This is a genomic window from Pseudomonas sp. P20, assembly GCF_016463925.1.
GTDB classification, from domain to species: domain Bacteria; phylum Pseudomonadota; class Gammaproteobacteria; order Pseudomonadales; family Pseudomonadaceae; genus Pseudomonas; species Pseudomonas aeruginosa.
Genome location: NZ_JAEMVM010000014.1, coordinates 111157 through 168653 on the forward strand (window position 1 = coordinate 111157; position 57497 = coordinate 168653).

Consider the following 57497-nt stretch of genomic DNA (forward strand, 5'->3'; position numbering starts at 1 on the left):
TCCTCAAGACCGAACGCGGGCTGACCGTGCTCGGCACCAGCGGCTACCTGGCGATGGTGATCCTCGGCTCCTACGTCGGCTACGTGGTCAGTGCCTTCCTCACCGACCTGATCGGGCGCAAGAAGAACTTTGTCCTGTTCGCCGTCGGCTCCTTCACCGTGGTCCTGCTCTACACCCAGTTGCCGGTGAGCAACGGCGCCATGCTCTGGCTCGGCTTCCCGCTCGGCTTCTTCGCCTCGGGCATCTTCAGCGGCATGGGCTCGTTCCTCACCGAACTGTTCCCAACCCGCATCCGCGGCTCCGGCCAGGGCTTCTGCTACAACGCCGGGCGCGCCATCGCCGCGCTGTTCCCGATGCTGATCGGCATGCTCGGCCAGAAGCTCTCGCTGGGCCTGGGGATCGGCGCCTTCGCCGCGGTCTCCTACGGCGTGGTGATCCTCGCCGCCCTCAGCCTGCCGGAAACCCGCGGCAAGCAACTGGAACTCTGAGCCGTCGACCGAGGAAATCCCAGCATGCATCCCACTCCCCGCCTGGCTGCCGCGCTGCTCGCCGGCAGCGGGCTGGGCTGGCCGCTGCTCGCCCAGGCCGACCTGGTCGAGGACAGCCACGCCAGCCTCGAACTGCGCAACTTCTACTTCAACCGCGACTTCCGCCAGAGCGGCGCGCGCGACAACGCCGACGAATGGGCGCAGGGCTTCCTCCTGCGCCTGGAGTCCGGCTTCAGCGAAGGCACCGTCGGCTTCGGCGTCGACGCCATCGGCCTGCTCGGCTTCAAGCTCGACTCCGGCGGCGGCAGCGGAGGAACCGGGCTGCTGCCGGCCGACGGCTCCGCCGGCGGCTCCCAGGATGACTACGCCAAGCTCGGCCTGACCGCCAAGGCGCGGGTCTCCAACAGCCTGCTCAAGGTCGGCGCGCTGCACTTCAAGAGCCCGCTGGTCTCGGCCAACGACACCCGCCTGCTGCCGGAACTGTTCCGTGGCGCGCTGCTCGACGTGCAGGAGATCGACGGCCTGACCCTGCGCGGCGCGCACCTGGACCGCAACAAGCTGAACAGCTCCAGCGACTACCAGGTGTTCAGCGCCAACCGCATCGGCGGGCGCAGCGATGCCTTCGACTTCGCCGGCGGCGACTATCGCCTGACCCCGGCGCTGACCGCCAGCCTGCACCAGGGTCGGCTCAGGGACATCTACCGGCAGACCTTCGCCGGCCTGGTACACACCCTCGACCTCGGCGGACAGCGTTCGCTCAAGAGCGACCTGCGCTTCGCCCGGGCCAGCGAGGACGGCGGCTTCCGCGAACTGGACAACCGCGCCTTCGGCGCCCTCTTCAGCCTGCGCCTGGGCGCCCACGCGGTGGCCGCCGGCTACCAGCGGATCAGTGGCGACGATCCCTATCCCTACATCGCCGGCAGCGACCCGTACCTGGTCAACTTCATCCAGATCGGCGACTTCGGCAACGTCGACGAGCGTTCCTGGCAACTGCGCTACGACTACGATTTCGGCGCGCTCGGCCTGCCCGGCCTGAGCTTCATGAGCCGCTACGTCTCCGGCGACAACGTCGCCCGCGGCGCGGCCAACGACGGCAAGGAATGGGAACGCAACACCGACCTCGGCTACGTGGTGCAGAGCGGGCCGCTGAAGAACCTCGGGGTGAAATGGCGCAACGCCACGGTGCGTTCGAATTTCGCCAACGACCTCGACGAAAATCGCCTGATCCTCAGCTACAGCCTGACGCTGTGGTGAGGTCCGGCGAGCAATGACCTGAAGGAACCTGCATGAACAACCTGTTGTTGAACTGCGATATCGGCGAGAGCTTCGGTGCCTGGCGCATGGGCCTGGACGCCGAGGTGATGCCGCTGATCGATTGCGCCAACATCGCCTGCGGCTTCCACGCCGGCGATCCCGGCACCATGCGCCGCACCGTGGCCCTGGCGGTGGAGCATGGCGTGCGCATCGGCGCGCACCCCGGCTACCCCGACCTGGTCGGCTTCGGCCGGCGCTCGCTGGCCTGCTCGGCGCAGGAAGTGGAAGACCTGCTGCTCTACCAGATCGGCGCCCTCGACGGACTCTGCCGCGCCCAGGGCACGCGGGTACGCTACGTCAAGCCGCATGGCGCGCTGTACCAGGACATGATGCGCGACCCGGCGATCCTCGCCGCCGTGCTGCGCGCACTGGCGGCCTACGACCGCACCCTGCCGCTGATGCTGATGAGCACCCGCGACAACACCGCGGCGCGCGCGCTGGGCGAGGCCCACGGCATCGAGCTGTGGTTCGAGGCGTTCGCCGACCGCGCCTACGACGGCGCCGGCTACCTGGTCTCGCGCAGCCAGCCCGGCGCGGTACACCACGACGCCGAGACGGTGCTCGCCCAGGCCCTCCTGCTGGCCCGTGGCGCGGCGCTGCGAGCCAGCGACGGCAGCGCCCTGGCGCTGGAGGCGCAGACCCTCTGCGTACACGGCGACAACCCCGCCTCGCTGGCTGCGGTGCGGCGCATCCGCGACGCCCTGGAGGCGGCATGAGCCAACCGCAACCGCGCATCGAGGTGGCCGCCATCGACAGCTTCGTCCTGCGCCTGTTCGAGCGCATCGACGAAGCCAACATGCCCTGGCTGCTGGCGGCGGAGGAAAACCTGCGGGCGGCGTTCGGCGCCGCCCTGCTCGACCTGGTGCCGTCCTACACCACCCTGCTCCTGCAATACGACCTGCTCCAGCTCGACCCTGGCGAGGCCCGCGCGCGGATCGCCGCGGCGCTGTCCGACTTGCGCCCGAAACGCCAGGACGGCGGCCGTCTGCACATCCTGCCGACCTGGTACGACCCGCGGGTCGGCCCCGACCTGGAACCCCTGGCGCGGCGCAAGCAGCTCGGCGTCGCCGAGCTGATCCGCCGCCACAGCCAGCGCGAGTATCGGGTCTTCGCCCTCGGTTTCAGCCCCGGCTTCGCCTTCATGGGGCTGGTCGAGGAAGCCCTGGCGGCACCCCGTCTGGCGACTCCCCGGCAACGCATCGCCGCCGGCAGCGTCGGCATCGCCGAGCGCCAGACGGCGGTCTATCCGCAGGCCTCGCCAGGCGGCTGGAACCTGCTCGGGCGCTGCCCGGTGCGCCTGTTCGACCTCACCCTGGACGGCTACAGCCTGCTGCGCGCCGGCGACCGGGTGCGTTTCGAACCCATCGGACACGCCGAATTCGTCCGCCTCGGCGGCGACGACACGCCCCTGGAGGTCCAGGCATGAACGACTCCATCCACGGCGGCCTGCGGGTGTACCAGAGCACCCCGCTGGTCCAGTTGCAGGATCGCGGCCGCTTCGGTTGCCGCCATCTCGGCGTGACCCAGGGCGGCGCCCTCGACTGGCTGTCCATGGGCTGGGCCAACTGGCTGCTGGGCAATCCCCTGGACGCCGCGGTGATCGAGATCGCCCTCGGCGGTTTCGTCGCCGAATGCCGTGCCGACGGCTGGTTGGCCCTGGCCGGCGGCGATCTCGGCGCGACCCTCGATGGCCAGCCGCTACCGGCCTGGGGCGCGTTCGCCGTGCGCGGCGGCCAGCGCCTGGCCTTCGCCCACCCGCGCCAGGGCGCCCGCGCCTACCTGGCGGCGCCCGGCGGCTTCGCCGGCGAGCGCCAGTTGGGCAGCCTGGCCACGGTGGCCCGCGAAGGCCTGGGCGGCCCCCGCGCCGACGGCAAGGCCCTGGCCGCAGGCGACAGCCTCGGCTGGCTGGCCGATGGCGCGCGACCGCGCGCGCTGCCCCTGCCCAGCGAACGGATCATGGACTGCACCGGCGAAGCGCGCCTGGAGCTGATCCTCGGCGCGCAGATCGGCGACTTCCCGGCCATGAGCCTGTTCGATGCGTTCAACGGCGACTGGCAGGTGGATACCCGCGCCGACCGCATGGGCGTACGTCTGCTCGGCCCGCGCCTGGAATGCCGGCAGCAGTCGATGATTTCCGAAGGCATCGCCCTCGGCGCGGTGCAGGTGCCGCCGGACGGTCAGCCGATCGTCCTGCTCAACGACCGCCAGACCATCGGCGGCTACCCCCGTCTCGGCGCCCTCGCCCCGCTGGCGCTGGCGCGCCTGGCGCAATGCCTGCCAGGCCAGCGGGTGCGGCTGCTGCCGACGGTGCAGGAGGCGGCGCACCGCGAGCATCGACGCCTGCTGGCGGCCTGGGACGCATAGGCGGTTTTTTTGAACGGCGCCGTATGGCGAGCGTCCACCGCACACTCGTCCCGTCCGGAGGTTCGCCATGCCCAGTCGCCTGTCACTGATCGCCGCCCTGCTGTTGCCCCTGGCCGTCCAGGCCGAACCCGCTGATACCCGCGCCCTGCTCGCCGACAGCCTGGCCGACAGCCAGGCCCAGGTGGAGGCAGCCGAGCAAGCCATGCGCCGATCCGAAAACAAGGCGGTGCAGCTCTATGCCAAGCGCGTACTCACCGAACAGCAGGAGTTCGACCACCAGTTACGCGCCCTGGCCGGGGAAAAGGCCTTGGCGCTGCCCTCGCCGCGCCAGACCGAACGGCAGGCCGCCGCTCCCGGCGGCTTCGACGAGCGCGGTTTCCTCGACGCGCAGATTCGCCAGCAGGACCGTCTGGTTGCACGCTTCGAGGGAATCGCCCGGGACTCCGCCGATCCTGACCTGCGCCGCTTCGCCGACGAATGGCTGGCGCGCTTCTACCACCACCGCGAACTGGCCGACCAGTTGCGTAGCGGCCGCGCCGACTGAGCGCCGCGACCGCCTTGCTCAGTGCCGCGCGAGGACCTGCCGGGCGCTCTGGCGAATCACCCCCCAGCGCTTGGGATCGTCCTGCAGCATGGCGCCAAGCAGGTGCTTGGCCTGCTCGAAACTGATGTGCGGCGGCAGCGGCGGCACGTTCGGGTCGGTGACCACCTCCAGCAGCACCGGGCGGTCGGCGGCGAAGGCCTCGGCCCAGGCGGCGTCGATGTCCTCCGGGCGATCCACGCGGATGCCCTTGAAGCCGAGCATGTCCGCATAACGCGCGTAGGGGAAATCGATCACTTCCTGCGCCGGGCTGAACTCCGGGTCGCCGGCCAGGGCACGCTGCTCCCAGGTCACCTGGTTGAGATCGCCGTTGTTCAGCACCAGCACGATGAAGGTCGGCGAGTCCCAGCGCTGCCAGTACTGCTGCACGGTGACCAGTTCGGCGTTGCCGTTCATCTGCATAGCGCCGTCGCCGACCATCGCCACCACCGGCCGCTGCGGATAGGCGAGCTTGGCGGCGATGGCGTAGGGCACGCCGCTGCCCATGGTCGCCAGCTTGCCCGACAGCGAGCCGAGCATGCCCGGGCGCATGCGGATGTCGCGGGCGTACCAGTTGGTATGCGAGCCGCTGTCGCCGCAGAGAATCGCATCGTCCGGCAGTTGCTCCGACAAGGAACGGAATACCCGCTGCGGGTTGATCGGGTCGGCTGGCTCTTCGGCCTGGCGCCGGGCTTCCTCGCGACTGGCCGTCACCGCCCGCTCGACCCGGCGGCGCCAGGCACCGTGCTTTTTCTGCTCGAGCAGCGGCAGCAGGCGCTCCAGGGTTTCCCCTGCATCGCCGAGCAAGGCCTGGTCGATCGGATAGCGGATACCGATGTTGCGCGGATACAGGTCGATCTGCACCGCCCGCGCCTGGCCGGCCTTGGGTAGGAACTCGCTGTAGGGGAAAGTGCTGCCGACGATCAGCAGGGTGTCGCAATGCGACATCAGCATGCTGCTGGCGCGGGTGCCGAGCAGGCCGATGGAGCCGGTCACGTACGGCAGGTCGTCGGAAACCGCCGCCTTGCCCAGGAGCGCCTTGGCCACTCCGGCGGCCAGGCGCTCGGCGACCGCTTCCAGTTGCCGGTGCGCGCCCAGGGCCCCGGCACCGGCGAGGATCGCCACGCGCCGGCCGCGATTGAGGATCGCCGCGGCGGCCTCCAGGTCGGCGTCGCGCGCGTAGGGTCGCGGCTGGACGAAGCCCACCGCCGACATCACGTGGCCGTGCTCGTGGGGCTGGCGCTTCGGGGCCGCCATCTGTTGCACGTCGTTGGGCACGATCACCGTCGCCACCTGCCGCTCGCCGACCGCCACGCGCAGGGCTCGGTCCAGCACATGGAGCAGTTGTGCCGGGCTGACCACGGTCTCGACATAGGCGGAAACGTCCTTGAACAAGCTCTGCAGATCGACTTCCTGCTGGTAGTCGCTGCCCAACGCGGTAGCCGCCTGCTGGCCGACGATGGCCAGCACCGGCTGATGATCCATGCGCGCGTCGTAGAGCCCGTTCAGCAGGTGGATCGCGCCCGGCCCCGAGGTGGCGAGGCACACCCCGACCTCTCCGGTGAACTTGGCGTGGGCGCCGGCCATGAAGGCCGCCATCTCCTCGTGGCGCACGCGGATATAGTCGAATGCCTCGGCGCGCCGGCCCATGGCGCCCATGATCCCGTTGATGCCATCGCCGGGGTAGCCGAAGACGCGCTTCACCCCCCACTGGCTCAAGCGTTCGAGCAATTGATCGGCAACCGTGCTGGACATTCTCGCCTCCTGGTCGTGTCTGGGGTCGTACCAGTGAGGACTGGCGCCGCGGGCGAGGGTTCAAGGCAATCGAGCGGCGGTGCCGACGGCGAAATCGACTGAACTGTCGGCATCGTCGACCGGCCCAAGGAACAGGGCCCGCATGGGCGCAATCGCCAGGAGGTGCCGCCATGACCCGCGCCATCAACGATCCCGGAAACGAAGACCCCGGCTCCCTGCTGGAAACCGACGCCGACGCCCTGCTCGGCGGTGCCGCCGCCCAGGCGCCGGAAGAGCGCTGCCGGCTCGCAGCCCAGGCCTGCATCCGCGCGTGCGAGCGCTACCTGGCGCTCTGCATCGAGTCCAGCAGGGAACAACGCCAGCACGCCGGCGACTGCGCCGACCTCTGCCGCCTCGCCGCCCTGCTACTGGAGCGCCGCAGCCCATGGGCGCCGGCCGCCTGCGAGCTGGCGGCGCGCTATGCCCTGGCATGCGCGGAGCGTTGCGATGGCGACGAGCCGCTGGAGCGCGAATGTGCGGGTGCCTGCCGGCGCTTCGTCGAGGCCTGTCGGCCGTTGTTGCCGGCCTGAGGCCCTCTGGCATTGCATGGAGCTGCCGGGCGTGGCGAGGGTGACCTGTGGCGTAGAATGGGAAACCGACGGCCATGTCGACGGTAGTCGCTCAACCCAGTACCAGTACCACCCTACGGGTGCGCGCTGATTTCTTCTCCATCTTGGAAACGCGCACCACCCCAACTTCTTCGGTATTCGCCACATGGGTTCCACCGCAAGGCTGCAGGTCGGTGTCTTTAATACTCACCAACCGAACCTGCCCGGCGCCCATCGGAGGTTGGACACTCATGGTGCGCACCAGATCTGGCCTAGCCCGCAGTGCATCATCGCTCATGGTGTCGATCGAAACCGGATGTGCTGCCTCGACCATTGCCGCCAAGGCGCTATCAATGGCCTCGCGGGACAGCGGTTCACTCGTCACGAAGTCCAGGCGCGCATGCTCATCAGTGATGCTGCACCCATTGACCGGATAGGGCAGGACAGCACAGAGCATGTGCGCTGCGGTATGCAGTCGCATGTGCCGGTAACGACGCACCCAATCGATCTGCGCAAGAACCACCTCGCCAGGCTTCATTGCTCGGAGAACGGTTGCCTGGCCTTCAGCTGGGATATGCAGGATGGCATCCCTGCCAGCACCTGCTTCTGTCCCCTTGCGTGTATCGGCGATCCGGAGCCGCGTGCCATCAGCCAGCGTCAGCCAACCACTGTCTCCAGCCTGGCCACCCCCCTGGGGATAGAAAACGGTCTGGTCGAGCAGCAGGCCATCTTCAACGAGATCGGTGATTCTCGCCAAACACTCTTCCCGGTAGGAGTCCTGGAGAAAAAGGGAGGCGGTCTGCGTCATGATGCCTCCATTGGTTGAATTTGGGTCTGCGTGGCTGCCGGCTGTAGTTGCTGAACAATGTGGGGGCCTCGGATGACCTGTAGTTCAGAACGCAGGGTTACGACTGAACCGACAGGGATGTCGTCCTTGATGACACAATGCGGACCGACAAACACATCGTCGCCGATAGCGATGTCACCCAGTACACGCGTGAAGGCCCCGATTTGGACGCGGCTCCCTATGGTGGGGTGACGCTTACCGGCGGGATTAGCCGATATGCCAGTTGCCCCCAATACCACACCTCCGAGGATGTAACAGTCATCACCGATTACCGCTGTCTCGCCAATGACCGTGCCATGCCCATGGTCCAGGATGAATCGACTGCCAATCTTGCATCTTGGGTGGATTTCCGCGCCCGACAGGAGCTTTCCACGAGAGGAGACCAGGAGCGCGGTAGCCTCCAACGCTCTCTCAGGATCGCCTTCAGATGTGCTTCGCAGACACAGCATGTGGGAAAGCCGGTAGTGCAGCACTGCCTTGAACGAGCTGTAGCCAAACGCAATGTCGGATGTCCGTCCCTGTGCGGCTGGATCCTTGCTGGCGAATGCCTGCAGGTCTTCCTCGCACCAACGTCTGGCTTCTTCGAACATCGAATGAGCGACTATCCGCTCCACCAGTTGGGGTGAGCAGCACTCCATCAATGCCGCGCGCATCAGATTACCTACCAGTTTGTCCATCGCATGCGACCTCATTTCGACCATGCAAGCGTTATCGCCGTGCTCTGCTCTACAACTTCATCGAAAAGCGTCCATGTATGACTCGACGCCATCGTAGATCATCGTCAGTACACGAGCGCCTGACGGCATGGCAGATGCCATGTTCAGCACCGCGACCAGGTTGGCTGCGGAGGACAACCCCATGCTCACAGAGTCGTTTTGCAGGACTTCCCGGATCATCGACAAGCAGGCAGATTTCGACACCCCGACCATGCCAGTAACAATGCCGAGGTTGCAGACTTCCGGCACGATACCAATGGAAAGTCCCTGAATCTCATGCGGTGCGTGCCTATCGTCGAGCAAGTCGCACTGCTCTGGCTGCACGCCATAGATGGCCATATCCGGCCAGTGGTTCCTCAGCACCTCTCCAACACCCGTGATATGTCCACCAGTTCCAATGCCAGCGAAGAAGAAGTCCGGGGGTGGCTGGCCTGCAAAGTCCCTCAGGATTTCCAGGGCTGTAGCTTCGCGATGGGCTTGCGGGTTGGCTGGATTGCGCTGCTGGTTGAGCATGACGAACTCCGGATGTTCCAGCAGTATCTGGATTGCCAGCTCGCCATGCGAGTTGTTCCCTTTTCTGCTATCCGACAGCACGACGTGAGCGCCATACAGCTCGAGCAATTGTCTCTTGTCAGGGCTGTAGTTGTCGGGAACCACCAGGGTCACGCGGTACCCCAGGATGTTCCCCGCCATTGCCAGTCCAATCCCCGTATTTCCCCCGCTCGGCTCGAGAATGGTCTGCCCTTTCCCGCGCACCAGGATTCCTTTGCGTTCGGCATCCAGAATCATCCAGAGCGCGATACGCGCCTTATGACTTCCTCCTGGATTGAAGGATTCCAGCTTGGCGAATACGCTCACCCCCAGGCGAGCAGACAATTTGCTCAGCCGTATCACCGGCGTCCCGCCAATTAAATCGAGTAGCGAATCGTAGATCATGCTTTCCCTGCCTATGGTTCAGTACATCGGCATGTGCTGCTCTATCTCTTTCGCCCATCGCTTCATGCCGCCATCGAGCACTTGGACGTTGGAGAACCCTGCCCCCATGAGCTGTATGGCCGCGCGTTCGGCACGAGTGCCGGCGTAGCACACGAGGATGTAGCGCTTACTGAAGTCGAGATTGGCGAAATGGCTGGCGAGTTCGTTCAAGGGAACGTGGACGATCCCCGGCAACTGGCACACTTCGAGCTCGCCCGCGTCGCGTACATCCAGAAGGGCATAGTTTTCGCTGTTGGATTTCATCAACTGCAACAGGCAGCCGGGATCGATATAGCGATCGTCGTCGAGTCGTTGCGACGGTGCCGCGCTTGCCTGGCAGAGCAATCCCTCCCTCCAGTGGCGGGGATTCTCTGCAGCGGTTTTGCCGCAGGCCGGACAATCGTCGCGCCGATTGAACTTCACTTCATTGAAGTGCATGAGCAGCGCGTCGAATCGAAGAAGTCTGCCTGATAGGGACTTGCCCAGGCCGACGAGGGCCTTCACCGCCTCGGTTGCCTGCAGCAGGCCAATCACTCCAGGCAGCACACCAATAACTCCCCCTGCGTTACAGCTTGGAGCCATCTCAGGCGGGGGATTGTTCGGGAAGAGACATTGGTAGCAGGGGCCTCCCTCCAGATTGAAGACGCTAACCTGACCTTCGAACCGATAGATCGCGCCAAAGACGAGTGGTTTTCCGAGCTTGGCGCAAACCGCGTTGACCAAGTAACGTGTGGCGAAGTTGTCGGTGCCATCCAATACCAGGTCATAGCTCTGAATCAGTGACTGCGCATTGTCCGCGTCGATGGCGTAACGGTGGGTTACGACTTCAATGTAGGGGTTCAGGTCCTGCATCCGGCGCTGGGCGGACTCAACCTTCGGCATACCGAGCGTGCTATAGCCATGGACGACCTGGCGCTGGAGATTGCTCGACTCCACCACGTCAAAGTCAACCAGCCCGATGGTGCCCACTCCTGCTGCGGCCAGATAAAGGCAAGCGGGCGAACCCAGGCCGCCCGTTCCGATTATCAGCACCCTGGCCTGCTTCAGGCGCTGCTGGCCTTCCCTGCCAACGCCTGGCAACGTGATGTGGCGAACGTAGCGTTGAACTTCTTCGTCGCTCAACGCTTCAACGCCAGAACCGCCAGATGTCGCGAGCATGACTTCGACTTCATCTCCATCGGAAAGCTCGCCATCCAGATTGACTAGCGAACCTTTGTGGGTCAGCAGGAAGTGTTCTTTCAATTGACCGTTTTCGTAATACAGGTGCCCGAGTAATGAAGGATGCTTCCTGGCAAGGCCTGCCAGCAGCTCGCCAACCGTCAAGCCCGCTCCCTCCAGGCGCCCGCCTTCCAGTTAGGCGGCCCGTACCAGTACTTCCGGAAAAATTACCGTCTTCACTTTTCAGCTCCTTGCCAGATGTCTACTCGTCCTGGCTCGATGGCCCGAACCCTCGTGTGCATTCAAAGCGTCCGTTGCGCCAGGCAAACAGTTTTGCGCCGCGAACGTTGCCGGCGGCCACATCAACAACCAGGTAGTCGACCGGCAGCATTGGCTCCCCGGCATACAATGCCTTGTCGATATCCTCCCGGCTGAAGTAGGCACCGACGTCCGGGTGGGAGTGGTAGATGACGGATACCGGGCTGCACGTCTTGAAGCTGCTGTTGAGGAATACGGTATCCGTCACGGAAAACGTGTACCCGTTGGCGGCCGTGCGTGGGTACCTCCGGGGGTCAGCCATGTGCAGTTCATCCTGGATGTTCGTACCCTCTTTCACTTTTGCATCGGCGAGAACGAATCCGCAGCATTCCCTTGGATAGGTCCTGCAGGCGTGTCTGTAGATCACGCTCAATGCATGCTCGGTCAACACGTTCGTATTCATGTCACCTCCTGCCGAGCAGCTTCTCGATGGGAAGCTTGGTGATGGCAAATCCAGCCAATAGGAGCACGGTGAAGCCAATCAACTCGCGAGAGATGGCAACCCCTTCGTACCAGGCGCCGATGATCACGGCGAACACCGGGAAAATGATGAAGACGAACGACAGCACAACGGGACTCAAACGCTTGAGCAGGAAGAAGTACACGATGAATCCCCCGACTGATGCCACCAGACCGAGATAGATCAGGGCAGCCCAAGATCGGCTTGTGACGGCAGACAGGTTCGGGTGTTCCATCACGAGTCCGGCCATGAACAGCCCCAAGCCGGCGATGCCAATGGGCAGCGTATTGAAGGTGATCACGCCGATGTCAGCACCTTGCCTTTTGGTGATGACGTAGCTGAGTGCGTGCATGATCGCCGCGAGCAGGATGGCAAGTACGCCTAACAACTCCGTGTAGTCCAGATGCAGCCCTTGAGACCTGATGATCATGAACAGGCTGCCGAAGCCAATCGCAATACCAAGGATCTGCGACAGGTAGATGCGCTCGCGCAGGAAGATCGCGGAGAAGATCAGGATGAACACGGGCATGCTGCTGAACAGCAGCGCGGTAAGACCTGAAGCGACGTATTGCTCGCCATAGTTCAGCAGGTAGTAGGGCACGCTGAAGTAGCCGAGCGTCACGAAGACGAAGAAGGCCAGGAGTCGCCGCGGGAAAAAGATCGTCTCGTGGCGCAGCCGCGCAAAGAGCAGGAAAAGCGGAAATGCGATCAGAAAGCGCAATCCGGCGGCAGTTAGCGGCGGCACGCTCTCCACGGCGATCTTGATGCCGAGCCAGGTAGTCCCCCAGCTGATACACACCACTAGAAATAGAACAGCGGTCACCAGGCTGGCCACACGTACCTGCCGCCTGTTGATAGTCAGAGCTTGAATTGACATAAGTTGCACGTCTTTCCCCCATGTTATTCTTTGATTGACGCCCTTTATTGCTTATCAAACCTCTTTATTTGAGGTTAATTCGGAGAAAATATGCCGGTCAAAGCAAATATTGACACCGATTCAATTTTCAGATTCTTCCTACCAGAAGGGCCCGGCCTGAAGTACAAACGGCTGGCCCAGGGCATCGAAGAATCTATTCGCAATGGGGTTCTCCGGCAGGGAGTCAAGCTGCCGCCACATCGCATCCTCGCGGACAAGCTCGGTGTGACCGCGGGCACGGTGAGCCGGGCCTATGGTGAGCTGGAGCGCATGGGGCTGGTTGAGGCTCGGGTCGGCGACGGTACGTTCGTCCGCAACCGCGGTCGAGAACGTGCTCGGGAGGCGGGCTTTCGCAATTTCGTAGACAGCACCGAGATGTGCAACGACATGAGCCGGAATATGCATATTCCGGGCAATGAGACCGAACTGCTTTCCCGCAGCCTTCAGCAATTGAGTGCGGCCCCTGAGCTCCTGCAGGAGTTAATGCTCTACACACCCGACACAGGACTGCTCCGACACCGGCAAGCGGGAGCAACATGGCTGTCTCACGGTGAGTTTCAAGCGGAGCACCAGCAGATTCTGTGCGTCAATGGCAGCCAACACGGTCTGCTCGTCGTGCTTATGGCCATGCTGCGCGCCGGCGACACCCTGGTAACGGAGCAGCTCTCCTATCCTGGGCTGATCAGTGCCGCGCAACTGTTGGGCATCAAGGTGCTCGGCTTGGAAATGGATGAAGAGGGGCTACTGCCCGACGCCCTCGAAGAGGCCTGCCGCACGAACAGGATCACCGCCCTGTACTGCACACCCACCATCCAGAACCCGACCACTGCAGTGATGTCAGGCGCCAGGCGGAAGGAAATCGCGAAGATCTGCCGCGAGCACGGCTTGATCGTCATCGAGGACGAAACCCATGCTGTATTGATGGCCGAACGCCCCACCCCTCTCTGCCATCTGCTGCCTGAGCGGGGCATCCTCATCGGTGGCATGAGCAAGGCGGTCGCTGCAGGATTGCGGGTTGGATACGTTCATGCTCCTGCATCCATGGTAAGTCGCATGGCAGCAGCGCTTCGCAATTCGTGCTGGATGGCGACACCACTGGTTCTCGAGATTGCGAGCCGATGGGTCGAGGACGGTACTGCAAGCGCACTGCTCGAATACCAGAGAGGGGAAATCGCGCGTCGCCAAGCGCTGGTTGTGGACCTGCTGCAGGGCCTGACCTATCGCAGCCATCTATGCTGTCCGCATTTCTGGGTAGAAGTGCCAGCCCCCTGGCGCGCCATCGAAATAGAGCAAGGCATGCGCGGACAGCAGCATCTTGTCACCACCGCAGAGGCCTTTAGTACGGGCCGCGGTACGCTTCCCCAGGCCATTCGAATCAGCGTCAGCAATTCCCCAGGAGGGGGGAATACGTTATCTGACGGCTTCGCAGTCCTGGCAGCGCTCCTACGCGAAGGCCCCCAAGAGATGCTGACGATGCGTGCTTGATACGGGAGGCAACGGTCCCACCCGAGGAGGACTCTTGGGCTCAACGGTAGCGATAAGCACCGGCGCCTGACTAAGGCATACCTATGGTCCGAGATCTACCATGGATTTCACTCGCCTGGGACGGCGAAACAAGAAGTCGAGGCAGCCACGAAAAGCAGCTAGACCATCCAGCGTGAAACCCACCCAAGCTTTAATCCGTTCTATCCATCCTGCGCAGAGCCTAACCCCGCGACAACCACGCTATCACCGCTCGGTTCACCCACGGCGGAGACAACTGCCCAGCCCAGTACAGCGCCGTGAACAACCCGCCCACCGGCCGGTGTACCCGCCGGCTGTGCGCGTGCCGCCAGGCCGCCTCGGCGATATCCTCGGCGTCCAGTCTCAGCCCCAGGCGACGCAACACCGGCGGCTGGTAGGCCTGCCCGGCGACCATCGGCGTGCGAACGAACGGCGGCATCAGGTCGGCCACACGAATACCGTGGCGGCGCCATTCCAGCTCCAGCGCCTCGGTAAGCCCGCGCACGGCGAACTTCGAGGCCGAGTAGACGGCCATCTCCGGTACGCCATACAGCCCCGATGCCGAGCCCATGTTGAGCACCTGCGCCTGCGGCGTCGCGCGCAGGAACGGAAAGGCCGCGTGACAGCAGTTGAGGACGCCATGCAGGTTGATCGCCAGCAACCGCGCGTGGTCCTCCAGGGCGACCTCTTCGAAGCGGCCGAAACGCAGGACGCCGGCGCAGTTGAATAGCAGGCGCAGGCGGCCATCGGCACAGAACTGCGCAAGCGCCTCGCCGACCGCGTCGGGCTCGCTGACGTCCACGGCGCGGTGCCAGGCGCCCGGCAGTTGCACGGCCAAGCCGCGCAACGCCTCGGCATCGATGTCCAGCAAACCGACCCGCCAGCCCCGGCGGTGGAACAGCCGCGCGCTGGCGGCGCCGATTCCGGAAGCGGCACCACTGATCAGGATGTTCTGCACCTGTCGCCCTCCGCGCTGCATTCGACGACGAACGCGGCCGCCTCGTCCAACGCCCGGTCGGCGCTGGCCAACACGCCGGCATGGGCCTGGAACACGTGCCAGCAACCGGCGTAGCGCTGCAATCGCACCGCGACGCCCTGCTCACCGGCCCGTTGCGCCAGGCGCAGGCTGTCGTCGCGCAGCAGTTCGTCCTCGCCGACCTGTACCAGCAGCGGCGGCAGCCCCGCCAGGTCGGCATGCAGCGGCGACAGGGCGGCCGAGCCTGGCTCCGCGTCGGCCGGCAGCAGCAGGCGCACCGCGCTTTCCAGCCAGGCCCGCGACAGCAGCGGGTCGCCGGCCGCCGGCGTGTGCAGGCGCTGGCAGCCGAGGTCGGTCCAGGGCGAGAACAGCAGCAACCCGGCCGGCAACGGCAAGCCGCACGCCTTCAGCTCCAGGGCCAGGGACAGCGCCAGGTGGCCGCCCGCGGAGTCGCCGGCGAGCAGCAGCCGGCGCGGCGAATGGCCGGCCTCCAGCAATGCCAGGTAGACCGCCAGGGCGTCGTCGCGGGCGGCGGGGAACGGATGTTCCGGGGCGCGCCGGTAGTCCACCGCGCAGACCTCGGCGGCGCAACGCCGGGCCAGGTGCGTGGTGATCGCCCGGTGGGTCGCCGGCGAGCCGATCAGGTAGGCGCCGCCGTGCAGGTAGAGCACCCGGCGCCGCGCCTCCACCCCGCGCGGCCACAACCACTCGCAGGGCACGCCGGCGAGGCTGCGGCGCTCGCGGACGACGCCGCCGGCGCCCAGCGTCGCCAGGCTCAGCCCGCGCAACACGCCGCGTTGCAGCGCCACTGGCATGGGCGGACGGACCAGCCCGCGGAACAACAGGCGCAGGCAGCCGCGCAGGAGACCGGCGCGCAGGCGTTGCGGCGGCGACATCAGGGGCGCTTCAGCGGGCCAGGTCATAGTCGGCAAGCTCCGGCCGGCGCGTACGCCAGCGATAGACGAAGGTGTAGCCCGGCCAGTTGTTGGTGTTCTTGCCGGCGGCAGTCTTGTACCAGCTGTCGCAGCCACGCTCCCAGACGGTATGGCGCAACCCCTGTTGCACCTCCAGGTTGAAGCGCCGCTGGACCTCGGGCTTCACGTCGAGGTAGCGCAAGCCCTGCTCCTGGAGCTGGCGCAGGCAGCCGAGCACGTAGGGGAACTGGCTTTCCAGCATGTAGACGATGGAGTTGTGGCCGAGGTTGGTGTTCGGCCCGTAAAGGATGAACAGGTTGGGGAAGCCGCTGACGCTGATGCCCTTGTAGGCTTCCGCGCCATCCGCCCAGGCCTGCCGCAGGTCGCGTCCGTCGAGGCCGAGGATGCGCATCGGGGCGAGGAACTCGGTGGCGGCGAAGCCGGTACCGAAGATGATCGCGTCGACCTCGTGCCGGCGGCCGTCACGGCCGACCACGGCGTCTTCGGTGACTTCGCGAATGCCCGTGTCGACCAGTTCGACATTGCTCCTGGCCAGCGCCGGGTAATAGTCGTTGCTGATCAGGATGCGCTTGCAACCCAGCGGGTAGTCGGGAACCAGCCGCGCGCGCAGTTGCGGATCGGCGATCTGCCGGTGCAGGTGACGATGGAAGCTCAGCCGCATCACCTTCATCAGCGCCGGGAAGGTCGCGAAGGCGAGCATCCGCGATTCGTGGTGCAGGTACTTGAGCCCCCGATCCAGGCGTTGCAGCCACGGCCAGCGCACCTTCAGGCGGCGTTCCCAGTCGGCGTAGGTGCGGTCCGGCTTGGCGATCACGTAAGGCGCGCTGCGCTGGAACAGCGACAGGCGTTGCACCTGCGGGGCGATCCGCGGGACGAACTGGATGGCGCTGGCTCCGGTGCCGATCACCGCGACCCGCTTGCCGGCCAGCTCGACCTCGGCGTCCCAGTTCGCCGAGTGGAACGCCGGACCCTGGAAGCGCTCCAGGCCGGGCAGGCGCGGCAGCAGCGGCCGGCTCAACTGGCCGGTGGCGCAGACCAGGGCCCGTGCGCGCAGCGTCTGGCCATCGGCGCAGCGCACCTGCCATTCGCCGCTGCCGGCGTCGAAACGGGCCTCCTCCACCTCGCAGTGGAAACGGATCTTCTCGCGCAGACGGTACTTGTCCGCGCAATGCCGCAGGTAGTCGAGGATTTCCGCCTGCGGGGCGAACTTGCGCGACCAGTCGGCCTTCGGCTCGAAGGAAAACGAATAGAGATGCGAGGGGACGTCGCAGGCGGCGCCCGGGTAGCGGTTTTCCCGCCAGCAACCGCCGACATCGGCGGCCTTTTCCAGGACCAGATAATCGTCGATGCCTGCCTGTCGCAGGCGGATCGCCAGGCCGAGACCGGCGAAGCCGGCGCCGACCACCAGCACCCGCAAGGGGGCTTCAGGGCGGGACTCGTTGTGCATTGTTGTGCTCCCGTTTGTTGCTTGCCACGCCGTCCGGCGCGATTCCGCCCAGCGGCGGATGGCAGCATCCTAGTTCGCCGGGGCGACTGGCGTTATGGCCGGGCCGGACATAAAGTTGTGATTTTCGGTCAACCTCGGACGCCACCATGCCCACTCCGCCCTGGTCTCCCCGCCGCAGCGCCATCAGCGCGCACCTGCTGATCCAGTTCGGCATCGACCGCGGCCTCGGCCTGGAGCAGTGCCTGGCAGGTAGCGGCCTGGATATCCGCCTGCTCGGCGATCCCTCCGGGGAAATCGACGCGGCCCAGGAACTGAGCGTAGTGCGCAACCTGGTCCGGCACCTGGGCGACGCCTGCGCGCCGGGCCTGGCGGCAGGCCTGCGCTATCACCTCAACGCCTACGGCATCTGGGGCTTCGCCCTGCTCAGCAGCCCGACCTTCCTCAGCGCCGCGCAACTGGGCCTGCGCTACCTCGACCTGACCTTCGCCTTCCATGGCATCCGCCTGGAGGTACACGACGATGAAGCGCACCTGGTGCTCGACGACGCCGGCATTCCCGAGGACCTGCGGATTTTCCTCCTCGAACGCGACGCCGGTGGCGTGCTGCGCATCCAGCGCGACCTCACCGGGCAGCGCCTGCCGATCCTCCGCGCCGGCTTCCGCCGCCCACCGCCCGCCGATCCCGCGCCCTACGTGCGCGAGCTGGGCCTGTGCCCGGCGTTCGGCCAGGCGGACAACCGGGTGGTCTTCGAACGGCGCTTCCTCGACCTCCCGCTGCCCGGCGCCAATCCAGAGGTGGCGCGCGCCTGCGAGGAGCAGTGCCGCGCCCTGCTCGCTCGCCGCCAGGTGCGCGGCGGTCTGGCCGGACGCATCCGCGACCGCTTGCTGAGGACGCCCGGCCACTTGCCGGACATGCAGACCCTGGCCATGGAACTGCACCTCACCGTGCGTACCCTGCGTCGCCGCCTGGACGACGAGGGCAGCAGCTACCGCCTGTTGCTCGACGAGGTGCGCCAGGCCCTCGCCGAAGAGCTGCTGGCCACCGGCGCGATTCGCCTGGAGGAGATCGCCGAGCGCCTCGGCTACGGCGAGGTGTCCAACTTCATCCATGCCTTCAGGCGCTGGAAAGGCATGACGCCGCGCCAGTATCGCCAGCGGCGACGACTCGACGCGATGTCCTGAGCCGCTCCGGGCTTATTCCACGAAGGCAGGACGCCAGCGCCCGATGTTCGTTTCGCCGCCGCCTGCCAGCGGCTAGATTGGCCGTTCACGCGCGGCATCCGGCGGCGCGGCAGCGGAGGCATCTCCGCTGGCAACGGGAGAACGACACATGGGTTGCCAGCAACACGCATGGCCGGCGCACGCGCCGGAGCAGGTCGAGGCCGAGGTCAACTATATCCGCGACAACGGCCAACGGCCGGTCGCCTACACCTATCCGGCCCCCGCCGGGACGCCGCAGCGCAGCGCGCTGTTGCAGCCGACCCGGGTGGCGATCCGCAATGCGCGTCTGCTGGCGCAACCGGCCAGCCTGGAGCGCGAGGGTTTCCAACTGGTGCGCGAGGCGAGCGCGGTGGGCGATTTCGAGGATGAAGCCCAGGTTCGTGAACGCTACTACCCGGAAAGCATCGCCCTGCTCCGCCGCCTGACCGGCGCCGCCGAGGCGGTGATCTTCGACCACACGCTGCGCGTCGACCAGGCCGGGCGCGAAGAACGCGGCCTGCGCGAACCGGTGCGCTACGTGCACAACGACCAGACCCTGCGCTCGGCGCCGCGCCGGGTCCGCGACCACCTGCCGGCGGAACGCGCCGAACGGCGCCTGGCCGGACGCTTCCAGATCGTCAACCTGTGGCGTCCGTTCGGCCACCCGGCGCAGCGCGCGCCGCTGGCGTTGCTGGACGCCCGCAGCCTGGCGTTCGACGACCTGGTGGCCAGTGACCTGGTGTACCGCGACAAGGTGGGCGAAACCTACTCGGTCAAGCCCAACCCGGAGCACCGCTGGTACTACTACCCGCACCTGCTGCCGGAGGAAGCGCTGCTGCTGAAGATCTACGATTCGCGGGAGGACGCGCAGGCCCGCCTCGGCGCGCACACCGCCTTCGACGATCCCTGCACCCCGGCCGATGCGCCGCCGCGGCAGAGTATCGAACTGCGTTGCCTGCTGTTCTTCGACGAATGAGTCAGGCGGGGCGCAGGCTGATCCAGTAGTCGCTGTAGCGCAGCACGCGGATCGGCAGGCTGCGTCCGAGCATGTCCAGGGACGTGTGCATGTCGTCCAGCGGGAACAGACCGCTGACGCGGTTGCCGGCGATCTCCGCGTCGAGCTGGAGGATGCCTGGCAGATAGGGCCGGAAGGCCTCCGCGACCCAGGCCAGGGAGCGGTCGTGGACCTCCAGCCAGCCGCTGGCCCAGGCATCCTCTCCGGCCTGCATCGGGCCCTGTTCGAGCAGGCCGCCGGCATCGAACAGCAGGCTACGTCGTGCCGCCACCGCCAGCTGGCGTCCCTCACCGGTGGTCAGCCGCGCGCTGCCGCGCAGGGTCACCAGGCGGATCGCCCCGCGCTCCTCGGCCAGCAGCAGGCTGCCGCTGGCGCAGTCCACCCGTCCGGCGGCGCAGTCGAGGGCGAAGGCGCCGCGCGGGTCCTCCTTCACTTCCAGGCGCATCGCGCCGCGCCGCAGTTCCAGGCGTCGCTGGGCGCCGTCGAGCAGCGGTCGCACCTTGCTCCGCGCGTTCAGGCGCAGGCGGCTGCCGTCGGCCAGCAACCAGTCGCGGCGCTCGCCGGTGCCTGTCGCCAGTTCGCCGGGCAGACCCATGCCGGCCTGGACCCAGCGCTCCAGGCCGGCGCCGCCGGCGAGCAGGACGAACAGCCCGAGGGCGCCGCCGACGAAGCGCCGGCGGCTCGACGGCTGCTCCAGGGCGCGCAGCACGGTAGCGCTCGGCTGGCCGCGCCAGGGCGAGTCCTGTAGCGGCGCGAGGCTGCCAAGCAGTTGCCGGAACACCTCGGCATGCTCGCTCGACAGCGCCTTCCAGCGTTCCAGGGCATCGCCCTCGGCGGCGCTGAAGTCGCCGGATTGCAGGCGCACCATCCATTCGATGGCCTCCTCGACGATGCGTTGCCGTTCCGGCTTCTCGCTCATTCCTGGAATCCCCGGTAGCAGCAGTGCAAGGCATCCTTCATCAACTGGTGGATGCGCCCCAGGGACAATCCGAGGCGTTCGCCGATCTGCACGTAGGTCAGGCCTTCCAGCTGGCTCATCAGGAACACTGCCCTGGCCTGCCCGGACAGGCCGTCGAGCAGGCGGTCGATGGCTTGCAGGCTCTCGATCAGCATCCACTGCTCGTGAGGCGACGGCTGCACCGCCTCCGGCGCCTCGGCGAGGATCTGCAGGTAGGCGCGCTCCAGGTCCTTGCGCCGCCAGCTCTCGTACATCAGGCGTTGCGCGATGGTCGCGAGGAACGCCCGCGGCGAGCGGATCGACGCCGGGTCGGGGAGCATCCAGACCTGCAGGAAGGCCTCGGCGGCGAGATCTTCGGCGCTGTGGCTACAGCCGGTCTGGTAGGACAGCTTCTTGCACAGCCAGTCGTAGTTCTGCTGGAACAACTGGGCGATCAGGGTGTTCTTGATGGAGCCTTGGCTATCCATGGTAAGCGTTCGCTGCTGGCAGGCCACGCCACGGATAGCGGTAGTGAGCCTGGAGGTTGAGGAACGGCGCCCGGGGCTGTTCCCGTGGCGCGCGGTAGGGAATCAATCGAGGCGCTCCCGGCAGTCCGCCGTGCCCGCCGGCCGCTGCGCGGACAGCCAGCCGCAGGCGGCGGCGCCGAGGATCAGCGCAGCGCCCCACCAGGGGAGCGCGCGCACCGCCACCTGGTCCACCAGGATCGCGCCGATGAAGGCGCCCAGGGCCACGCCGAGCTGGATCGCGCTGGTGTTGAGGCTGATCTGGATCGCCGCGGTGTCCGGGCTGAGTTCCACCAGGTATTTCTGGATCGCCGGCCCCGGCGCCATGTTGAACACGCACCAGAACACCACCGCGCCCAGCAGCAGCGGCAGGCCGTCGGTGGCGAACGGCAGCAGGACCAGGGCCAGTGCGTGCAGGAGCAGGAAGGCGACGAAGGTGGCCGGCCCCGGCCAGCGGTCGGCGGCGCGTCCGCCGAGCAGCGCGCCGAGGATGCCGCCGCCCCCGTAGACCAGCAGGACCAGGCTGATGGTCGGTTTGTCGAGGGCCATGCTGCCGACCAGGAACGGCACGATGTAGGTGTAGACGGTGAACTGGCCGGTCATCTGCAACAGCGATGCCAGGTGGGCGAACGGCACCCGGCCCCGGGCCAGCGCCCGCAGTTGCTCCGCCGGGGCGATGCCGGGCGCGCCGGGGATGGCCGGCAGCAGGCGCAGGAGCAGCGGCAGGCCGAGCAACGCGACCCCGGCGAGCAGCAGGAACAGGCTACGCCAGCCCCAGAACTCGCCGATCAGGGTGCCCAGCGGTACGCCCAGCACCAGCGAGGCGACGATGCCGGCGAACACCAGACCGATCGCCCGGCCGCGCCGTTCCGGCGCGACAATGGCCACCGCCAGGGTGATCGCCACCACCACGATGACCGAGGCGCTGGCCGCCACCAGCAGCCGGCTCGCCAGCAACAGGGCGAAGCTCGGCGCGGCGGCGCTGGCCAGGTTGGCGCCGATGAACGCCAGCAGCGCGCCGGCCAGCAGGCGGCGGCGCTCGATACCGGCGCTGAGGTAGACCAGCAGCGGGCCGAGCAGCGCATAGACCAGCGCGTACAGGCTCATCAGCAACCCGGCCCGGCCCTGGCTGACGGCGAAACTGGCGGCCAGTTCGTCGAGCACCCCGGCCACCACCAGTTCCACCGTGCCGACCACGAAGGCCAGTCCGGCCAGCAGCCAGACGCCGACCTCCGCCCTGCTCCGTTCAGTCTCGCCCATGGCTGCGTGCCTCCCCGTCGATGGCGTAGCGATAGCGCCCGAGCATGACCAGCAGCCCTGCCGCCACGCCGAACGCGCCGAGCAGGACCAGCGTCGAGCCCGCGTAGGAGCCCGCGCGGTCGTAGAAGTAACCCAGCAGCCAGGACCCCAGGCTGATGGCGATGGCGAAGGTGAAGGGCTGGATCGAGCCATAGATCACGCTGAAATGGCGCAGGCCGAAGTAGCGGCTGACGAAGTACTGGGTGGTGCCGGTCTCGCCGCCGGCGCCCAGGCCGATCAGGAACACCGCGCCCCAGAGCAGCGCCGGCGGTCCGCCAAGGAGCAGGAGCAGCAGCCCGAGCGCCGCCAGCAGGGCGAACGGCAAGGCGATGCGCGGGGTGTCGTAGCGGTCCAGCAGGTAGCCCAGCGCTGGTTGCGAAACGATCATGCCGACCCACAGCGCCGCCAGCACGTCGGTAGCGACTTCCCGCGACAGGCCGCGCTCCTGCAACAGCGGCACGCCATGCACCATCACGCCAGTGACGGCGAACACGCCGAGGGTCAGGTTGCCGACGATCAGCCAGAAGTCCGCCGAGCGCCAGGCCTGGCCTGGCGTCGCTCCGGGCAGCGCGTCGGCTGGCGTGCGCCGCGCCTGCGGCAGGTCGCCGGGTCGCTCGCGGAACAACGCATAGAGCAGCGGCAGCGCCAGGAGGCCTTCGAGCAGGCCATAGACGAGGAAGGTGGCGCGCCAGCCGAAGGCGTCGATGCAGGCGCTGCCCAGGTACAGCGCCAGCGGCCCGCCGACGCCGAAGCCGAGTCCGAGGATGCCGTAGGCCGCGCCGCGACGACGCTCGAACCAGCCGCCGAGAATCCGCGCATAGGGAATGTTGCCCGGCGTCAGCAGGCCGAGCAGCGCGAACAGCAGGTATAGCTGCCAGCCGCTGCGCGCCAGCGCCAGGCTGGCCAGGCACAGGGCCAGCGCGGCGGTCAGCGGCAGGACCAGGGCGCGCGCGCCCCAGCGATCCACCAGCCAGCCCTTCAGCGGGCTGCTCAGGGCTACCGCCAGGCCCAGCAGGGTCACCGGCAGCGCCGACTGGCCGCGGTCCCAGTCCAGGTCGGCGGCGATCGGCTCGATGAACAGCGAGAAGCTGCTGATCACCAGCCCGGTGGGGCCGAAGATCACCCCCACTACCGAGGCCAGCAGCACCCCACAACTGGCCACGCCGAACTCGCCGACGCCAGGCGCCGGCGCGACGTCCTCCATGGCCTCGCGGGCGACGCCGCTCATGCGTCGCGCCTCAGGCGCTCGATCAGTTGGCGGCGCAAGCGGATGTCCTCGGCGTTCTCGGTGGTGGCCTCGAGCTGGACGATCTCGATGCCGGCGCGATGAAAGGCCAGGATCTGTTCCGCCACCTCGCCGACGCTGCCCACCAGCACCCCGGCGAAGCTGCGCTGCACGGTATTCGCCACCCATTCGCGCAAGGCCTCCGGCTCCAGCCGGGCGAGCCGGTCGCGCTCGCCGTCGCGGGCGACCTGCGGCGATGCCGCCAGTTCGTCGAGGGGCCGTGCCAGAAGCAGTTCGAAAGCGGCCTGGCGGTAGTGCTCGGCGATGTCCAGGGCCGCCGCCGGACTGTCGCCGAGGATCACCTGGAAGTGCTTCCAGAACTTCAGCCGCCGTCCCTGCTCCGCCGCCTCCTCGTTCAGCCTGCGCTTGAGCTCCGCGGTCTGCGTGGGGCTGGCGAAGTGGCCGGCGTAGACGTCGGCGAAGCGCACCGCCAGGCGTTGTGCCTGCGCCGAGGAGCCGCCAACGGATAGCGGCGGGCGCGGCCGCTGGATCGGCAGGAAGCCGCTGCCGGCGTCCTCCAGCCGGTAGAACTCGCCGTGGTAGTCGAAGGGTTCGCGGCTTTCCAGGGCGCGGGTGAAGACCTCCAGGTACTCCACGGCGCGCCGGTAGCGTTCGTCCTTGTCGGCGAAGTCGCCGTCGCGGCGCACGTCGGCGTCGCTGGAGCCGATCACCAGGTGTACGCCGGCGCGCCCGTTGGACAGGCCGTCGAGAGTGGCCAGGGCGCGCGCGGCAACGGTCGGCTGGGCGCTCCCCGGTCGGTGCGCGACGGTGGCGCGCAGGCGCGGCGCCGCGGCCAAAGCCCAGCCGGCGACCAGCCAGGGGTCGGGCCAGGCAGCGGAAACGGTGAACAGCGCGCCGTCGAGGCCGTCCGCCTCTTCCAGGCGGGCCTTCTGCTGGATGTCGAAGGCGCTCACCGCGCGACTGCGGGTGTCCGGCAGGAAACGCGCGGCCTGGCGGGCGAAGGCACTGTCGCCGATGACCGCGGAGGCGCGCACGCCGCCGCGCAGTTCGATGCTCATGGTTCGTCCTCCTTAGAAGGTGTAGGCCGCGCCGAGGTAGTAGAAGGCGCCGTTGAAGCTGATCTGCGAGGCATAGGTGTCGTACTGGTTGAAGCCGAGGTAGGCGCTCTCGGCCGGCAGCTTGTCGGGCTTCACGTCGAACAGATTGTTGGCCCCGGCGCTGAGGGTCAGGTTGCGGCTCGCCGCATAGCGCAGGGCAACGTCGGTGATGTACTTGGGCGAGTTCTCGAAGCGGTTGAAGACCGTGGTCGAATAGGCATGCTCGCCGGTGTAGTAGTCCAGTTCGGAAACCGTCTTGCTGTAGCGCGTTTCGCGCAGGGTCAGGCCCCAGCGCCGGTAGCTCCAGTCGGCCTGCAGGCTGACCTGGCTGCGCGGCGTGGAGCTGGTGATCCAGGCCTGCTGCTGGTCGTTGAGCAGCGGCTGGCCGTTGCGCCCGCGATGATTCCTGACCAGCTTCGTGCGATTGACGTTGGCGCCCAGGCGCCAGTCGATCCGGCCCCACTCGCCGAGCCGGGTCAGGTAGCTGGCGGTGAGGTCGAGGCCGTGGGTACGGGTGTCGGCGCCGTTGGTCATGTAGTGGGTGCTGACCTGGGTCAGTCCGGCCGGGATGCTGATCCCGCCGGCGCGCAGCGCATCGATCGCCGGCTGTCCGGAATAGGTGGCACCGTCGACGATGCGGTCGCGGATCTCGATGCGATAGGCGTCGATGGCCAGGTTCAGGTCCGGCAAGGGATCGAGCACCAGGCCGAGGTTGTAGCTGATCGATTTTTCCGGCTCCAGGTCTTCGGCGCCGAGCAGCCTGGCCGCCGGCGAGTTGACCGCCAGCAGGCCGCTGGCGATGGTCGGCGAGACGCCCAGGCTGGTGTAGTTCTCCTGGGCCAGCGACGGCGCGCGGAAGCCGCTGCTGAGACTGGCCCGCGCCGATACCTCGGGGCTGAAGCGGTAGCGGCTGGCGAGCTTGCCGTTGGTGGTGCTGCCGAAGTCGCTGTAGTGCTCGTAGCGCGCCGCCGTCTCCAGTTGCCAGCGCTCGTCGAGGGCGATGGACAGGTCGAGATAGGCGCCGAGCACGTCGCGGCTCCACTGTCCGGCGGTGGCCGGCGCCTGCCCGGGGAGTGCCTTGGAACCGCCGTTGTAGTAGGACCAGGGATCGCCGGCCTCGACCTCGTAGAGCTCGCGGCGCTGCTCCAGGCCCCAGGAGAAATTCAGCGGCGCCGGCAGCCAGGCGAGGTCGAAGTCGCGGCGCAGGTCGAGATTGTTGGTCCACTGGGTGGCCTTGTAGCGCGCCAGGTCGAAGGAGCGCGGCGAATCGCCGGTCTCGCCGTAGAGGGCGAGGTTGATCGAATGGTCCATGCCGATCTCCGGGCGGTCGGCACCGTAGGTCGAACTGAGGTCCCAGTCCCAGGCGCCGAACAGCTCGCCGCCACGGGCGCCGAGGGTCAGCGAATAGTCGTCCTCGTCGCTGGTGATGCGCGGGGTGAAGCCGTTCGGATAGAGTCGCGGCGCCAGGGACGGCAACTGGTAGATCTGCGCCGAGGACACCGAGCGATGGGTATAGGTGGCGAAGCTGTACAGCTCGACGTTGTCGTCCAGCGCCACGCCGGCGTTGTAGGCCAGCGCCTGGCGGTGCAGCGAAGGGTCGCCGATGGACGGGTTGCCGTAGTGCCCGGTACGCTGGTCGATGCCGGCGCGGATGGTCCGCGCCTGTTCGCGGAACTGCGCGCTGAGGTTGAGGAAACCGCTCTCGCCGAAACGCAGGCCGCCATTCACCCCGCCGTTCTGGGTCAGGCCGTCGCCATCGCCGTAGCGACCGTTGTCGTAGGCGAGCCGGCCGCCGTGGTCGGCCGACTTGAGGATGACGTTGATCACCCCGGCGATGGCGTCCGAGCCGTACTGCGCCGAGGCGCCGTCGCGCAGCACCTCGATGCGCTCGATGGCGGCGAGCGGGATGGTATCCAGGTCGACCCCGGTGGAGCCGCTCTGCAGCCCGCCGCTGACATTGATGTTGGCGGTCTCGTGACGGCGCTTGCCGTTCACCAGCACCAGCACGTGGTTGGGACTCAGGCCGCGCAGCGACTGCGCGTTGGTCAGCGCCGAAGCGTTGTAGGCCTGGGCCTGGCGCGACAGCGAGGGCAGCAGGCGCACCAGGGCGTCGCGCAGGTCGCCGCTGCCACTGTCGCGCAATTGCTCGGCGCTGACCACATCGATCGGTGCCAGGCTCTCGCCGGCCTTGACATCGGCCTTGCGGGTGCCGGTGACCACCACCGTGGCCAGGGTCCCGGCGGGCTTCGCCGCCGGCAGCGCGGCATCCGGCGCCGTGGCGCGTTGCAGGCTGAGCACGCCGGCGGCGCTGCGGCTGTATTCCAGGCCGCTGCCCTGCAAGGCCCGCTGCAGCGCCTGCTCGACGCTGTAGGAGCCCTGGATCGCCGGTGCCGGCAGGCCCTCCACCAGGTGCTGGTCGAAGGCGATCGGGATGCGACTCTGGCGGACTATGCTCAGCAGTACCTGGGCCAGTTCGCCGGCCGGGATGTCGAAGCGCTGGATCTCGGCGCTGCTGGTGGCGCGGACCTCCTCTGCCGCCGACTCGCCGGGCTGGCCAAGGCAGGCCAGGCCGACCGCGCAGAGCACGGGGACGAGTCGAAGACGTGGCGAACGCGGGTTGGACATGGTCGGTTCATCCTTGATCGGTTGCGGATGCCACCGAGTGCAATTGCCCGTACCGATTTTCAGCCGCGCGGCAGACCGATTGCGCATAAGGTTATGCCTCGCCCTCCCGAGCCCGGCAGCGCCAGACACTGACCGGGATTTCGCTGACCTGTCCGTCGGCCTGCATGCGCCGCTCGGCGATCCGCCCGAGGCGGACGAAGAATTCCTCCAGGCGCGTCGCCGGCACCAGCGGTGCGAAATAGGTGCCGAAGGTGGCGGCGTGGAAACGCTGGTATTCGGCGGAGTCGGCGACACGCAGGACCGCCGGGCGGGAGACGATGGAGTCGACCCGGAAGTGTCGTTCGACGCGTTCGCGCAACGCCTCCCGGCCACGGGTGCGGGTGCCCATCGGCAGCAGCCCGGCTTCCGCGTAGAGCGCCGCCACCCGTTCCGACGCAGCCAGGCCCATCTCGACCAGGGCCTGGGCGACCAGGTCGTCCTCGCCGCCGAGGCCATCCTCGGCGAACGGATGGTGCGAGGTGAACAGGAATACCCCCTGCGCCTCGAGGTGCCGCGCGACCCACCGGAACAGCCGCTCTTCGTCGGGATACAGCCAGTGCAGCACGGCGGTCATGCTGATCAGCTCGAAGCGTTCCGCCAGCGGCGGCAGGTCGAGCAGGTCGCCCTCCAGCAGACGCGCCTCGACGCCAGCCCCGCGCAACTGCGCGCGCGCCTGCTCCAGGCGCAGCGGCGAACGCTCGATGCCCCACAACCGTTGCAGGCCGGGCCAGCGCCGGGCGCCGCCGAGCAGCAGCGAGCCGATGCCGCAGCCGAGATCGAGCAGGCTGCGCGGCTCGATGCCGGCGCGGTCGAGCACCCAGTCCTGGTCGCGACGTTGCAGCAGTTCGCTGGAATCCTGGTAGCCGTCCAGGCTGCGCGCCTGTTCAATGATCGCGTTCATGTACGCCTGCTCCTTGGTTGAGGCTGTCCGCCGTGATGGTCCATACGCAGCCGTGGCCTTGCGGCTCTTCGTAGAGCCGCCAGTCGGCGCGGCAATCGCTGGCGGCGACGAACGCCGACAGCAGCTTGGTGCAATAGGTGCAGGCCGACTCCAGGGTGATCGGCACGCCTCGGGCGCGGGCGCGCTCGCGGTAGTCCCAGATCGCGCAGTGACGGTTGTGGAATACCGCGCGCCCGTCAGCCTCGGCCTGCACCTCGAAACGCGAACCGTAGAGCGCGGCCTGGCGTGCCAGGCGGTCGGCGGCGCTGGCCGGATCGCCCCGTCCCGCCGGTTCCAGCGCGCGATAGATCCGCGCGGTGGCGCGCGCCCAGTCGTCGAGCCGGTAATCCGCCGGGCGCGCGACGATGAACTGTTCGATCAGCGCCTGGGCGCGGAAGAACACCGCCTGCCAGGCTTCGGCGCGCAGGTCGTCGGTCGCCGGCAGATCGGCGAATATCCGCGCGCTGGTCGCCACCCAGTCCCCCAGGTCTTCACGCCGATGGCGCTCGGCGACGTAGGCGGACATCGCCGCGTGCACCTCGAACACCCGCTGTCGCCAGAGCGTCGCCTGCGCTGCCGGATCGCGTTCGACGGCGCTCATCGGAGCGCCTCCCGGTGGCTGGCGAGAAACCCCAGCAGGTGCTCCAGCACGGCGTCCGGCGCGTCCTCGGGAAGCATGTGGCTGGCGCCGATGGCGGCGCCCTCGACCTGCCCGGCCCAGGTCTTCCAGATTTCCAGCGGATGCTGCCCGGCGGCGTAGGGGCGCTCCTGCCAGAGCACCTGGACCGGGCATTGCAGGCGCCGGCCGGCATCGCGATCGGCCTGGTCGGCGTCGGCATCGACGCCCACCGCGGCCCGGTAGTCCTCGCACATCGCATGGCGCACGGCGGGGTCGCGGAACGCCCGGCGGTAACTTTCCAGCGCCTGCGGGTGGTAGATGTCGCGGCCCTGGGCCATGCGTCGCAGGGTGTAGTCGAGGAAGTGCTCCGGATCGGCGCCGATCAGGCGCTCCGGCAGGTCGTACGGCTGGGCGAGGAGGAACCAGTGGTAGGCGTTGAGGGCGAAGGCCTTGTTCACCGCGGCCCAGTTGTCGAGGATCGGCACCACGGTCAGCGAGACGAAGGCCGCGACCGCTTGCGGATGGTCCAGCGCCAGGCGATAGCCGACCCGCGCGCCGCGGTCGTGGCCGATCACCGCGAAGCGTTCGAAGCCTAGCTGGCCCATCGTTTCCAGTTGGTCGCGGGCCAGCGCGGCCTTGGAATAGTCGGCGCCCTCCTCGTCCAGCGCCCGCGATTCGCCATAGCCGCGCAGGTCGGCGAGGACCACGCTGTAGTCCTCGGCCAGGCGCGGAGCGATGCGATGCCAGGCCAGGTGGGTCTGCGGATAGCCATGCAACAGCAGCAGCGGCGGGCCGCTGCCCTTCACGGCGACGCGGAGGCGCGCGGCGGAGGTGTGCAGGGTCAGGTAGTCGAAGCCGGGCAGCAACGGATCGGTATTCATGGGCGGCGCCTCACAGGATGATGCTGATGCGCCGCTGGGCGCTGATGGTCTCGTGGTCCAGGCGGATCTCCCGCGAGACGATGCGCAAGCCCCCGGGGCCGTCGCGCAGGACATGACTGGCTTCGCCGACGAAGCTCCAGGCCTCGCGGTTGCGGAACTGATGGACGACGAAGTTGCTGCGGCTGCTGACCAGTTCGCCCTCGACCCGCTTCAGCCGCACGTTGCCCACCAGGCGGCGGGTGCGCGAGCGCGGCTGCTCCATCCAGGTATGCCCGCCGAGGATGCTGTCGACCCGCTCGCGCAGGCGCACGTGGTCGTCGTCGATGATGTACAGGCTGTCCTCCGGCGCCTGGCCGGCCAGTTGCTCCTGCAAGGGCAGCACCCGGTAGCGTGCGGCGCGCTCGAACAGCGCGAACCAGGTATCCAGCAGGCGGTCGTCGAGCAGCTCGGCTTCGGCGACGAGGAAATCGCTGACCCGCGCCAGCAGGTCGCTGTCGGGACGGGACAAGGCAAGGCTCATGAGTATCCTCCGGGAAGAAAGTGCCGCTCAGAGGCTGATGTCGACCCCATGGCGGGTCAGCCAGCGGTCCAGGTTCAGCAGGTAGGCCAGGCCGGCGGTCGGGCTCGCCGAGGCACGCGGGCTGGGCAGCGGCGTGCCCTGTTCGAGAGCCTGGCGGACCCGCCCGGCGTCCACCAGTTCGAACAGCGGCGAGCGGCCGTCGTCGAGCAGGCGGCCGACCCGCTCGCGCAGCAGCGCCAGGTAACGTGGGTCGGGGTTGGCCGGGAAACCGCTCTTGCGCCGCTCCAGGATCGCCTGCGGCAGGTGCCCGCGCAGGGCCCGGCGCAGCAGGCTCTTGCTTTCCCCGGCGACGCTCTTCAGCGCCCAGGGCAGGTTCCATACGTACTCCACCAGGCGGTGGTCGCAGAACGGCACGCGCACTTCCAGGCCGACCGCCATGCTCATCCGGTCCTTGCGTTCGAGCATCGCCGGCAGCCAGCGGCTCAGCGCCAGGTAGGCGACCTCGCGCTGGCGTCGCTGGGCGGCATCCTCGCCATCCAGCCGCGGCACTTCGGCGAGGGCCTCGCGGTAGCGCGCCCGGATGTATTCCGGCGCCGCCACCCGTTCGGCGACCTCCCGCCGCAGCAGTTGCCAGGGCCCGCTCTTGCCGGCCAGCCAGGGGAAGCCGTCGTGTGCGAGGGCGCTCGGGTCGTGGAAGAACGGGTAGCCGCCGAACACCTCGTCGGCCGACTCGCCCGACAGTGCCACCGTGGTGTGCTCGCGGACCTGGCGGAACAGCAGGTAGAGCGAGGCGTCCAGCTCGCCCCAGCCGGGCAGGTCGCGGGCCTGGAGCACCGCCTCGTCCTGTTCCAGCACCTCTTCCGGGGCGACCAGCACGGTACGGTGCGGCGTACCGAGGAAGTTCGCCGCCAGCTGCGCATAGGGTTCGTCCCAGCTGCTTTGCCAGGGCGTCGGGACGAAGCCGCGGCCTTCGCCGGGGAAGTCCACGGAGAAGGTCGGCAGGCGCCGCGCGTCGCCATCCAGCGCGGCCACCGCGAAGGCACTGATGGCGCTGGAGTCGAGCCCGCCGGAAAGCAGGCTGCCCAGCGGGACGTCGGCCACCAGTTGCTCGGCCACTGCCTCGCGGAGCAACTGGCCGGCGCGTTCGGCGCTGTCCTCGGCACCCTCTTCGTGACGTTCCGCGCGCAGCGCCCAGTAGACCAACTCGCGCACACCATTGCGGTCGAAGCGCAGCGCCTGGCCCGGCCGGACCTGGCGCAGGCCCTTGTACAGGCCGTGGCCGGGAGTCGGCGCGGTGGTCAGGGCGAACAGCTCGGCGATGCCGCTGGCGTCGAGCACCGGGTTGGCCTCGGGGTTGGCGAAGATCGCCTTGGGTTCCGAGGCGAACAGCACGCCTCCGGCGGTCGGGTAGTAGTACAGCGGCTTGACCCCGAAGCGATCGCGCACCAGCCACAGGCTCTGCTCGCGCTCGTCCCACAGGGCGAAGCCGTAGATGCCGCGGAGGCGGGCGAAGGAAGCCTCGCCCCATTGCAGATAGGCGCGCAGCACCACTTCGGTGTCCGAGCGGGTGCGGAAGACCTGGCCCAGCGTCTCCAGCTCGGCGCGCAGCTCGCGGAAGTTGTAGACCTCGCCGCTGTAGGTCAGCGCCACCCGCCCACCAGCCTCGGCAAGCATCGGTTGAGCGCCGTTTTCCAGGTCGATGATCGCCAGGCGCCGATGGCCGAGCAGCGCGTGCCGCGACAGCCACAGGCCTTCGGCGTCCGGCCCGCGCGGGGCCAGGGTACGGGTCATGCGTTCGAGGATGCTGCGCTGCTCGCCGAGGTCGCGGCTCCAGTCGGTCCAGCCGGTGATTCCACACATGGATGACGTTCCTTGCAGTGACCCTTTATTCCCCGCGTAGCCAGGGCGGCGCGCAGGGATCTGCAGGGAGCGATGGTTGAAGACGGCTCAGACGGCCACGGCGAGAAGCCGCAGGGCGGCGGGCTGCTGCCCGAGCCGGCGGCTCCACTCGCGCCAGAAGCCGCGGTTCTGCTCCTCGTCGACGTGGCGGCGGGTTGCCGGTCCCATGCCGCGGGAAAAATCGCTGTAGCCGAGGGCGGCGTGGGCGTAGGCGCGCTGACAGGATTCGAGGATCTCGACGTCGTCGGGGGTGCCGAAACCGCCCGGGCCGATGAACGAGATCAACCCATTGATCCGCGCCGCCCGCTCCTCGCGGGTCTCATCGGCGAAGCCGGCGCCCCATACGGTGACGCTGACCTCATCGGCGGCAGTCGGGAAGAACGAGCGGATGTTCAGGCCGAGGATGTCGTTGATCACCAGGTTGGGAAAGATGAACAGGCTTTTGTTGGTGTGGGCGATGTCCTCTGCCCGCGCCTGCCCGAAGCGTTCCACCAGGCGTTCGAACTTGGCGGCGATGGACGGCTTGAGCGCTTCCGGGAACAACGGGCTCCAGTAGGCGATCGGCCGTCCGGTGGACGGCGGGCCGCTGATGATCAGCGCGTGGCCGTTGCCCAGCGCCTCTCCGCGTCCGTGGCGCTTGTGCGACTCCGGATCGGTGCCGAGGGTATTCAGGTATTCCAGGTAGCGCTTGTGGGCGAACGGCAGGTGGTAGGCGTCCACGCCGTTTTCCGCGAGCAGCTTCCAGTTGGCCTTGATCGAATGCTCGAAGCCACCGGGGATGATCTCCAGTTCCGCCTCGGACTGGTCGCAGATCAGGTCGATATAGTCCTTCGCCTGGCCCAGGTAGGTTTCCAGGGACGGTTGCCGGGCGGCGTAGTGGATGAACAGGAAGTTGCGGTAGACCGCGTGTTTCACCCGTGTCAGGGACAGCTCCGGATGGCATTGCCCGGCATGCTGGTAGGCGGCCTTGTCCGGCAGGCCGATCAGGCTGCCGTGGCTGTCGTAGGTCCAGCCATGGTAGGGACAGGTGAAGCGCTGGCTGTTGCCCTGGCGCTCGGCGCAGACCTTGGCCCCACGGTGCGCGCAGGCGTTCAGGTAGACCGCCGGCTCGCCATCGGCGCGACGCTGGATGATCAGGTTGCGCCCGCCGACGTCGCGGGTGATGAAGTCGCCGGGCTCGCGCAGTTCGCTGAGGTGGGCGGCATACAGCCAGCTGTCGTCGAATATCTCGTGCAGTTCGCGCCGGTGCAGTTCCGCGGAAACATAGGCCTGGCGCCTGACCCGGAAGTAACTTGCGTCGTCGGTCTCGATATATTCACTCACCGCCTAACCTCCGTGTAACGTTGACAACCCGGCAACGGGGACGGAGGAAACCTAGCACGGGGAAAATCAATTCCGGCAGACTATTTATTCATTAGCTAATAACTCGTAACCCCATGAAAAAAGACAAAATAATTATTTCCCTCGACGACTGAAAATTCCTTCCTCTCATTGCACTCATGCTTTTATGAGGGGTCGCCCCGTTCAACTCTTCAGGTTCACCAGGTCGAGCAGGTCGGCACCGGCCTTGATCTCCTGCAGGACGATTTCCGAGCGGATATCGGTGACGCCGGCGGCGCGGTTCAGTTTGTTCACGATGAAGTCCGAATAGTGCTTGAGGTTGCGCGCCCGGACCCGTAGCACATAGTTGGTGGCGCCGGTCACCACATAGGCGGTGACCACCTCCGGCCAGTCCCGGACCCTGGCGATGAACGCCTCGTGCCAACCCTCGACGTCCTGGCGCAGCGACACATGGACGATGGCTTCCAGTTCCACGCCCAGTCGCTCGGCATCCAGTTCCACCGAGTAGCCGCGGATGATCCCCTCGCTTTCCAGCAGGCGCAGCCGGCGCAGGCAGGCGGATGGCGAGAGGGAGACCTTCTCCGCCAGGTCCTGGTTGCTCATCCGCCCGTCCTGCTGCAGGTGACGGAGAATGCGCAGATCGATGGCGTCCAGGGACATGTGCAGCTCCTATCAGAATGAATAGCTATCTTCGAATTTTGTGCGAACAGATTGCCATGCGACCTTGCATTTCGCACGAAAATTCTCCGAAATCTCGTTCATTATCATTCGCTGGACTTCCGGAGAAAAACAATGACTTCGCTCCGCTACTGGGACATCAGTCCCGCCCTCGACCCGAACACGCCGACCTGGCCCGGCGACACGCCGTTCCAGCAGGAATGGGCGGCGCGGCTGGACGAGCAGTGCCCGGTCAACGTCGGCCGGATCACCCTTTCGCCGCATACCGGCGCCCACGTCGACGGCCCCCTGCACTACCGCGCCGACGGCCTGCCCATCGGCCAGGTGCCGCTGGACGTCTACATGGGACCGTGCCGGGTGATCCACTGTATCGGCGCTAACCCGCTGGTGACCCCCGAACACCTCGCCGGCCAGCTCGACGACCTGCCCTCGCGGGTGCTGCTACGGACCTTCGAACGGGTCCCGGCGAACTGGCCGGAAGGCTTCTGCGCTATCGCTCCGGCCACCATCGAGTGCCTCGCCGAGCGCGGCGTCAGGCTGGTCGGCATCGACACCCCGTCGCTCGACCCCCAGCACTCCAAGACCCTCGACGCCCACCACGCTGTGGGCCGCCACGGCATGGCGATCCTCGAAGGCGTGGTCCTCGACGACGTGCCCGCCGGCGACTACGAACTGCTCGCCCTGCCGCTGAAATTCACCCACCTCGATGCCAGCCCGGTGCGTGCCGTGCTGCGCGCCCTGCCTACCGCGGAGTAACCGATGACCACTCGTGACGACTGCCTGGCGCTCGACGCCGGCGATCCCCTGGCCGACCTGCGCCAACTGTTCGCCCTGCCCGACGGCGTGATCTACCTCGACGGCAACTCCCTCGGCGCCCGCCCCCGGGCCGCCGTGGAGCGCGCCGCCGAAGTGGTCGCCGCGGAATGGGGCGAGGGGCTCATCCGCAGCTGGAACAGCGCCGACTGGCGCGGCCTGCCGGAGCGCCTCGGCGACAAGCTGGCGCCCCTGATCGGCGCGCGCGCCGGCGAAGTGGTGATCACCGACACCACATCGATCAACCTGTTCAAGGTGCTCAGCGCCGCCCTGCGGATCCAGAAGGAAGAAGCGCCAGGGCGCAAGGTGATCGTTTCCGAATCGAGCAACTTCCCCACTGATCTGTACATCGCCGAGGGCCTTACCGACATGCTCCAGCGCGGCTACCGGCTGCGCCTGGTGGATGACCCGGAGCAATTGCCGGCGGCGATCGACGCGGATACCGCGGTGGTGATGCTCAGCCATGTCAACTACAAGACCGGCTACCTGCACGACATGCGCGAGGTCACCCGCCTGGTCCACGAAAACGGCGCCCTGGCGATCTGGGACCTGGCCCACTCGGCCGGCGCGCTGCCGCTGGACCTGCACGCGGCCGACGCCGACTACGCCATCGGCTGCACCTACAAGTACCTCAACGGCGGCCCCGGCTCGCCGGCCTACGTGTGGGTCGCGCCGCGCCTGCGCGAGCGTGTCTGGCAACCGCTGTCCGGCTGGTTCGGTCATTCCCGCCAGTTCGCCATGGAGCCGCGCTACCAGCCCGGCGAAGGCATTACCCGGTTCCTCTGCGGCACCCAGCCGATCACCTCGCTGGCCCTGGTCGAATGCGGCCTGGATATCTTCGCCCGGACCGACATGCAGCGCCTGCGCGACAAGTCGCTGGCCCTCGCCGATCTGTTCATCGAATTGGTGGAAAGCCGTTGCGAACGCTTCGGCCTGACCCTGGTGACCCCGCGCGAGCATGCCCGGCGCGGCAGCCATGTCAGCTTCGAGCATGCCCAGGGCTACGCCATCGTCCAGGCCCTGATCGACCGGGGGGTAATCGGCGACTACCGCGAGCCGGGCATCCTGCGCTTCGGCTTCACCCCGCTGTACACCCGCTTCGTCGAGGTCTGGGATGCGGTGCAGGCGTTGCTGGAAATCCTCCAGAGCGAAGCCTGGAAAGAGCCGCGCTACCAGGTCCGGCACAAGGTGACCTGAGCCCCGCTCGCGCGGGCCGCGCCGGTATTCCCGGGGCGGCCCGCGAACACCCACCGCTCTCGCGCACAGGAGCCCGCGACCGGCACCCGCACATCGCCACCGACGTTCCCTCGGCAATTCATAAGAACCCCAATAAGATTCCAGAGGACATCCAGATGAACGACCCCCAGGGCTTCGAGGCCATCTCGCGCCGCGAACAGGGCCTGCAACGGCGGCTCTCGGCCGCGCAGATGAGCATGATCGCCATCGGCGGCGCCATCGGCACCGGCCTGTTCATGGGCAGCGCCTTCGCCATCGGTTTCGCCGGCCCCAGCGTCCTGCTCAGCTACGCCATCGGCGCGCTGATCACCCTGCTGCTGATGGGCTGCCTGGCGGAAATGACCGTGGCCCATGCCACCCCCGGCTCGTTCGGCGCCTTCGCCGAGCACTACGTCGGCCCGCTGGCCGGGTTCCTGGTGCGCTACGCCTACTGGGCGGCCATCGTCCTGGCGGTGGGCACCGAGGTCACGGCGGTGGCCATGTACATGAAGTACTGGTTCGCCGGTATCCCGGAATGGGTCTGGATCATCTCCTTCTCGACCCTGCTGATCGGCCTGAACGCCAGCAGCGTGAAAGCCTTCGGCAACTTCGAATACTGCTTCTCGACACTGAAGATCGCCGCCATCGTCGCCTTCATCCTGCTCGGCGCCTACCTGGTGTTCGGCTCCGCCAACCCGGCCTACGGCGTGCACAACTACAGCGCCCACGGCGGCTTCTTCCCGCACGGCCTGAAAGGCATGTGGATCGCCGTGGTGGTGTCGATCTTCAGTTATCTCAGCGTGGAGATGATCGCGGTCGCCGCCGCCGAGGCCGAGCATCCGGAACAGGCGGTGAAGTCGGCGTTCCGCTCGACCATCGTGCGCCTGGTGGTGTTCTACCTGCTGACCCTGGCGCTGATGCTCGCCATCGTCCCCTGGGACCAGGCCGGGCAGAGCCAGAGCCCGTTCGTCACGGTGATGCAGGCGATCGGCCTGCCCGGCGCCACCGGGGTGATGAACTTCGTGGTGCTGGTGGCCGCGCTGTCGGCGATGAACAGCCAGCTCTACATCACCACCCGGATGATGTTCAGCCTGTCGCGCGCGGGGCACGCGCCGAAGGGCCTCGGCGAACTGAGCCGCCAGGGCGTGCCGCTGAACGCGCTGCTGCTGTCGAGCGTCGGTATCGCCCTGGCGACCCTGCTCAACCTGGTCTACCCCGAGCAGTCCTTCACCCTGATGATGGCGGTGTCGATGTTCGGCGCCCTCTTCACCTGGCTGATGATCTTCTTCACCCACCTCTGCTTCCGCCGCCACCGCGCCCGCCACGGCGGCGCGCCGCTGGCCTTCCGCATGCGCCTGGCGCCCTGGTCGACATTGCTCGGCCTGGCGCTGATGGCGGCGATCCTGGTCACCACCTTCTTCACCGAGGCGTTCCGCATGACCCTGGTCTTCGGCGTGCCGTTCCTCGCGCTGCTCAGCGCACTCTACCTGGTCTTCGTCCGCAAGCCCGGCAGGGATTGTCCGATAGAACGGGCAACGCCCTAGGCGCTCTCCGCCCTGCGAACCTGGCGCGCAGGGCAAAGCCCGACCGGCGCGCCCTTTCCGGACCGGGCGGTTCCGTTTCCCATACCTTTTCCGTCGCACAAAAAGCATTACCCGCCGGCCGCCGCGACTCCGTAGCGTAGTGCCCAACCGGACGTTCCGGCCCGCGGCGCGCCGCGGCCGGCGCGCTCCCGTCAGGGACGAAGTGGCGGCACGCCCAGCCATCGAGCGCACTGCATCGCTCTGCCCTGTGGGGACGCAGACGTCGTCAGCCATGAGGGGAACACGATGCATCCGACCTTTTCGCGGGTCCTGCTGGCCGCCGCACTGGCCGCCGCCGGCAGCCCTGCCGTCGCCACCGAAATCCAGCTCGAGCAAGGCTGGAACGCCGAGCAACGCGCCTCCTGGTACGACGCCTCGCTCGGTTCGCGGCTGCTGCCGCTGGCCTGGGCCCAGGCGCTGGAGCGTCTGGACAGCGAGGAGCGCCTGTTCTCCGAAGACAACGCCCGGCGCCTCGGCTTTCCCCTGCGCAACTGGCAAGGCGGCGAACTGCGCCTGCCGCGCGGCTTCGCCCTCGACCAGCAGGACGACAGCCAGTTCTCCGACACCCGCCTGCGCTGGAAAGCCCGCCAGTCGTCCAGCGAACCCTGGGTCGGGCTGAATTGCGCCGGCTGCCACTCCACCGACATCAGTTACCGCGGCAGCGAACTGACCGTCGACGCCGGCGCCACCCTGGCCAACGTCCAGGCGATCTTCGACGAAGTGCTCGCCGCGCTGCGCCGCACCAGCGACGACGGCGACAAGTTCGCGCGCTTCGCCGGCAACGTCCTCGGCAGCGAGGACAGCCCGGCCAACCGCGAGCTGCTGAAGGCCGCCCTGGTCAAACGCGCGGCGCTGATCGACACCCTGCTGAGCATGTCCGCGACCGACCTGCAACCCGGCCCGGGGCGCCTCGACGCCACCGGCCAGTCACTCAACCGCGCGGCAATCAACTCCGGCGCCCGCCATCTGCAAGCGAACCCGACCGACGCGCCGACCAGCTTCCCGGCACTGTGGCACACGTTGCAGATGGACAAGCTGCAATCCAGCGGATTCGTGCCCAACGTCAAGGTCCTCGACCTCAACGGCCAGGTCTTCGACCTCGGCTACCTGGCCGGCGACATCGGCGTGGTCCAGGGCGACTACGGCGACGTGGTCAGCCATCCGCTGTCCGGCCTGGAGGGCTATATATCGAGCATCCGCGTGGACAACCTGACCCGTGTCGAGGGCCTGATCCACAAGCTCAAGGCGCCGGCCTGGCCGAGCCAGCTGTTCGGCGCCCCGGACAGCGCCAGGCTGGCCCAGGGCAAGCGCCTCTACGAGGAGAACTGCGCGGCCTGCCATGCGAGCATCGGCCGCGACGACCTGCAAACCCCGATCAAGGTCCGCCAGGTGCGCCTGAAGGCCCATGGCGACGACGCGCCGATCGGCACCGACCCGTGGATGGCCTGCAACACCTTCACCTTCAGCAGCCCCAGCGGCAACTACTTCGGCCTGTTCCGACCGTCCCTCGGCACCCCCAGCGGCGTCGGCATCGTCGGGCGGACTTCGAAGATCGCCGACATGCAGGTCCCCGAGGTGTTCCAGATCATGCTCGGCAAGAAAGGCCAGCTGGCCGACGGCATCGCCGAGATCATCCACGCCATCGTCACCGGGCAGCAGACCCTGCCCGGCTCCAACAGCCTGCAAGCGGTGCCCGCCGGACAATTGCTGCTGGCCGGCGCCGCCCCTGCCGACAGCCAGGCGCAGAGCCTCGCCGCCGGCGAAGTCCCCACCGACAAGAGTGCGCGCAAGGACTACTGCCTGAATACCGAGCATCCATTCCTCGGCTACATCGCTCGCCCGCTGAACGGCATCTGGGCCACCGCACCCTACCTGCACAACGGTTCGGTGCCGTCGCTGTACGACCTGCTGCTGCCCCAGGAGCAACGGCCGGCCACCTTCTACACCGGCAGCCACGAGTTCGATCCGAGCCGGGTCGGCTACCTCACCGCGCCCGGCCCGGACAACGCCTTCCTTTTCGACACCCACCTGGAAGGCAACTCCAACGCCGGCCACGACTTCGCCCGCGAGTACGACGAAAGCCAGCGCCTGGCGCTGCTCGAATACCTCAAGACCCTGTGAGCCGGCCTCGCCCACATGCCCAATAGAGAGAACCGCCCGATGCCCCTATCGCGACTCAGCCTTGCCATCCTTTCCGTCCTCGCCGGTGCCCCGGCATTCGCCGACGACAGCGGCGTCGACCTCGACCAGGGCTGGAACCAGACCCAGAAGACCGCCTGGCTGGAAGCCGGCCAGGGCTCGCGGATGCTGCCGCTGGCCTGGCTGGTGGCGCTGGAGCAGCGCGCCAGCGAAGAACCGCTGATGTCCGATGCGCTGATCCGCCAGTACGGCTATGTCCCGCACACCCTCGGCGGTTCCAGCGTGAAGGTGGTGCAGGGCTACGCGGTCGACCGCAGCGACGACAGCGACCTGACCTTCACCAAGCTGCGCTGGAAAGCCCTGCAGGGCTCCAGGGAACCCTGGGTCGGACCGACCTGCAGCATGTGCCACACTTCGCACATCAGCTACCAGGGCACCCAGCTGACCGTCTACGGCGGGCAGACCATGGGCGACCTCGCCGGCTTCCAGCTGGAGATCCTCGGCGCCCTGCAGAGCACCCGCGCCGACACCGCCAAGTTCGAGCGCTTCGCCCGCAAGGTGCTCGGCGCCGACGGCCTGGTCAGCGGCTACAACGACGCCAACAAGGCGCGCCTGCAAGCAGCTCTGGACGCCACCATCGTGCGCCTGCGCGACGGCTCGCACTTCAACCTGCCGCACGATCCCGAGTTCGGCCCGGGGCGCCTGGATGCCATCGGTTCGATCTTCAACTCGGTGGGCTACGAACTGCACGCCGACGAGCAGATCTACGGCGCCGAGGACGCCCCCGTGAGCTATCCGTTCCTGTGGAACGTACCGCAGCTGGACCGCGTGCAGTGGACCGGCTTCAACCCGAACCACATCAACGTGGTCGACATCGACAACCGCAAGTTCGACGTCGGCGCCCTGGCGCGCAACGCCGGCGAGGCGGTCGGGGTATTCGCCGACGTCAAGGTGCTCAGCCCGATCCAGTCGGCGCTGCACATCGGCTACCCGTCGAGCATCAACGTCGACAACCTGATCCGCATCGAAGACCAGCTCGGCCAGTTGAAACCGCCGGCCTGGCCGAACCAGCTGTTCGGCGCCCCGGAGCCGGCCAGGGTCGCCGAGGGCCGCGAGCTGTACCGGCAACATTGCTCCAGCTGCCACACGCCGCTGGACCGCAACGACCTGCGGACCCCGGTGAAGACCGTGCTCACCCACCTGCAGGCGCGCGGCGAGGTCGCGCCGATCGGTACCGACCCGTGGACCGCCTGCAACAGCATCGCCCAGCTGAAGACCGGCTACGTGCGCGGCAAGCCCTACCTGTCCTTCGTCGGCACTGGCCAGCGCGGTTTCTACGGCAAGCAGGCCTATGCGGTGGACGTGCTCCAGGAAGTGGTGGTCCAGGCCCTGGCCGCGCGCGGCCTGAGCGTCGCCCTGGGTGCCTTCCAGACCGCCGCCCTGGGCATCTTCGACGGGCAGTTGCCGCCGCTGATCAGTCCGGTGCCGGACAGCCCCGACGCCGACAGCGCCGAAGCGACCGCCGCGGACGCGCCAGGCGCCCTGCTCCTGGCCGAAAACGTCGCGGCCGGCAGCGACAAGGCCCGGCGCCTGGAGCAGTGCTTGACGATGACCAGCGACCTGATGGCCTACAAGGCGCGCCCGCTGAACGGTATCTGGGCCAGCCCGCCCTACCTGCACAACGGCTCGGTGGCGACCCTCTACGACCTGCTGCTGCCGCCGGACCTGAGGCCGCGGACCTTCTATACCGGCAGCGTCGAGTTCGACCCGGTCAACGTCGGCTACATCACCGATGCCGGCGGCGCCAACCGCTTCCTCTTCGACAGCGGCAAGCCGGGCAACGCCAATGGCGGCCACGACTACGGCAACGCGCAGTTCAACGAGCAGCAGCGCCGCGCCCTGGTCGAGTACATGAAGACCCTCTGAAGCCCCTCGCGCGGCCGGCGCTCCCGGCCGCGTCCCTCAACCGGCGGCGACCCGCCGCGCGGTCTCGACGAAGCATTCGAACTGGGTGTCGCTGGCGCGAAGCCGCGAAGTCGGCGACACCGCCAGCCCCACCGGCAGGCGGAAGCCTTCGTTGACCGCCGCCGGCAGAGCGGTGAAGGCCACCCCCGGATAGGCGAACTTGGTCAGCGACAACGGCAGGAAGGCGAAGCCGTCGCCGCTGGCGACCTGGGCCAGGAGAATGCTCAGGTCGTTCGGCCGCACGCTGCGCCGGGGCGCGAAGGCGACGGCATCCATCGCATCGTTCATGAACTGGCTGTAGGCGGGAAACAGCGAGTCCTTCGGTACCAGCAGCGGCTCGCCAATCAGGTCGTTCAGCGACCAGTCGGGCGCCAGTCGCCGGTGCAGGGTTTCCGACAGGGCGATGACGTGCTCGTAGCTGCCGATCTCCATCAGCTCGTATTCGCGCACCACCTTCGGCGGCGCGCCGATGATCGCCGCGTCCAGGGACGACTCGCGGACCAGGCTGAGCAGGTCCAGCGATGGCGCCCAGGATGGCGAAACGGCGCTGCACACCCGCGCTTCCTTCAGTTGCCGGGCCAGCTCGCCGGACCAGCCGGGATCGAGGTAGCGGCTGAAACCGATGTGCAACTGGCGGTCGTCGCCGTCGCCGATGTCGCGGGTCAGCGCCTTGGCCTCGGCGATGATCTTCACCGCGCGGCAATGCACCACCCTGCCCACTTCGGTCAGGCTCACCCCGGCCGGACCGCGGACGAACAGCGCCTCGCCGATGTGCGCTTCGAGCGCCTGGATCTGCCGCGACAGCGACGGCTGCGAAACGTGCAGCACCTCGGCGGCCTGGCCGATGCTGCCGTACTCGGCGACACAGGCGAAATACATCAGCTGGCGCAACGAAGGCATCGCCTTCGACCAATTGATGATCGGGAAACTGGCATCGGTCACGGACATTGCGTACATACCCCTCGCTGGCAACACGGGTCGGATCGGCACGGACAGGGAAACCCCGGGACGGCGCGACGAGCGACCGCCGGCCGCCTTCATCCGAAAGCCGTTTCGCGGCAGAAGAACGAAAGATAGGTAGCGGAGATGACAGGAAGCGCGACGTTCGGGTCCGGGACGCTCTTCATGGACGGCGTCTTGTTCCCGCGCCGCCAGTATAGCCAGGCGGCATGGGGAACTGGCCATGCGGCGCGCCACCACCGCGGGCCACCCTCGCCGTTCGGATAGGTCCCCTTGCCAGGTCGGTCCGAAGCTGCCGGGGGCTATCGAAAGCGCTGCGCCGTGGGCACCGGCCACGAACGCAGGCCACCCCGTCGGCAGCGGCTGAACCGCTTCGTCTTTTCGTGAACCGCTTCCGTGTCGGCGGAGCGCCAGGGGGGCTACGCTGAGTTTTTCAGGATCAGGACTACCGCCATGCTGGATCACGACTTGACTGTCGCCCTGCTCTGCCGTCTCAACCAGAACCAGAGTGCCCTCGGCATGGCCCTGGAGGAGCTGGCGATCTGGGCGAAGCGCCATGAAGGCGGCGAAACCTACGATGTCGTCATGAACCACCTGCAGACCCTGGAGCGCAACGCCGATTTCGTCGCCGAGGCCATCGTCGTCCTGATGGCGGATCGCTGAAGCGCGCCGGACCCGTACTAGCGGACAAGCCTGCGCGGTACGCTGGGCACGGCACGCAGTAAAATCTTCAAGATTTTTCTTACAAGGCAATAGGACTCGTCCAAGTTACCTCGCCCATAGCTCCCGGTACCCTCGCCCGTTACATCTTTCAAGCACCAACGGGATCTCCAGGGCTTATGCTTCTTCGAACCATCAGTGTGGAAACTGCCGAGCAGACGGAACTGAATGCGGCCTTGTTGTGTGGTTTCGCCATTCCCGCCAGCGACCGCAACTTCATCGCCTACAGCCTCAACGAACAGGTCGACGAAAACGACTCGCGCGTCTACATCGCCTCCCTGTTCAAGACCGACGACGGCTTCCGCCTGGGCCGTCTCGACACCGACGAGGCCTGCGAGGCGGCCATCCAGGTGTTCCGCCAACTGGTCCGCGAAGCCACCACCGGCAATCGCCGGACCAGCGATCTGGCCTACCACCTCATCGACCTGCAGGACGCGGCCATCGCCCCCTCGCGGCGGGAAGAACACCGCTCCCTGGTGCTCGAACGCGAATGGGTGATGAAGCTCGTCACCTTCGAGTCCCCCCATGGCTACGGCCCCGCCCTGGATGGCGAGGAACCCTGCGCGGAAGTCCCGCCGCTCGTCCAGGAGGCCCTTTTCGAAGACGCCGCTCCCGATGTCCTCGCCGAAGACGATGCGGACGAGACCACGGACGGGCCGGCGGAGCCCATCGACGAGCCCGAGGCGGCGGAAGACGAAACCGTCACCGAGGCCGGATGCGTCGAGCCCGAGCCGCGGCCGGAGGCGGAAACGGCAGCGCCCGAGGGTGGGGCGCCAGCCGAGTTCGCGGCGAAAGCGGAGCAGTCCGCCAAGGTAGCGGATGCCGAGGCCATCGGCGCCTTCGTCGACAACGCCAGTCATCTTCGCGAGGAGCTTGCCGACCTGACGCAGATGCTCCACCCCGCGCTGCACGCCGCCGACGCCACGGGCAGCGCCAACCTTCCGTCTCCAGACGCCGCCGAGGAATCCTCCATGCCCCCGAGCCCCTCCCCCCTCGCCCCACCCGCGCCGGAACCGGTATCGGCCAGGGTCCCCAGCCTGTCGCTGCGCCTCCGGGTGCCGCCCGCACGCCTGGCCGGCGCCGAGGGCGGGGCCAACGCCAGAGAGGCGCCCACCCAGGCCGCCGCCGTCATTCGCCAACCCGAGGATGAAGCCCACGTGGATACGGATACCGCGCTCGATATCGGCAACGATACCGAGCATCTGCTACAGGACGTGCAGGGCACCCTGGCCGACCTCGCCGGCATGGCCCAGCAACTGAGCCAGCAGAAGCAGGAAGCGCTCAAGCAGCAGGAGTCGCTGGAGTCGCTCCAGACGCAACTGCACGAGAAGGAGCGGCAATTGCAGGAAAAGGAAAAGCAGCTCCGGCAGTGGCACAAGCGCCTGCAGGACGACCGCCAGGCGCTGGAGCGGGAAACCGAGCAGAGCAACCGTCTCCTCGCCGAGCGCAGCGCGGCCCTGCAACAACTCGCGGAAAGCGTCGAAGCCCGCGAGCGCAGCAGCGCGCGGCGAGCCGAAGTACTGCAGATCGAACAGGAACGCCTCGAAGAGTTGCGCAGCCAGCAGAACCTGCGCCAGGCCGAACTGGAAAAGCGCGAAGCCAGCGTCCAGCAGCGCAGCCTGGAACTCGGCGAGCGCTTCAAGAAGCTGGAAAGCGCCCGCGAGAAGTTGGCGCAGATCGTCAAGGGTTTCAACGAGACCGTACAGTTCAATACCGCTCTGCACGCCATCAGTCATACCGGGTTGAAGCGCCAGGAAGAGAGCGCAGCCGAACTGGAATAAGGTTCTCCTCCGGCAAAAGGGCGCGGCGCCGATACTGGCCCGCGCCCTTTTTCATTCGCCCAGCTGCGCCTGGCCGCTCGCCCTTGGGACGCGGTGCCGCCGGCCAGTTCACCGGCGCGCAGAGCAGTTGTGCGCCGGACAGCGCCGGCAGGCGCACCCATTCGGGAAACTCCAGGTCGTAGCAGACCATCACCGCGATTCGCCCGAAGCGGGTGGCGACCACCGGCGCTGGCCCTGGCACAAGGCCATGGAAAGGACGGAGTGTCGGCAAGCGAAGACGGGAAGGGAATCAGTCAGGTCAAATAATCAGTTGAGCATTCTCTGAACCATACGCAGGGCGTTCGCTGAACCGAGGGCCGCTGAGGCTCCGCGTGGTCTCTTCTGCCCCCGCTCAAGGGCGGCGCGCAGCATGGCCCTCGGCGGAAACCTGTGGCGCCTGGGTCTGCCCCGCCTCGCGCTCCAGCAGATCGCGCAGGCGCTGCGCATCCAGCGGCCGGCTGAGCAGGAACCCTTGCAGTTCGTGGCATTGCTCGTCGCGCAGGATATGCATCTGCCCTTCGGTCTCCACGCCCTCGGCGGTGACCCGCAGGTTCAGGGCGTTGCCGAGATTGATGATGGCCTGCACGATCGAACGGTCGCGCCCGGTCTTCTCCATGCTGGCGACGAAGCGCTTGTCGATCTTGATGCTGTCGAAGGGATAGGTGCGCAGGTAGCCGAGCGAGGAATAGCCGGTACCGAAGTCGTCCATGTTGAGGCGGACGCCCAGCTCCTTGAGGGCCGTCATGGTCCGCAGCGCGCCATCGACATCGTTGAGCATGACGTTCTCGGTCACCTCCAGCTCCAGCCGGCGAGCATCCAGGCGGGCCAGGCGCAGGGCCTCGCGCACCTGCCAGACGATATCGCCGGTCATGAACTGCGCCGGCGACACGTTCACCGAGACCATCACCTCGCCTGGCCAGCTGGCGGCGGTGGCGCAGGCCTCGCGCAGCACCCAGTTGCCGATCTGCACGATCAGGTCGCTTTCTTCCGCCAGGCCGATGAACTCGTCCGGGCCGATCAGCCCGCGGCGCGGATGGTTCCAGCGGATCAACGCCTCCGCCGAGGCGATCGTCTGTTCCTGCGCCAGGAAACGCGGCTGGTAGTACAACTCGAACTCGCCGTTCTGCAAGGCGGCGCGCAACTCGGTCTCGCGCAGCTTCTTCTCGGCGAGATGGGAGTCCATCGCTTCCAAGTAGAAACGCCAGGTATTGCGCCCCGCGGCCTTGGCCTCGTACATCGCCACGTCGGCGCAACGCAGCAGGCCCCGCGGATCGCCGCCGTGCTCCGGCGCCAGGGCCACGCCGATGCTGGCGCCGACATGGAAGCTGTGCCCTTCGTAGGCGACCTCGCGGTTGATCACGTCGATCAGCCGGCTACAGAACTTCTCGATTTCCAGCTTCGACGACACGTGGGTACTGACCACCACGAACTCGTCGCCGCCGAGCCGGGCAACCATGTCCTGGTCGCGGGTCGAGGCGCGCAGCCGTTCGGCGATGGCGTAGAGCACCGCATCGCCGGCGGGATGGCCGTGCTGGTCGTTGATCGGCTTGAAGCGGTCGAGGTCGAGCATCAGTACCGCTACCGGCGACTTGCCAGCCTTTTCCGCCAGCAGGCGTTCGAGGAACTGGAACAGCTTGTTGCGGTTCGGCAGGCCGGTCAGGGCATCGTGCAGGGACAGATGCTGGATCTTCGCATGGGCTTCGACCTCGTCGGTGATGTCGGCCGCCGTGCCGCGATAGCCGCTGGCGACGCCGTTGCGGATCGCGCTGGCGCTCAGCTTGCCGACCCGAGCCTGGCCCTGGCTGTCGCGGAAAGCGCAGACCAGGCTGGACGGCGCACCGGCATCGGGCAGCCCTTCCAGCCACTTGACGATGTTCACCGTATCGCTATCCAGCAACTCGTCCAGCCGCCGCCCGATCCAGGCCTCCGGCTGGTAGCCGGTGACGTCGCGGAAGCGCACGGAGAGATAGGTGAAGACGAAATGCCCGTCGACTTCCCAGATCCAGTCCGAGGCCGCCTCGGCTATCGACTTGAAACGTTCCTCGCTGGCCAGCAGGGCCTGGTTGCTGCGTTTCAGGACCTTCTGCTGGCGATCCACCGCGCGGGCGTTGAGCACGGCGCTGCGGCTCAGCCAGAACAGCAGCCCGGCGGCGAGCACGAAGATTCCCAGCAGCGGCAACGCGGTCTCCCGCAGCATGGCGCTACCCGGACGCGACGACACCCAGGCCAGGCGATGGGGAGTGCCCTCCAGGGCAAGGCTTTCCTTGTCGCCCGCCGCGCCGCCGGCCAGCAGGTGCAGGTTGGCGATGCCGTAGTCGCCGCCGAGCTTGGCCAGCTTCACCGGGGTCAGCCGGTCGACGAAGACCATCACCGAGGCCTTGGCCAGGTCGATGGGCGCATGATCGCTGGTGGGCTTGATCGCCGAGGCGACCAGGATCGCCGGTGCGCCGTCGAAGTCGACGTAGCGGCTGATCGCCGCCTCGTCCACCGCGGCGCGGCGGGCGGCGCTGAGGATGTCTCCGGCATCGGCGCCCAGCGAGTCGGCCAGCGAGCGTTCGGAAAGCTCGCCCTCGAGCATGGCGTAGCGAGTGCCACGGTCGTCGATGACGAAGACGCCGTCGTAGCCATTGGTGGTGTAGAGCACCGAGCCGAGGTTGTTCTTGGTGAAGGCCCAGTCCACGTCGACCCGGTTTCCCAGATAGACGTAGGCGTCGGTCCAGAAGGAATAGGTGGTGGAGAACTGCTCGGAATTTTTCCGGCGATTCTGCAGCGCCTTTTCCACGTAGAAATGGCTCTGCTCGATGGCGATGTCGTCCTGGTGCCTGGCGATGTGCAGGATCGCCCAGCCGCATGCACCGAGGGCGAGGAAAAGGGCGGCCAGGAACATTAGGAGATGCTTGGAGACCTGGGAGACTGCGGTACCGCTGGCAATCGCTGAAGCAAGCATCGATTCGCCATCCTTGTGACCGTATAGGTGCGGGCCTTGGTCACTGTCTTATAGTTAAGCATCCAGGGGGCGTCAAAAACCCCGCTTGGCAAGCGCATCGGCGCCGAAGATGCGGCTGCCGCTCCCGCAAAGGCGCGCGCCGCCGCTGGCCTCGGCGGCGCGCGGCGGCTCTCAGCGGCCCTGCCTGGCGACGATCGCCTCGGCCACGCTGGCCGGTACCTCGGCATAGCGAACGAACTCCATCGAGTAGCTCGCGCGCCCCTGGGACATCGAGCGCACGTCGGTGGCATAGCCGAACATTTCGCCCAGCGGGACCTCGGCACGGATCACCTTGCCCGCCGGGGTATCCTCCATGCCCTGGATCAGGCCACGCCGGCGGTTGAGGTCGCCCATCACGTCGCCCATGTAGTCCTCCGGGGTCACCACCTCGACCTTCATCACCGGCTCCAGGAGCACCGCTCCGCCCTTCTGCGAGAGTTGCTTGGTGGCCATCGAGGCGGCGATCTTGAACGCCATCTCGCTGGAGTCGACGTCATGGTAGGAGCCGTCGTACACCGTCGCCTTCAGGCCGATCAGCGGGTAGCCGGCGAGCACGCCGTTCTGCATCTGGTCCTCGATGCCCTTCTGGATCGCCGGGATGAATTCGCGGGGAATCACCCCGCCGACCACCTCGTTGTGGAACTCCAGGCCTTCCTGCCCCTCGTCGGCCGGAGCGAAGCGGATCCAGCAATGGCCGAACTGGCCGCGGCCGCCGGACTGGCGGACGAACTTGCCCTCGATCTCGCAGGTGTTGCGGATGGTCTCGCGATAGGCCACCTGCGGCTTGCCGATATTGGCTTCGACGCCGAACTCGCGGCGCATGCGGTCGACGATGATGTCCAGGTGCAACTCGCCCATCCCGGAAATGATGGTTTGCGCGGTCTCCTCGTCGGTCTTCACGCGGAACGACGGGTCTTCCTGGGCCAGCTTGCTCAGCGCGATGCCCATCTTCTCCTGGTCGGCCTTGGTCTTCGGTTCCACCGCCACCGAGATCACCGGATCGGGGAAGTCCATGCGTTCGAGGATGATCGGCTTGTCGATGGCGCACAGGGTGTCGCCGGTGGTCACGTCCTTCATGCCGATCAGCGCGGCGATGTCGCCGGCGCGCACCTCCTTGATCTCGTCGCGCTGGTTGGCGTGCATCTGCACCATCCGCCCGACCCGCTCCTTCTTGCCTTTCACCGAGTTGAGCACCGCGTCGCCGGAAGTCAGCACCCCGGAATACACGCGGGCGAAGGTCAGGGTGCCGACGAAGGGGTCGGTGGCGATCTTGAACGCCAGCGCCGAGAAAGGCTCGTCGTCGTCCGCATGGCGCTCGTCGTGCTTCTCTTCGTCGTCCGGGTCGGTGCCCCTGATCGCCGGGATTTCCGACGGAGCCGGGAGATAGTCGATCACCGCGTCGAGCACCAGCGGCACGCCCTTGTTCTTGAACGAGGAGCCGAGCACCGCCGGTACGATCTGGTTGGCCAGGGTCCGCTGGCGCAGCCCGGCCTTGATCTCCTCGATGCTCAGTTCCTCGCCTTCCAGATACTTGTTCATCAGTTCGTCGTTGGCCTCGGCGGCGGCCTCGACCATGTGCGCCCGCCACTCCTCGGCCAGCGCCCGCAGCTCCGCCGGGATCTCCTCCTCGCGGTAGCTGGTGCCCTGGTCGGCATCGTTCCAGTAGATGGCCTTCATCTTCACCAGGTCGATCTGCCCGCTGAAGTTTTCCTCCGCGCCGATCGCCAGTTGGATCGGCACCGGGACATGGCCCAGGCGTTGCTTGATCTGCGCGACCACGCGGAGGAAATCGGCGCCCTGGCGATCCATTTTGTTGACGTAGGCCAGGCGCGGCACATGGTACTTGTTGGCCTGGCGCCAGACCGTCTCGGACTGCGGCTCGACTCCGTCGGCGCCGCTGAACACCACCACCGCGCCATCGAGCACGCGCAGCGAGCGCTCCACCTCGATGGTGAAGTCGACGTGGCCGGGGGTGTCGATGATGTTGAAGCGATAGCGGTGCGGGAACTGCTTGGTCGAGCCCTGCCAGAAGGCCGTGGTCGCCGCCGAGGTGATGGTGATGCCGCGCTCCTGCTCCTGGACCATCCAGTCCATGGTCGCCGCGCCGTCATGGACCTCGCCCATCTTGTGGTTGACGCCGGTGTAGAAGAGGATCCGCTCGGTCGTCGTGGTCTTGCCGGCGTCGACGTGGGCGACGATGCCGATGTTGCGATAAAGCTCGATGGGAGTGGTGCGAGCCATGATCTGCCCCTTGGGTGCTGCCCTGGATGATGGGAACGACTGCTGAAAGAAAAATGTAGCTGAAGAAAGGACGCCGCAGCACCGCCGCGACGCCTGCTTTTCGACCTCGGCAGAGGGGACTGGTTCTGCCGCTCCGGCCCGCCGACGAAAGGCGCGACGGCAGGGCTTGTTCCCAGCGGACATAAACTCATGGCGCAAAGGTCTAAGCCGTCCCTGGAAAATCCCCCGGCTCGACGGACATCCCTGGACACACCGGAACAAGGGATGCCCCGACCATGCACCGATCGCTCCACACCGACGCGCCGCTGGGCGCCGCCCTGCTGCTGGCCCTGCAGCTCGCTCCCGGCAGCGCCGCCGCGGCGGAGGAACAGGCGCCTGTCGACCCGCCCACGGTCCAGTTGCAACGAATCGAGGTGACCGGCAGCGCGATCCGCCGGGTCGATGCGGAAACCGCGGTGCCGATCAGCGTCCTGCGCGCCGAGGAGCTGCGCCAACAGGGCGTGACCAGCACCGAGGAACTGATCGGCCGGCTTTCCGGCAACCAGGGCGTATACAACTCCAGTCGCTCGGTCGGCAGCGCCACCGGCGGCGCCTCGTTCGCCGACCTGCGCGGAATCGGCGCGAACAAGACCCTGGTGCTGCTCAACGGCCGGCGCCTGGCGAACAATGCCATCGACGGCTCCGCGGTGGATCTCAACACCATTCCCTTCGCCGCCATCGACCGGGTCGAGGTGCTGCGCGACGGCGCCTCCGCGCTGTACGGCACCGATGCCATCGGCGGGGTGATCAACTTCATCACCCGCAAGAGCCTGAACGAAGGCCGCTTCGACAGCGGCTACGCCTCCCCCACCCACGACGGCGGCGGCAACCAGCGCAACGTCAGCGCTAGCTGGGGCTTCGGCGAGCTGGAGGAGGATCGCTTCAATGTCTTCGCGGTGGCCAACTACGACAAGCAGGAGCGCCTCGGCGCCAAGGACCGCGGCTACACCTACAACTACCAGCCGGGACGCGGCCTCGACTACAGCTCCGGCACCGCCTTCCCCGGCAACTGGAGCCAGGGCGCCAACGCCAGCAATCCGCTGGCCGCCGGCGGTTGCAAGGGCGCCGACCTGATTCCGCGCAACGGCATCTGCCGGCAGAGCCTGTGGCGCTACCTCGACCTGGTGCCGGAAACCGAGAAGACCTCGGTGTTCAGCCGCGCCACCGGCAAGCTGGCCGACGAGCACAACGTCAGCCTGGAGTACTTCTGGTCGCGCAACGACAACGCTACCCAGGTCGGCCCAGGGACCCTCACCGGCCTGCAGATCGATCCCGGCACCGCCTTCTATCCCGGCAACGGCATCACTCCCGGACCCGGCGGCTTCGTCCTCGACCCGAGCCGGCCGGTGGAGGTCAACTGGCGACAGAGCGTGCTCGGGCCGCGCCTGCAATCCTCGCAGAACACCGGCCAGCGCCTGCTGCTCGGCTTCGACGGCCAGTTCGCCGGCTGGGACTACGATATCGGCGCCTCGTACAACCAGAACAAGGTGGTCGACCATATCCACAGCGGCTACGTCGATGATCGCGCCGCCGCCCTCGGCATCGCCAACGGGACGCTGAACCCGTTCGGGCCGCAGACCGACGCCGGCCTCGCCTACCTCGGCAGCCACGCCCTGAGCGGCGACTTCCGTACCTCGGTCGGCCGCGTCAAGGGCCTGGATGCCCGCGCCAGCCGGGAGATCGGCGACTGGTTCGGCGCCGGGCCGGCGGCCCTGGCGCTGGGCGGCGAGTTCCGCAAGGAAGCGTTCCACCAGGACATCCAGGACTTCGCCGGCAACGTGCAGAGCCTCGGCGTCGATCCCGCCGCCACGGTCAGCGGCGAGCGCAACCTGAAGGCGCAGTACGCCGAACTCAACGTGCCGGTGCTGGACAGCCTGGAACTCAGCGCGGCGATCCGCCACGACAAGTACAGCGACTTCGGCAGCACCAGCAACCCGAAATATTCGTTCCGCTTCCAGCCGTTCCGCCAGTTGGTCCTGCGCGGCGCCTACAGCGAAGGTTTCCGTGCGCCGTCGCTGTACGAACTGTACAACCCGACCTTCACCACCTATACCAGCGCCAACTACGACGACCCGCGCCTGTGCGCCGGCGGCCAGCCGAGCCAGGGCGGCATCGCCAACCGCGACTGCGCCCAGCAGTTCTACAACGCCACCGGCGGCAATACCGACCTGCGACCGGAAACCGCGCGCAACGTTACCCTGGGCCTGGTCTACCAGCCGCTGCGCGACCTTTCCGTCGGCCTGGACTTCTGGTGGATCAGGATCGCCAACCAGATCGCCGAGTTTCCCGAAGCGGCGATCTTCGCCGACCCGCAGGCCTACGCCGGACGCATCGTGCGCAAGGCCGACGGCTCGATCGATCACGTCGTCACCGGACTGGCCAACCTCGGCAAGGTAAAGACCAGCGGCGTCGACCTGAGCCTCGATTATCGTTTCCCGGCCAGCCGCTACGGGCAGTTCGGGCTCGACCTGCAAGGCACCTACGTGTCCCGCTACGACTTCCAGCAGCAGATCGGCGGCCAGTACCTGGACAACGTCGGCGACTTCCAGGGCGTCGGCGTGATCGCCCGCTGGAAGCACGTCGCCAACGCCACCTGGAGCCGCGACGCCTGGCAGGCCACCCTGAGCAACCGCTACACCAGCGGCTACAACGACTACGACCGCGCCAGCCACGGCAAGGTCGGCTCGTGGAACCTCTGGGACCTGGCCGGCAGCTACCGCCTCAGCCACGCGCTGGGGCTGACCCTCGGGGTGAAGAACCTGTTCGACCGCGAACCGCCGTTCAGCAACCAGACCTACACCTTCCAGAGCGGCTACGACCCGCGCTACACCGATCCCTACGGGCGCATCCTGTTCGGCCGCCTCAGCTACAGCTTCTGATGCCGGCGCGGGCGCCCGGCCGGTATGGCCGGCAAGCCCGTCGACGGCTGTCCAGCTACCAGATCCGGTAGCCCTGCCAGATTTCGCAGGCGACCAGATCTGGCAGGTTGTTGGGCTCCCGGTGCCATGCAACCTATTACGCCTCTCGCCCCCCACCCGTTCGCGCAAGAGGACACCGCATGATCATTCTCGGGATCACCAACAACGACCTGGCCGGCGCCTGCCTGGTGCGCGACGGCGGGATCGTCGCCGCCGCCAGCGAGGAGCGCTTCACCCGCCAGAAGGACCACAAGGCCTGGCCGAGCCGCTCCATCGACTATGTGCTCGGCGAGGCCGGCATCGACCTGGCCGACATCGACCGCATCGCCTACGGCTGGAACGCCGGGTTCGACGCCGGGCGGCACCTCGACCTCTATCTGGACCGGGTCCTCGAGGAAGCCCGCGGGCGTCCCGAGGGCCTGCCGCACCTGCGCAAGCGGATCGCCGACGAAATGGCCAACGACAAGGCCAAGCGCGGCGAATTCGATGCCTTCGTCCGCGCCAACGGCCTGCGCGGCAAGGTCGAGTACATCGACCATCACGAATGCCACGCCCTCGGCGCGTTCGTCTGCTCGCCGTTCGACGAGGCGCTGACCCTCACCTGCGACGGCCGCGGTGACTTCCAGTCGCTCACCGTCACCCACTACCGCGCCGACGGCGGCGAGGCGGTCCTGCAACGCGAGACCAGCGTCGACAGCCTGGGCTACTTCTACGGGCGCATCACCCGCCTGCTCGGCTTCAAGCCGAACCGCCACGAAGGCAAGATCACCGGCCTGGCGGCGTTCGGCGACGCGGAAAAGCTGCTGCCGCTGATGAACGACATGATCCGCCTGGAGAACGGCCGCCTGCGCGCCCGCTGCGGCGAACTGTACCTGCCCTCCTACGACGGCTACAGCGATCCGCTGCTGCAACGCTGCGCGGCGGAACGCCCGGCGGATGTCGCCGCCGCCGCGCAACGGCACTCCGAAGACCTGCTGGTGGCCATCGCCCGGGAGCACGTGGCGCGCACCGGCTGCGCCAACCTGTGCCTGGCCGGCGGGGTGTTCGGCAACGTCAAGCTGAACCAGCGCCTGCGCGAGATCCCCGGGGTCCGCGATGTCTACGTGCTGCCCTGCATGGGCGACGGCGGCCTGGCCCTGGCCGCGGCGGTGGCGGTGGCCTATCGCGAGAACGGTACGCGCTTCCCGGCGCCGAGCATGGCCCTCGGGCCGGACGCGCGCAGCGCCGCGCAGAATGCCGAGCTGATCGCCAGCCAGTACCCGCAGCTGGCCTACAGCCGGCCGGCCAACCTGATCGAGACGCTGGTCGAAGCGCTGCGGGAAAACCAGGTGCTGGGCATGTTCAAGGGCCGCATGGAGTTCGGCCCGCGCGCCTTGTGCAACCGCAGCATCGTCTACCATCCCGGCGATGCCAGCGCCAACGACTGGCTCAATCAGCGCATGGAACGCACCGAGTTCATGCCATTCGCCCCGGTCACCGCGGTAGAACACGCCGAGGCTTGCTACGTTGGCTGGCGTGAAGACCAGGTGGCGGCCGACTACATGACCATGACCTACGACTGCCATGCGGATTTCCGCGCACGCTGCCCGGCGGTGGTGCATGTCGACGGCACCGCCCGGCCGCAGATCATCCGGCCGCAGGCCGATCCGTTCATGCACGCCCTGCTGCATGCCTGGCATGCCCGCAGCGGCCAGCCGGCGCTGATCAACACCTCCTTCAACCGCCACGAGGAACCGATCGTCTGCGCCCCGCAGGACGCCCTCGGCGCGCTGGAGGACGGCATGGTCGACCTGGTGGTGCTGGGCGAGTCCCTGCTGGTCTGGCGCAAGGGCGAGAACGCCTTCGCCAGGGCGCGCTTCGAGTGAGGCGCAAACCGCAGCGAACCGGCACGGCGACGCGGGAACCGGCATGTACCTGATCTTTTCCGGCTACTTCGCCGCCGAGGGGCTGATCTATCCGTTCTGGCCGACCTGGCTGGCCAGCCTGGGCTTCGGCGCCAGCCAGATCGGCCTGTTGATCGCCGCGGCCTACTGGCCGCAGGTGATCGCCGGGGTGGCGCTGACCTACGTGGCCGACTGGCGCATCGACCAGTTGCGCCTGGCGACCCTGCTGGCGGCCCTGGCCGGCGCCTGCGCCCTGCTGTTCCAGCTGGCCGAGGGCCTGCCCCTGTTCATCGCCCTGAGCGTGCTCTACGGCGCATTCTGGACCAGCGTGCTGCCGCTCACCGAATCCTACCTGCTCAAGCGCGACAAGGCCGCCCTGCAGAACTACGGGCGGGTACGCGCAGTCGGTTCGCTGGCCTTCATCCTCACCGCGACCCTGGGCGGCCTGCTGCTCGGTCGGTTCGGCCAGCAACTGGTGCCCGCCCTGGTCGGCCTGACGATGCTGCTCACCGCGCTGGCCTGCCTGTTCCTCCGTCGCCGCAGCCTGCGCCGTCCGGACTCGCCGCTGCCGGGCGCCAGGCGCCGTCCCGACCTGCGCGGGATCCTCCGGCAACGCCCCCTGCTGCTGGCCATCGCCGCGGCGGGAATGATCCAACTGAGCCACTCGCTGTACTTCACCACCGCCTCGCTGGGCTGGCAGACGCTGGGCTACTCGTCGTTCTCGGTCGGCGCCTTCTGGGGCCTGGCGGTAATCGCCGAGATCAGCTTCTTCGCCGTCTCCAACCGCATCCTGGACCGCCACCCGGCGCTCCAGGTGATGCTCTTCTCCAGCCTTTGCGCGGCGCTGCGCTGGGGCCTGCTGGCCGGCAGCGAACACCTCGCCGCGATCCTCCTCGGCCAGTGCCTGCACGCCCTCAGCTTCGCCGCCTACCACGCCGCGGTGATGCGTTACATCCGCGACCACGCGCCGGAAAGCGCGCGGGTACTGACCCAGGGGATCTACTACTCTCTGGCGGTAGCGCTGCCCATGGGCCTCGCCAGTCCGGCCGCCGGCTGGCTGTACGAAGGCCTGCCGCAGTGGTCCTATCTGATCATGGCGCTGTTCGCCCTCGGCGGCGCGGTCCTGGTCTGGCTTGCCCTACAGAGTGCCCGAGATGCATCGACTAGCGTTTTCAGCCGTTCTGTTTGACATGGACGGCGTCCTGATCAGCTCCCGCGAAGCCATCGCCGCGGCCTGGAGCCGGGTCGCCGGCGAACAGGGCGTGGCGCTCGGCCCGGACTGCCTGCGCGACCACGTGCACGGTCGCCCGGGCGGCTACACCCTGGACTATCTGTTCGGCCACCTGCCGATGGAGCGCCGGCGGATCCTCAAGCAACGGGTCGATGCGCTGGAGGAAGGCGCCGACTGTCCCCTGCTGCCCGGCGTCGCCGCGGTGATCCGCCAGCTGCGTTGGCTGGACGTGCCCTTGGCGCTGGTCACCAGCAGTTGGCCGGCACGCATCGACCACGTGCTGCGCCAGCACGACCTGCAGGCGGCGTTCCGCACCCTGGTCAGCCGCGACGACGTGGTCCACGGCAAGCCGGCTCCGGATGGCTATCGCCTGGCCGCGGCCAGGCTCGGCGTGGCACCGTCGCGCTGCCTGGTGTTCGAAGACTCCCTCAGCGGCGTGCAGGCCGCCTGTGCCGCCGGCGCGACCTGCGTGGCGATCGGCGAGGAGAGCGGCCTGCTCGCCGCCGGCGCGCGCTGGTCGGTCCGGGATTTCCGCGAGCTACGGATCGTCCGCGAAGACGACCGGCTGTACTGCCAGCATCGGCACCCCGCCACGACCGGCAGCGAGAGGAGCGTTGGCGTCCCATGAGCCCGACCCTGCAAGATGCCCGGCTGCTCTGGGACTTCCTCGGCCAGGGCCGCTGCCATGTGCCCTGCGAACTGCTGGTGGTATGCGGCTCCTACGACCTGCGAGTCTGCGACCACGCCTGCGAACTGCTCGAACGCGGCCTCGCCGAACGCCTGCTG

At 67.6% G+C, this 57497-nt stretch carries 48 protein-coding genes and 1 pseudogene (2 of these 49 only partly in view); 22 read left to right on the plus strand and 27 right to left on the minus strand.

Features of this window, described 5'->3' with window-relative positions:
- The 6 genes from JHD77_RS19615 to JHD77_RS19640 form a co-directional block, all read left to right on the plus strand.
- Positions 1-488: the end of an MFS transporter gene (locus JHD77_RS19615; RefSeq protein WP_031690089.1), read on the plus strand. It extends 784 nt beyond the left edge of the window; only the last 488 of its 1272 coding nucleotides appear in the window; its start codon lies off the left edge, out of view; its stop codon occupies positions 486-488.
- 24 nt (positions 489-512) lie between these two features.
- The gene (locus JHD77_RS19620) at positions 513-1742 is read left to right on the plus strand and encodes an OprD family porin (protein ID WP_003118505.1); all 1230 of its coding nucleotides are present in this window, start codon (positions 513-515) and stop codon (positions 1740-1742) included.
- Between the two features lie 32 nt (positions 1743-1774).
- Positions 1775-2518 carry a 5-oxoprolinase subunit PxpA gene (locus JHD77_RS19625; RefSeq protein ID WP_003113623.1) on the plus strand — a complete coding sequence of 248 codons (744 nt, stop codon included), beginning with the start codon at positions 1775-1777 and terminating at the stop codon, positions 2516-2518.
- A complete protein-coding gene (locus tag JHD77_RS19630) occupies positions 2515-3228 on the plus strand; it encodes a 5-oxoprolinase subunit B family protein (RefSeq protein WP_003102104.1) in 714 nt (237 codons plus the stop codon). The genes JHD77_RS19625 and JHD77_RS19630 overlap by 4 nt, the downstream gene beginning before the upstream one ends.
- A complete protein-coding gene (locus JHD77_RS19635; protein ID WP_023095713.1) occupies positions 3225-4166 on the plus strand; it encodes a biotin-dependent carboxyltransferase family protein in 942 nt (313 codons plus the stop codon). Before JHD77_RS19630 ends, JHD77_RS19635 begins: the two co-directional genes overlap by 4 nt.
- A gap of 67 nt (positions 4167-4233) precedes the next feature.
- A complete protein-coding gene (locus tag JHD77_RS19640; protein ID WP_003106158.1) occupies positions 4234-4710 on the plus strand; it encodes a DUF4142 domain-containing protein in 477 nt (158 codons plus the stop codon).
- 18 nt (positions 4711-4728) lie between these two features.
- Here JHD77_RS19640 and JHD77_RS19645 read toward each other — a convergent pair whose 3' ends face one another.
- Positions 4729-6501 (minus strand): thiamine pyrophosphate-requiring protein, encoded by a 1773-nt coding sequence (locus tag JHD77_RS19645; RefSeq protein ID WP_010794132.1) that lies wholly within the window; start codon positions 6499-6501, stop codon positions 4729-4731.
- Between the two features lie 170 nt (positions 6502-6671).
- On the opposite strand from JHD77_RS19645, the gene JHD77_RS19650 reads away from it, so the two are divergent.
- A complete protein-coding gene (locus tag JHD77_RS19650; protein ID WP_003088822.1) occupies positions 6672-7070 on the plus strand; it encodes a four-helix bundle copper-binding protein in 399 nt (132 codons plus the stop codon).
- 91 nt (positions 7071-7161) lie between these two features.
- Here JHD77_RS19650 and JHD77_RS19655 read toward each other — a convergent pair whose 3' ends face one another.
- The 6 genes from JHD77_RS19655 to JHD77_RS19680 form a co-directional block, all read right to left on the minus strand.
- The gene (locus JHD77_RS19655; RefSeq protein ID WP_003450502.1) at positions 7162-7896 is read right to left on the minus strand and encodes an alanyl-tRNA editing protein; all 735 of its coding nucleotides are present in this window, start codon (positions 7894-7896) and stop codon (positions 7162-7164) included.
- Positions 7893-8588 carry a serine O-acetyltransferase gene (locus tag JHD77_RS19660; RefSeq protein WP_003120270.1) on the minus strand — a complete coding sequence of 232 codons (696 nt, stop codon included), beginning with the start codon at positions 8586-8588 and terminating at the stop codon, positions 7893-7895. Before JHD77_RS19660 ends, JHD77_RS19655 begins: the two co-directional genes overlap by 4 nt.
- 81 nt (positions 8589-8669) lie before the next feature.
- Positions 8670-9587: a PLP-dependent cysteine synthase family protein gene (locus JHD77_RS19665; protein WP_023116148.1), complete on the minus strand. Its 918-nt coding sequence runs from the start codon at positions 9585-9587 to the stop codon at positions 8670-8672.
- An 18-nt stretch (positions 9588-9605) separates the two neighbouring features.
- Complete coding sequence (gene moeB, locus JHD77_RS19670) at positions 9606-10949, minus strand: molybdopterin-synthase adenylyltransferase MoeB (protein WP_023116149.1); 1344 nt, start codon at positions 10947-10949, stop codon at positions 9606-9608.
- 97 nt (positions 10950-11046) lie between these two features.
- Complete coding sequence (locus tag JHD77_RS19675) at positions 11047-11505, minus strand: Mov34/MPN/PAD-1 family protein (RefSeq protein WP_023116150.1); 459 nt, start codon at positions 11503-11505, stop codon at positions 11047-11049.
- Position 11506: 1 nt separating this feature from the next.
- The gene (locus JHD77_RS19680) at positions 11507-12397 is read right to left on the minus strand and encodes a DMT family transporter (RefSeq protein ID WP_003120268.1); all 891 of its coding nucleotides are present in this window, start codon (positions 12395-12397) and stop codon (positions 11507-11509) included.
- A gap of 132 nt (positions 12398-12529) precedes the next feature.
- On the opposite strand from JHD77_RS19680, the gene mdrR2 reads away from it, so the two are divergent.
- Positions 12530-13963: a transcriptional regulator MdrR2 gene (gene mdrR2 / locus JHD77_RS19685; RefSeq protein WP_003106149.1), complete on the plus strand. Its 1434-nt coding sequence runs from the start codon at positions 12530-12532 to the stop codon at positions 13961-13963.
- A gap of 220 nt (positions 13964-14183) precedes the next feature.
- On the opposite strand, the gene JHD77_RS19690 is transcribed toward mdrR2, so the two are convergent.
- The 3 genes from JHD77_RS19690 to JHD77_RS19700 are packed head-to-tail and all read right to left on the minus strand — an operon-like array spanning position 14184 to position 17339.
- On the minus strand, positions 14184-14939 hold the full coding sequence (locus JHD77_RS19690; protein WP_003106148.1) for an SDR family oxidoreductase: 756 nt from the start codon (positions 14937-14939) through the stop codon (positions 14184-14186).
- A complete protein-coding gene (locus JHD77_RS19695; RefSeq protein ID WP_073654273.1) occupies positions 14924-15853 on the minus strand; it encodes an alpha/beta hydrolase in 930 nt (309 codons plus the stop codon). The genes JHD77_RS19690 and JHD77_RS19695 overlap by 16 nt, the downstream gene beginning before the upstream one ends.
- Before the next feature lie 10 nt (positions 15854-15863).
- Positions 15864-17339 carry a flavin-containing monooxygenase gene (locus tag JHD77_RS19700; protein ID WP_016851681.1) on the minus strand — a complete coding sequence of 492 codons (1476 nt, stop codon included), beginning with the start codon at positions 17337-17339 and terminating at the stop codon, positions 15864-15866.
- 146 nt (positions 17340-17485) lie between these two features.
- Between JHD77_RS19700 and JHD77_RS19705 the strand changes: the two genes are divergently transcribed.
- Complete coding sequence (locus tag JHD77_RS19705) at positions 17486-18520, plus strand: AraC family transcriptional regulator (RefSeq protein ID WP_003118509.1); 1035 nt, start codon at positions 17486-17488, stop codon at positions 18518-18520.
- Positions 18521-18668: 148 nt separating this feature from the next.
- Positions 18669-19514, plus strand: a complete 846-nt coding sequence (locus JHD77_RS19710; RefSeq protein ID WP_003107935.1) for a CmcJ/NvfI family oxidoreductase — start codon at positions 18669-18671, stop codon at positions 19512-19514.
- 1 nt (position 19515) lies between these two features.
- On the opposite strand, the gene JHD77_RS19715 is transcribed toward JHD77_RS19710, so the two are convergent.
- The 13 genes from JHD77_RS19715 to kynR all read right to left on the minus strand — a co-directional run bounded on the left by JHD77_RS19715 (position 19516) and on the right by kynR (position 34180).
- Positions 19516-20472, minus strand: a complete 957-nt coding sequence (locus JHD77_RS19715; protein ID WP_003114844.1) for a FecR family protein — start codon at positions 20470-20472, stop codon at positions 19516-19518.
- Positions 20469-20978, minus strand: coding sequence for a sigma-70 family RNA polymerase sigma factor (locus JHD77_RS19720; RefSeq protein WP_003107976.1), 510 nt, complete (start codon positions 20976-20978; stop codon positions 20469-20471). Before JHD77_RS19720 ends, JHD77_RS19715 begins: the two co-directional genes overlap by 4 nt.
- A gap of 102 nt (positions 20979-21080) precedes the next feature.
- The gene (locus JHD77_RS19725; protein ID WP_010794128.1) at positions 21081-22274 is read right to left on the minus strand and encodes an MFS transporter; all 1194 of its coding nucleotides are present in this window, start codon (positions 22272-22274) and stop codon (positions 21081-21083) included.
- A complete protein-coding gene (locus tag JHD77_RS19730; protein ID WP_017001341.1) occupies positions 22261-23541 on the minus strand; it encodes an MFS transporter in 1281 nt (426 codons plus the stop codon). Before JHD77_RS19730 ends, JHD77_RS19725 begins: the two co-directional genes overlap by 14 nt.
- Positions 23538-24617, minus strand: coding sequence for an LLM class flavin-dependent oxidoreductase (locus JHD77_RS19735; protein ID WP_003120261.1), 1080 nt, complete (start codon positions 24615-24617; stop codon positions 23538-23540). Before JHD77_RS19735 ends, JHD77_RS19730 begins: the two co-directional genes overlap by 4 nt.
- A 12-nt stretch (positions 24618-24629) precedes the next feature.
- A complete protein-coding gene (locus JHD77_RS19740) occupies positions 24630-27281 on the minus strand; it encodes a TonB-dependent receptor (RefSeq protein ID WP_031756587.1) in 2652 nt (883 codons plus the stop codon).
- 91 nt (positions 27282-27372) lie between these two features.
- Positions 27373-28221, minus strand: a complete 849-nt coding sequence (locus JHD77_RS19745) for a class I SAM-dependent methyltransferase (protein ID WP_009876352.1) — start codon at positions 28219-28221, stop codon at positions 27373-27375.
- On the minus strand, positions 28205-28861 hold the full coding sequence (locus JHD77_RS19750) for a hypothetical protein (RefSeq protein ID WP_003118518.1): 657 nt from the start codon (positions 28859-28861) through the stop codon (positions 28205-28207). The genes JHD77_RS19745 and JHD77_RS19750 overlap by 17 nt, the downstream gene beginning before the upstream one ends.
- Positions 28858-29760, minus strand: a complete 903-nt coding sequence (locus tag JHD77_RS19755) for an alpha/beta fold hydrolase (protein ID WP_003105331.1) — start codon at positions 29758-29760, stop codon at positions 28858-28860. The genes JHD77_RS19750 and JHD77_RS19755 overlap by 4 nt, the downstream gene beginning before the upstream one ends.
- 10 nt (positions 29761-29770) lie before the next feature.
- Positions 29771-30280: an aromatic-ring-hydroxylating dioxygenase subunit beta gene (locus tag JHD77_RS19760; RefSeq protein ID WP_003105327.1), complete on the minus strand. Its 510-nt coding sequence runs from the start codon at positions 30278-30280 to the stop codon at positions 29771-29773.
- 27 nt (positions 30281-30307) lie between these two features.
- Entirely contained in the window at positions 30308-32140 is a 1833-nt protein-coding gene (gene asnB, locus JHD77_RS19765) for an asparagine synthase (glutamine-hydrolyzing) (RefSeq protein WP_003105325.1), read from the minus strand.
- Positions 32141-32227: 87 nt separating this feature from the next.
- Positions 32228-33502 carry an aromatic ring-hydroxylating oxygenase subunit alpha gene (locus JHD77_RS19770; protein WP_003105323.1) on the minus strand — a complete coding sequence of 425 codons (1275 nt, stop codon included), beginning with the start codon at positions 33500-33502 and terminating at the stop codon, positions 32228-32230.
- A 201-nt stretch (positions 33503-33703) separates the two neighbouring features.
- On the minus strand, positions 33704-34180 hold the full coding sequence (gene kynR, locus JHD77_RS19775) for a kynurenine pathway transcriptional regulator KynR (protein ID WP_003088777.1): 477 nt from the start codon (positions 34178-34180) through the stop codon (positions 33704-33706).
- Between the two features lie 132 nt (positions 34181-34312).
- On the opposite strand from kynR, the gene kynB reads away from it, so the two are divergent.
- The 5 genes from kynB (at position 34313) to JHD77_RS19800 (ending at position 41874) form a co-directional block, all read left to right on the plus strand.
- Positions 34313-34954: a kynurenine formamidase KynB gene (kynB, locus tag JHD77_RS19780; protein WP_003088775.1), complete on the plus strand. Its 642-nt coding sequence runs from the start codon at positions 34313-34315 to the stop codon at positions 34952-34954.
- 3 nt (positions 34955-34957) lie between these two features.
- Complete coding sequence (gene kynU, locus JHD77_RS19785) at positions 34958-36208, plus strand: kynureninase (protein ID WP_003105320.1); 1251 nt, start codon at positions 34958-34960, stop codon at positions 36206-36208.
- A gap of 155 nt (positions 36209-36363) precedes the next feature.
- Entirely contained in the window at positions 36364-37770 is a 1407-nt protein-coding gene (locus JHD77_RS19790) for an amino acid permease (RefSeq protein ID WP_003088769.1), read from the plus strand.
- A 285-nt stretch (positions 37771-38055) separates the two neighbouring features.
- Positions 38056-39930: a (7S,10S)-hydroperoxide diol synthase gene (locus JHD77_RS19795; RefSeq protein ID WP_031756585.1), complete on the plus strand. Its 1875-nt coding sequence runs from the start codon at positions 38056-38058 to the stop codon at positions 39928-39930.
- 39 nt (positions 39931-39969) lie between these two features.
- A complete protein-coding gene (locus JHD77_RS19800) occupies positions 39970-41874 on the plus strand; it encodes a 10S-dioxygenase (protein ID WP_003105773.1) in 1905 nt (634 codons plus the stop codon).
- 36 nt (positions 41875-41910) lie between these two features.
- Here JHD77_RS19800 and JHD77_RS19805 read toward each other — a convergent pair whose 3' ends face one another.
- The gene (locus JHD77_RS19805; RefSeq protein WP_073668604.1) at positions 41911-42813 is read right to left on the minus strand and encodes a LysR family transcriptional regulator; all 903 of its coding nucleotides are present in this window, start codon (positions 42811-42813) and stop codon (positions 41911-41913) included.
- A gap of 513 nt (positions 42814-43326) precedes the next feature.
- Here JHD77_RS19805 and JHD77_RS19810 point away from each other — a divergent pair.
- Together JHD77_RS19810 and JHD77_RS19815 are read left to right on the plus strand one after the other, a co-directional pair.
- A complete protein-coding gene (locus tag JHD77_RS19810; RefSeq protein ID WP_003088759.1) occupies positions 43327-43536 on the plus strand; it encodes a hypothetical protein in 210 nt (69 codons plus the stop codon).
- A gap of 176 nt (positions 43537-43712) precedes the next feature.
- A complete protein-coding gene (locus JHD77_RS19815) occupies positions 43713-45374 on the plus strand; it encodes a hypothetical protein (RefSeq protein WP_191519452.1) in 1662 nt (553 codons plus the stop codon).
- 28 nt (positions 45375-45402) lie between these two features.
- Here JHD77_RS19815 and JHD77_RS19820 read toward each other — a convergent pair.
- The 3 genes and pseudogenes from JHD77_RS19820 to fusA all read right to left on the minus strand — a co-directional run.
- Positions 45403-45606 (minus strand): annotated as a pseudogene (locus JHD77_RS19820) (nitrilase-related carbon-nitrogen hydrolase); the annotation flags it as partial.
- Positions 45607-45765: 159 nt separating this feature from the next.
- Positions 45766-48360, minus strand: a complete 2595-nt coding sequence (locus JHD77_RS19825; protein WP_020750573.1) for a bifunctional diguanylate cyclase/phosphodiesterase — start codon at positions 48358-48360, stop codon at positions 45766-45768.
- 171 nt (positions 48361-48531) lie between these two features.
- Positions 48532-50640: an elongation factor G gene (fusA, locus tag JHD77_RS19830; RefSeq protein ID WP_003118529.1), complete on the minus strand. Its 2109-nt coding sequence runs from the start codon at positions 50638-50640 to the stop codon at positions 48532-48534.
- Positions 50641-50915: 275 nt separating this feature from the next.
- On the opposite strand from fusA, the gene JHD77_RS19835 reads away from it, so the two are divergent.
- The 5 genes from JHD77_RS19835 to JHD77_RS19855 form a co-directional block, all read left to right on the plus strand.
- The gene (locus tag JHD77_RS19835; RefSeq protein ID WP_003103655.1) at positions 50916-53558 is read left to right on the plus strand and encodes a TonB-dependent receptor; all 2643 of its coding nucleotides are present in this window, start codon (positions 50916-50918) and stop codon (positions 53556-53558) included.
- Positions 53559-53737: 179 nt separating this feature from the next.
- On the plus strand, positions 53738-55462 hold the full coding sequence (locus JHD77_RS19840; RefSeq protein ID WP_191519453.1) for a carbamoyltransferase family protein: 1725 nt from the start codon (positions 53738-53740) through the stop codon (positions 55460-55462).
- A gap of 43 nt (positions 55463-55505) precedes the next feature.
- A complete protein-coding gene (locus JHD77_RS19845) occupies positions 55506-56669 on the plus strand; it encodes an MFS transporter (protein ID WP_003114866.1) in 1164 nt (387 codons plus the stop codon).
- A 1-nt stretch (position 56670) separates the two neighbouring features.
- Complete coding sequence (locus JHD77_RS19850) at positions 56671-57339, plus strand: HAD family hydrolase (protein ID WP_003103648.1); 669 nt, start codon at positions 56671-56673, stop codon at positions 57337-57339.
- On the plus strand, positions 57336-57497 hold the 5' end (the start) of the coding sequence (locus tag JHD77_RS19855; RefSeq protein ID WP_003088740.1) for a YdcF family protein. 477 nt of this gene lie beyond the right edge of the window; the window shows 162 of its 639 coding nt (coding positions 1-162); it begins with the start codon at positions 57336-57338; its stop codon lies beyond the right edge, outside the window. The genes JHD77_RS19850 and JHD77_RS19855 overlap by 4 nt, the downstream gene beginning before the upstream one ends.

Bases quoted from the DNA above. Each gene is read 5' to 3' on its own strand.
- JHD77_RS19620 (WP_003118505.1), top strand. From the start codon at position 513: ATGCATCCCACTCCCCGCCTGGCTGCCGCGCTGCTCGCCGGCAGCGGG.
- JHD77_RS19625 (WP_003113623.1), top strand. From the start codon at position 1,775: ATGAACAACCTGTTGTTGAACTGCGATATCGGCGAGAGCTTCGGTGCC.
- JHD77_RS19630 (WP_003102104.1), top strand. From the start codon at position 2,515: ATGAGCCAACCGCAACCGCGCATCGAGGTGGCCGCCATCGACAGCTTC.
- JHD77_RS19635 (WP_023095713.1), top strand. From the start codon at position 3,225: ATGAACGACTCCATCCACGGCGGCCTGCGGGTGTACCAGAGCACCCCG.
- JHD77_RS19640 (WP_003106158.1), top strand. From the start codon at position 4,234: ATGCCCAGTCGCCTGTCACTGATCGCCGCCCTGCTGTTGCCCCTGGCC.
- JHD77_RS19645 (WP_010794132.1), bottom strand. From the start codon at position 6,501: ATGTCCAGCACGGTTGCCGATCAATTGCTCGAACGCTTGAGCCAGTGG.
- JHD77_RS19650 (WP_003088822.1), top strand. From the start codon at position 6,672: ATGACCCGCGCCATCAACGATCCCGGAAACGAAGACCCCGGCTCCCTG.
- JHD77_RS19655 (WP_003450502.1), bottom strand. From the start codon at position 7,896: ATGACGCAGACCGCCTCCCTTTTTCTCCAGGACTCCTACCGGGAAGAG.
- JHD77_RS19660 (WP_003120270.1), bottom strand. From the start codon at position 8,588: ATGCGCGCGGCATTGATGGAGTGCTGCTCACCCCAACTGGTGGAGCGG.
- JHD77_RS19665 (WP_023116148.1), bottom strand. From the start codon at position 9,587: ATGATCTACGATTCGCTACTCGATTTAATTGGCGGGACGCCGGTGATA.
- JHD77_RS19675 (WP_023116150.1), bottom strand. From the start codon at position 11,505: ATGAATACGAACGTGTTGACCGAGCATGCATTGAGCGTGATCTACAGA.
- mdrR2 (WP_003106149.1), top strand. From the start codon at position 12,530: ATGCCGGTCAAAGCAAATATTGACACCGATTCAATTTTCAGATTCTTC.
- JHD77_RS19695 (WP_073654273.1), bottom strand. From the start codon at position 15,853: ATGTCGCCGCCGCAACGCCTGCGCGCCGGTCTCCTGCGCGGCTGCCTG.
- JHD77_RS19700 (WP_016851681.1), bottom strand. From the start codon at position 17,339: ATGCACAACGAGTCCCGCCCTGAAGCCCCCTTGCGGGTGCTGGTGGTC.
- JHD77_RS19705 (WP_003118509.1), top strand. From the start codon at position 17,486: ATGCCCACTCCGCCCTGGTCTCCCCGCCGCAGCGCCATCAGCGCGCAC.
- JHD77_RS19710 (WP_003107935.1), top strand. From the start codon at position 18,669: ATGGGTTGCCAGCAACACGCATGGCCGGCGCACGCGCCGGAGCAGGTC.
- JHD77_RS19715 (WP_003114844.1), bottom strand. From the start codon at position 20,472: ATGAGCGAGAAGCCGGAACGGCAACGCATCGTCGAGGAGGCCATCGAA.
- JHD77_RS19720 (WP_003107976.1), bottom strand. From the start codon at position 20,978: ATGGATAGCCAAGGCTCCATCAAGAACACCCTGATCGCCCAGTTGTTC.
- JHD77_RS19725 (WP_010794128.1), bottom strand. From the start codon at position 22,274: ATGGGCGAGACTGAACGGAGCAGGGCGGAGGTCGGCGTCTGGCTGCTG.
- JHD77_RS19730 (WP_017001341.1), bottom strand. From the start codon at position 23,541: ATGAGCGGCGTCGCCCGCGAGGCCATGGAGGACGTCGCGCCGGCGCCT.
- JHD77_RS19735 (WP_003120261.1), bottom strand. From the start codon at position 24,617: ATGAGCATCGAACTGCGCGGCGGCGTGCGCGCCTCCGCGGTCATCGGC.
- JHD77_RS19740 (WP_031756587.1), bottom strand. From the start codon at position 27,281: ATGTCCAACCCGCGTTCGCCACGTCTTCGACTCGTCCCCGTGCTCTGC.
- JHD77_RS19745 (WP_009876352.1), bottom strand. From the start codon at position 28,221: ATGAACGCGATCATTGAACAGGCGCGCAGCCTGGACGGCTACCAGGAT.
- JHD77_RS19750 (WP_003118518.1), bottom strand. From the start codon at position 28,861: ATGAGCGCCGTCGAACGCGATCCGGCAGCGCAGGCGACGCTCTGGCGA.
- JHD77_RS19755 (WP_003105331.1), bottom strand. From the start codon at position 29,760: ATGAATACCGATCCGTTGCTGCCCGGCTTCGACTACCTGACCCTGCAC.
- JHD77_RS19760 (WP_003105327.1), bottom strand. From the start codon at position 30,280: ATGAGCCTTGCCTTGTCCCGTCCCGACAGCGACCTGCTGGCGCGGGTC.
- asnB (WP_003105325.1), bottom strand. From the start codon at position 32,140: ATGTGTGGAATCACCGGCTGGACCGACTGGAGCCGCGACCTCGGCGAG.
- kynR (WP_003088777.1), bottom strand. From the start codon at position 34,180: ATGTCCCTGGACGCCATCGATCTGCGCATTCTCCGTCACCTGCAGCAG.
- kynB (WP_003088775.1), top strand. From the start codon at position 34,313: ATGACTTCGCTCCGCTACTGGGACATCAGTCCCGCCCTCGACCCGAAC.
- kynU (WP_003105320.1), top strand. From the start codon at position 34,958: ATGACCACTCGTGACGACTGCCTGGCGCTCGACGCCGGCGATCCCCTG.
- JHD77_RS19790 (WP_003088769.1), top strand. From the start codon at position 36,364: ATGAACGACCCCCAGGGCTTCGAGGCCATCTCGCGCCGCGAACAGGGC.
- JHD77_RS19795 (WP_031756585.1), top strand. From the start codon at position 38,056: ATGCATCCGACCTTTTCGCGGGTCCTGCTGGCCGCCGCACTGGCCGCC.
- JHD77_RS19800 (WP_003105773.1), top strand. From the start codon at position 39,970: ATGCCCCTATCGCGACTCAGCCTTGCCATCCTTTCCGTCCTCGCCGGT.
- JHD77_RS19805 (WP_073668604.1), bottom strand. From the start codon at position 42,813: ATGCCTTCGTTGCGCCAGCTGATGTATTTCGCCTGTGTCGCCGAGTAC.
- JHD77_RS19810 (WP_003088759.1), top strand. From the start codon at position 43,327: ATGCTGGATCACGACTTGACTGTCGCCCTGCTCTGCCGTCTCAACCAG.
- JHD77_RS19815 (WP_191519452.1), top strand. From the start codon at position 43,713: ATGCTTCTTCGAACCATCAGTGTGGAAACTGCCGAGCAGACGGAACTG.
- JHD77_RS19825 (WP_020750573.1), bottom strand. From the start codon at position 48,360: ATGCTTGCTTCAGCGATTGCCAGCGGTACCGCAGTCTCCCAGGTCTCC.
- fusA (WP_003118529.1), bottom strand. From the start codon at position 50,640: ATGGCTCGCACCACTCCCATCGAGCTTTATCGCAACATCGGCATCGTC.
- JHD77_RS19835 (WP_003103655.1), top strand. From the start codon at position 50,916: ATGCACCGATCGCTCCACACCGACGCGCCGCTGGGCGCCGCCCTGCTG.
- JHD77_RS19840 (WP_191519453.1), top strand. From the start codon at position 53,738: ATGATCATTCTCGGGATCACCAACAACGACCTGGCCGGCGCCTGCCTG.
- JHD77_RS19845 (WP_003114866.1), top strand. From the start codon at position 55,506: ATGTACCTGATCTTTTCCGGCTACTTCGCCGCCGAGGGGCTGATCTAT.
- JHD77_RS19850 (WP_003103648.1), top strand. From the start codon at position 56,671: ATGGACGGCGTCCTGATCAGCTCCCGCGAAGCCATCGCCGCGGCCTGG.